Raw genomic sequence first — 56,261 nt, 5'->3', positions numbered from 1 at the left:
CTTGATGATGTCGATGGCCTCGAACATGCGGTTGATCCGCTCGGGGGCCTCGGGCCAGTAGCCGGCCACGACGTGCTCGTTAAGCGCCTCGCCGGACCCCAGGCCGAGCCAGTGCCTGCCGGGGTACATCGCGGCGAGCGTGGCCGACGCCTGCGCGACCATCGCCGGGTGCCAGCGGAACGTCGGCGCGGTGACGCCGGGGCCCAGGTCGCCGCGGGTGCGCTCGCCGAGCGCCGTCAGCACGTTCCACACGAAGGCCGCCTCGCCCTGCTGCGGCACCCACGGCTGGAAGTGGTCGGCGGCCATGACGCCGGAGAAGCCGTGCTCCTCCGCGTAGGCCGAGTACTCGACGACGTCGGTGGGGTGGAACTGCTCGAGCATCGCGGCATAGCCGATGGTCAGGTCGGGGTTCGCAGCCATGGTTCCGACCCTATCCCCGGCTGACGACCAGGTACGTGGTACCGGGCCCAGCCGCTCAGGCCGGCCGCTCAGCCCAGCCGCTTGGCGAAGAAGTGCTCGGCGTACGGGTTGTCGTTGTACCGGGCGATGCGCCGGTAGCCGGCCCGCTCGTACATCGCGACCGCCTCGGTGAGCGTCCCGTTCGTGTCGAGCCGTACCTCCCGGTGGCCGAGGTCACGACTCACGCCCTCGAGGTGGCGCAGCAGCCGGGAGCCGAGCCCGGCGCCCCGCCAGCCGGGGTGCACCCACATCCGCTTGATCTCCCCCACGCCCCCGGCCGCGCCGTCGCCGTCGCCGCCGTCGCCGCCGCCGTCCGACAGCGTCCGCACGCCGCCGCACGCGACGGGCTCGCCGTCGCTCGTCGCGACGACGAACGCGCCCGACGGCGGCGTGAGGCGCGCGTCCTCGGCGTCGGGCTCGCCCGCCGCGGGCCGGGGGCCTGGGTCGAACCCGCCGGGGAACCGCTCGTCGAGCTCGGCCACGTAGGCCGCGACGGCCCGCCGGGCGAGGTCGGACGCCGGGTCCACGCGCTCGAGCGTCACCGTGGCGGCCCGCACCAGCAGGTCGGCCTCCGCCAGGGCGGCGGCGAGGCGGGCGCGCTGCCGGGCGGTGAGCGGCGCGACGAGGTCGCGGGCCCGGTCCACCGACCGGCGCTCCAGGTCGTCCCAGGCACGCCGGCCAGCGGCGGTGAGGTCGACGCGGCGGCGCCGCAGGTCGTCGGCGTCGGGGACGACGGCGACGAGCCCGTCGGACTCCAGGCGTCGCAGCAGGCGGCTGAGGTACCCGGAGTCCAGGCCGAGCCGGGCACGCAGGTCCCGGGTCGTGCCCGGCTCGGTGCCGATCTCGAACAGGAGGCGGGCGGTGCCCAGCGGCATCCCGGTGCCCAGGAACGAGTCCTCGAGCGCGCCGACGCGCTGCGTGTAGCTGCGGTTGAACCGCCGCACGACGTCGACCTGCCGCTCGACCTGCCCACCGATCTCCGCCGTCGCGCCGCCCGTCGATCCCGTCATGCCTCTGACTCTAGTCAGAGGATTCGCCCGACGCTCCGGCGCCGTCCGCCGATCGAGACAGCCGTGCCCGGCAGCCCGCTCGGATCTGGGAGAATGAGCGACCATGAGCGACTTCCCGACCCCCGAGGCGCCGACCGCGCCCGCGCAGACCCCCGCAGCGACCCCGCCCGCCGGCAGCTCTGTTGCTCCGGTAGCCGGCGACGTCGTCCGCGCGGTGGTCCGGGAGGTACCGGACAAGGTCAGCCTGGAGGGCCTGGAGCAGCGCTTCGACGAGCGCTGGTCGGCCGAGGGCACGTACGCCTTCGACCGCACCGCCACGCGCGAGCAGGTGTACTCGATCGACACCCCGCCGCCCACGGTCTCCGGCTCGCTGCACGTGGGCCACGTGTTCAGCTACACGCACACGGACACGGTCGCCCGCTTCCAGCGGATGCGGGGCAAGAAGGTCTTCTACCCGATGGGCTGGGACGACAACGGCCTGCCCACCGAGCGCCGCGTGCAGAACTACTACGGCGTGCGCTGCGACCCGTCGCTGCCGTACGTCGAGGGCTTCGAGCCTCCGCACCAGGGCACGGACGGCAAGAACGTCAAGCCCGGCGACCAGGTGCCGGTCAGCCGCCGCAACTTCATCGAGCTGTGCGAGCGGCTCACCGCCGACGACGAGCGCCAGTTCGAGGAGCTGTGGCGCCGCCTCGGACTGTCCGTGGACTGGGCCCAGAACTACCAGACGATCGACGCCACCTCCCGGGCCGCGTCGCAGCGCGCCTTCCTGCGCAACCTCGCCCGCGGCGAGGCGTACCAGGCCGAGGCGCCGGGCCTGTGGGACGTGACGTTCCAGACCGCCGTCGCGCAGGCCGAGCTCGAGGCGCGCGAGTACCCCGGGTTCTACCACCGGGTCGCGTTCCACCGGCCCGACGGCAGCCCGCTGTACATCGAGACCACGCGCCCGGAGCTCATCCCGGCCGTGGTGGCGCTCATCGCCCACCCCGACGACGAGCGGTACCAGGGCCTGTTCGGCACCACCGTGACCTCGCCCCTGTTCGGCGTCGAGGTGCCGGTGCTCGCGCACCCGGCCGCCGCGATGGACAAGGGCGCCGGCATCGCCATGTGCTGCACCTTCGGCGACCTCACCGACGTGCAGTGGTGGCGCGAGCTGCAGCTCGCCACGCGCTCGGTCATCCAGCGCGACGGCCGCCTCTCCCGCGAGACGCCCGAGTGGGTCGCGGGCGGCCCCGGCGAGTCCCTGTACGCCGAGGAGCTCGCCGGCAAGACGACGTTCAGCGCCCGCAAGGCCGTCGTCGACGCGCTGCGCGCCAGCGGCGACCTCGACGGTGAGCCCAGCGCCACCCAGCGCATGACGAACTTCTACGAGAAGGGCGACAAGCCCCTCGAGATCGTCACCTCCCGCCAGTGGTACATCCGCAACGGCGGGCGCGACTGGGAGAAGCGCGACCTCAAGGCCGAGCTGCTGGCCCGCGGCAAGGAGCTCGACTTCCACCCCGACTTCATGCGCGTGCGGTACGAGAACTGGGTGAACGGGCTCAACGGCGACTGGCTCATCTCGCGCCAGCGCTTCTTCGGCGTGGCGGTGCCGCTCTGGTATCCCGTGGACGCGGACGGCGACGTCGACCACGACCACCCGATCGTGCCGACGGAGGCGGAGCTGCCCGTCGACCCGACGTCGCAGGCCCCGGCCGGCTTCGACGAGTCGCAGCGCGGCGCGGCGGGCGGCTTCGTCGGCGACGCCGACGTCATGGACACCTGGGCGACGTCGTCCCTGTCGCCGCTCATCGTGTCCGGCTGGGAGCGCGACGCCGACCTCTTCTCCCGCGTGTACCCGATGGACCTGCGCCCGCAGGGCCAGGACATCATCCGCACCTGGCTGTTCTCCTCGGTGGTGCGCTCGCACCTGGAGTGCGGCGTGCTGCCGTGGAAGCACGCGGCGATCAGCGGCTGGATCCTCGACCCGGACCGCAAGAAGATGTCCAAGTCCAAGGGCAACGTCGTCACGCCGATGGCGCTGCTGGAGGAGCACGGCGCGGACGCCGTCCGCTACTGGGCCGCGGCCGCGCGCCTCGGCACCGACGCCGCGTTCGAGGTCGGCCAGATGAAGATCGGCCGCCGCCTCGCGATCAAGGTGCTCAACGCCTCGAAGTTCGCGCTGACCTTCGGCGTCGACCCCGAGACCGGCGCCGGCGAGATCGTCCTGGACCCGGCCCGCGTCACCGTCCCCCTGGACCGCGCGATGCTCGCCGGGCTGGCGGACGTCGTCGAGCAGGCCACCGCCGCGTTCGAGGCGTACGACCACACGCGCGCGCTCGAGGCCACGGAGACGTACTTCTGGACCTTCTGCGACGACTACCTCGAGCTGGTCAAGGACCGCGCGTACGGCGCGGGGGCCGCGGCCACCGAGGTGACGCCCGAGACGGTGTCGGCACGCACGGCGCTCGCCCTCGCCGTCGACACGCTGCTGCGACTGCTGGCCCCGTTCCTGCCGTTCGCCACGGAGGAGGTCTGGTCGTGGTGGCGTGCCGGCTCGGTGCACCACGCCGCCTGGCCGGCGTCCGCGCCGCTGCGCGCGGCGGCCGGCGACGCCGACCCCGTGCAGCTCACGGCCGCCGGGCACGCGCTCGCGGCGCTGCGCAAGATCAAGTCGGAGGCCAAGGTCTCCATGCGCACGCCCATCCTCAGCGCCTCCATGGCCGTCCCGGCCACGCTGCTCGACGGCGTCCGGTCGGCCCTCGACGACGTGCGCGGCGCCGGCCGCGCCACGGGCGACCTCGACGTCGTCGAGGCGGCCGAGGGGCAGGGCAACCCGGACGTGCAGGGCGGCATCGTCGTCACCGCGTCCGAGCTCGGCGAGCCCCCGGCCCGCAAGCCGAAGGCCTGACCCCGGCGAGGTAGTACGGAATTCGCCGAGGTAGTACGACGGACGGCCCGCGAGAATGCGGGCCGTCCCTCGTACTACCTCGGCGAATTCCGTACTACCTCGGCGTGGTGAACCGGTCGCCGTCGCCGCTCATGGTGGCGGCGACCTCCTTCGGCGTCCCGTCGTCGTGCCACCGCAGGGTCGCGCCGACGCCGTCCATGAGCTCCACGGAGCCCTCGGGCGCGAACGTCAGCGCGGCGTCCTGGCCGATCGCCGCCCGCAGCAGGGCCGACGTCGCCGGCAGCTCCTCGAGGCCGTCCGAGACGCCGAGGTCCGCCAGGTCCGCCCGGGACGTCGCGATGTGCATCGGGTCCGGGCCGATCCACAGCGTGCGCCCCCCGAGCAGGCCGTCGGCACCTCCCGCTCCCCCGGCCCCGCCGGCGGAGGCCGCCAGGGCGGACGTCGAGTCGATCGCGATCTGCTCGGCGAGCACCAGGGCCTTGACCTGGCCGCGCGCCAGGACGGCGACGACGTCGTCGATCGACGACACGGCACCCTCCTCGCGCCCCTGGTCCTGGCGGAACTCCGCCAGGACCACCTCGCGCCGGCGCTCCCGGTAGGAGTCGAGGGCGTCCTCGACGCCGGCCTCGAACGTGTCCGCGCGCACACCCGGCCCGCGCCCGCCGCCCGCGACCTCCACGGTCCGCCGGGAGGCCTCCTGCCCGAGCTCCGCCCGCACCAGGTTCACCGCGCGCACGTCGCCGGTGAGCAGCACCACCTCCGGGTTCCCCTCCGTCACGCGCCGGTCGATCTCGGCCGCCACGGCCGCCGCGTTGCGCTTCCAGGAGTCCTCGGCACGCGACTCGATGATGGCGCGCTTCGTGCCGGTGCTGGAGGTCTTGCTGACCTCGTCGTTCGGTCCCTCGAACGTCTCGCGCGCCCCGCCGGGCCGGCCGCCCGCGTCGCACGGCCAGAAGTCCGCACCGCTCCGGTCGACGGCGACGCACAGGGCGTCGACCGCCTCGTCCGCCGCCTGCGCCGCCTGCAGCAGCACCGGCACGGGCAGCCACGCGCCGGTCGCGACGGCGGGCGGGTTGCGCAGCACGCGGTCCACCGCGACCCCGGCGTCGGAGGCGATGAGCACCCGGCCGTGGGCGCCCGCCGTTCGTGTGGGTCGCAGGACGGCGGCCTCGAGCGCGTCCAGCACGCTCGCGGGCGCGCCCTGCCGTTCCAAGGAACGTCGCACCGCCCGCCACCGGTTCGCGACGTCCCTGTCGCCCGCCTCGGCCGAGGGCGTCGCGTCCAGGTAGACGGTCGCGAACGGTCCGGGGCGTCCGACGAGGGGCTTGAGCCAGTCGATCTTCATCCGTGGTCCCCCAGGTGTCCGTCGTCGGGCTAAGCACCCAGCCTGCGACGGAAACGCGACGGACGCCACCCCGTCAGGCGCAGCGGCCGGACTCCCGCCGACCCGGACCGGAGCACGTCAGATCTCACCTCTTCAAGCGTAGGTGTCCAGCGGCGGCAGCTCGCCCTTGCGCCGCCCGGCGGCGTGCTCCTCGGCGATGCGCTCGTGGTGGCGGATCACCTCGGAGACGATGAAGTTGCGGAACTGCTCCGTGAACTCCGGGTCCAGCCCGGCGCCCTCCGCGAGACCCTTGAGGCGGTCGACCTGCTGGCGGTCGCGCGACGGGTCGGCGGGCGGCAGCCCGCCCACGGCCTTGAGCTCGCCCACGCGCCGCGTCATCTTGAAGCGCTCGGCCAGCAGGTGCACGAGGGCGGCGTCGATGTTGTCGATGCTGGCGCGCAGGTCCAGGATCTCCTGGGGCATGCCGTCCGTCGCGGGGCGCGGGCCGGCAGCCTGGGGGACGTCGTGAGGGGTCTCGGGCATGACCCGATCCTACGAGGCGCGCCGAGCGTGTAAGGTCCCACGTCGGCCCGCACGCCGACCGGAGACCGGTCGGGACCCGTCGGCCCGCCGAGCGGCACGACGCCGCCCCGCATGCCGCACAGCGCATGCCGCACCCACGCACGGAGAGAGAGCAGATGACGGTCGCGACGACGCCGAGCCTCGTGGACGTGCCCGAGGGCACGAGCATCAGCACGCTGCTGGCGGACCGGGTCGCCCGGGCCGGCGACCGCACCCTCCTCGAGCGGCGCGCCGCGTCGGGCGGTTCCTGGGTGCCGGTGTCCGCCGCCGAGTTCCAGGCCGACGTCACGACCGTGGCGCGCGGCCTCGTCGCGCGGGGCATCGAGCCCGGCGACCGCGTCGCGATCATGTCGCGCACCCGTTACGAGTGGACGCTGCTCGACTTCGCCGCCTGGGCGGCCGGCGCCGTCGTCGTGCCCGTGTACGAGACCTCCTCGCCCGACCAGGTGCGCTGGATCCTCGAGGACTCCGGAGCCCGCCTCGTCGTGGTGGAGACGCCCGCGCACGCGGACGCCGTGCACCAGGTGGACGACGAGCTGCCCGACCTCGAGGAGGTCCTCGTCATCGCGACCGGTGCCGTCGACGCGCTGCGCGAGGCCGGGGCGTCCGTCCCCGCGCGGGACGTCGCGGACCGCCGCGACGCCGTGCGCCGCGACGACCTCGCCACGATCGTCTACACCTCCGGCTCCACGGGACGCCCCAAGGGCGCCGAGCTCACGCACGGCAACTTCGCGCACCTCGCGATGAACGCCCGCCTCGCCCTCCCGGAGCTCCTGGAGGCGGACGGTGCGCGCACCGTGCTCTTCCTGCCGCTGGCGCACGTGTTCGCGCGGCTGATCCAGGTCGCGGTGATCGCCAGCACCTCCGTGCTCGGCCACCTGCCTGACGTCAGGACGCTCACCGACGACCTCAGGACGTTCCGGCCCACGTTCCTGCTCGCCGTCCCCCGCGTGTTCGAGAAGGTCTACAACTCCGCCGAGCAGCGCGCCGGGTCGCGCAGCAAGCGGCGTGTCTTCGGCTGGGCCGCGCGCGTGTCGGGCCAGTACTCGCGCGCGCTCGACGCCGGGCGCGTCCCGGCGACGCTGCGGGCCCGGCACGCGGTGGCCGACCGGCTGGTGCTGTCGCAGCTGCGCGCCGCGATGGGCGGGCACCTTCGGTACGCGATCTCGGGCGGCGCGCCGCTCGGCGACCGCCTCGGCCACTTCTTCCGCGGGGCGGGCCTCACCGTGCTCGAGGGGTACGGCCTCACCGAGACGACGGCCCCGACCGCCGTGAACCTGCCCTCCGACCTGCGCATCGGCACGGTCGGCCCGCCGTTTCCCGGCACCTCGGTGCGGATCGACGACGACGGCACGGTCTTCGTGGCGGGCCCGCACCTCTTCCGCGGCTACCGGGGTCGCCCCGACCTCACCGCCGACGCGCTCGTGGACGGCTGGTTCCGCACCGGCGACCTGGGCGCGCTGGACCACGGCCACCTGCGCATCACCGGCCGCACCAAGGAGATCATCGTCACCGCGGGCGGCAAGAACGTCGCCCCGGCCCCGCTGGAGGACCGGGTCCGGGCGCACCCGCTGGTGTCGCAGGTCGTCGTCGTGGGCGACGAGCGCCCCTTCATCGGCGCGCTCGTCACGCTGGACGCCGAGATGCTGCCCGGCTGGCTGGCCACGCAGGGCATCCCGCCGATGTCGGTGGGCGCCGCACGGACCGACCCCCGGGTGCTGGCGGCGCTCGACGCCGCGGTGGAGGAGGCCAACACGGCCGTCTCCCGGGCGGAGTCGATCCGCAAGTTCCGGGTGCTCGAGGGCGACTTCACGGAGGCGAACGAGTACCTGACGCCGTCGTTGAAGGTGAAGCGCGACCTCGTGCTGCGCGACTTCGCGGACGAGGTCGACGCGCTCTACTCCCGGTAAGGGCCCGGTAGGGCTCAGGCGCTCTTCTCGCGGGGGGTGCGACGACGCACGGGCGACGTGCGCGGCACCAGCGTCGGGTTGACGTTCTCCAGCACGACCTCGCGGCTCACGACCACCCGCTCGACGTCGTCCCGGCTCGGCACGTCGAACATCACCTGCTGGAGGACCTCCTCCATGATGGCGCGCAGCCCGCGCGCCCCGGTGCCCCGCAGCAGAGCCTGCTCGGCGATCGCCTCGACCGCGTCCTGCTCGAACTCGAGCTCGACGCCGTCGATCTCGAACATCCGCTGGAACTGCTTGACGAGCGCGTTGCGCGGCTCGGTGAGGATCCGCACCAGCGCGTCACGGTCCAGCGGGGACACGGACGCGATGACGGGCAGCCGCCCGATGAACTCGGGGATGAGGCCGAACTTCTGCAGGTCCTCGGGCCGCACCTCCGCGAACAGGTCGTCGTCGGCGACCGTCTCCATGGGGGCGCTAAATCCGATGCCGCGCTTGCGGGAGCGGGAGGCCACGATGTCGTCGAGCCCGGCGAACGCGCCCGCCACGATGAACAGCACGTTCGTGGTGTCGATCTGGATGAACTCCTGGTGCGGGTGCTTGCGCCCGCCCTGCGGGGGCACCGACGCCGTGGTGCCCTCGATGATCTTCAGGAGCGCCTGCTGCACGCCCTCGCCGGAGACGTCGCGCGTGATCGACGGGTTCTCCGCCTTGCGGGCCACCTTGTCGACCTCGTCGATGTAGATGATGCCCGTCTCGGCCTTCTTGACGTCGTAGTCCGCGGCCTGGATGAGCTTGAGGAGGATGTTCTCGACGTCCTCGCCCACGTACCCGGCCTCCGTGAGAGCCGTGGCGTCCGCGATGGCGAACGGCACGTTGAGCATCTTCGCCAGCGTCTGCGCCAGGTAGGTCTTGCCGGTGCCGGTGGGCCCGATGAGCAGGATGTTGGACTTCGCGATCTCGACGGCGTCGTCGCCGTCGCGCTGGGCCTCGCCCGCCTGGACCCGCTTGTAGTGGTTGTAGACCGCCACGGCCAGCGCCCGCTTGGCCGGCTCCTGCCCGATGACGTACTGCTCGAGGAAGTCGAAGATCTCGCGCGGCTTCGGCAGCTCGGTGAGCCCCAGCTCCGCCGCCTCGCCGAGCTCCTCCTCGATGATCTCGTTGCAGAGGTCGATGCACTCGTCGCAGATGTACACGCCGGGGCCGGCGATGAGCTTCTTGACCTGCTTCTGCGACTTCCCGCAGAACGAGCACTTCAGCAGGTCTGCGCCGTCACCGATCCGAGCCACCGGGAGCCTCCATCTCGTGAGTGCACGTCCTGAGTGCTGGTCCTGCGTCCATTCCACACCACGAGGGCGTCGTTGTCAGCCGAGTAGCCCGGTGCGTCGTGTCGCGAGGCCCGCGACGTCCCCCTCGGGAGGTCGCGGGCCCCGTGAACGTGCTGGTCAGCGCGGCGCGAGAGCGGCAGGCTTGCGGCTCTCGAGCACCTGGTCGACCAGGCCGTAGTCCTTCGCCTGCGCGGCGGTGAGGATCTTGTCGCGCTCGATGTCCTCGCGCACCTGCTCCTCGGTCTTGCCCGTGTGCGCCGCCAGCGTCGACTCGAGCCACTCGCGCATGCGGATGAGCTCGTTGGCGTGGATCTCGATGTCGGACGCCTGGGCGTAGCCGCCGCCCTCCATCGCGGGCTGGTGGATCAGCACGCGGGCGTTCGGCAGCGCGAGCCGCTTGCCCGGCTGGCCGGCGGCGAGCAGCACGGCCGCGGCGGACGCCGCCTGGCCCAGGCACACCGTCTGGATCTGCGGCTTGATGAACTGCATCGTGTCGTACAGCGCCGTCATGGCCGTGAACGACCCACCCGGCGAGTTGATGTAGATCATGATGTCGCGGTCGGGGTCCTGGCTCTCGAGGACCAGCAGCTGCGCCATGATGTCGTCCGCCGACGCGTCGTCGACCTGGACGCCCATGAAGATGATGCGGTCCTCGAACAGCTTGGTGTACGGGTCCTGGCGCTTGAAGCCGTACGCGGTGCGCTCCTCGAACTGGGGCAGCACGTAGCGCGACGTCGGCGCGCCGTGCGGGAGCGCGACGCCGCCGGGACGCGCCGCGGCGCCCGCCAGGTTCTGGGCCCGCATTGCGAACTGGTACTCGTCTGAGTAGCTCACGGTGTTCTCCTCGGGTGGGAAGTCGGTGGGTTCCGGGGGCGGGTGGTCGGCGTCAGGAGCCCGACGCGCCGCCACCGCCCGAGACCGAGGCGGCGTTGGTGACCACGTGGTCGACGAAGCCGTACTCGAGCGCCTCGTCCGCGGTGAACCACTTGTCGCGGTCGTTGTCCTTGAGGATCTGCTCCAGCGACTGCCCGGTCTGCTCGGCCGTCAGCTCGGAGAGCACCTTCTTCATGTGCATGATCAGCTGCGCGCCGATCCGCACGTCGGTCGCGGTGCCGCCGACGCCGCCGGACGGCTGGTGCATCAGCACGCGGGCGTGCGGGGTGATGTACCGCTTGCCCTTCGCGCCCGAGGAGAGCAGGAACTGCCCCATCGACGCGGCCATGCCCATCGCGATGGTCGCGACGTCGGGCTTGATGTACTGCATGGTGTCGTAGATCGCCATGCCGGCCGTGATGGAGCCGCCGGGGCTGTTGATGTACAGCCAGATGTCCTTGTCCGGGTCCTCCGCGGCCAGCAGCATCATCTGGGCGCAGATGGCGTTCGCGTTCTCGTCGCGCACCTCCGAGCCCAGCCAGATGATGCGCTCCTTGAGGAGCCGGTTGTAGATGGAGTCGTTGAGGCCGAGGCCCGGGCCATCGGCACGCGCCACCGGCGTCGCACCGTCCATCCGCAGCAAGTCGTTCACGTCCGTCTCCTTCGTCATCGCCGTCGATCGACCCTAACGTGCGGCAACCACGCGAAACGTCCCGGCGGAGGGGCTTTTCGCTGCTGGCGCACACGACGACTCCGCGGGCGGCCGCGGCTCACGCCGCGTGCGCCGCGCACAGGGCGCCGGCGGCGCGGCGCGCCGCCCGGAAGGGCCCTGCGGGCACGCCGGTCCCCGACGCCGCCAGCGCCCCGTCGTAGAGCACCATGAGCTCGTCCGCGAGCCCGCCGGGGCGGGCGATCCCGGCGGCGCGGCACTCGGCCTCGAGGCGGTCCCGGACCCACGACTTCTGCCGGGCGACCTCGACCGCGACCGGGTGCCCGGGGTCGTCCACCTCGGCGCGGGCGTTGATCGCGGCGCACCCGCGCCCGCCCTCGGCCGCCGACCACTCCTCGACGGCGTCGAAGAACGCCAGGACCCGGTCGACGCCGGCGGCCGGGTGCGCCGCGAGGCTCCGGCCCAGGAGCTCCTCCCACCGGGCGTCACGGGCGCGCAGGTACGCCACCTCGAGCGCCTCCTTCGACCCGAAGCGGTCGTAGAGCGTCTTCTTGGTGACGCCTGCCTCCGCGGCGATCGTGTCGACGCCGACGGCGTGCAGGCCGCGGGCGTAGAACAGGCGCGACGCGGCCGCGAGGATCCGGCGCGCCGCCGGGGTGAGGGGCGCCGACGGCGCGATCTGCTCGGTCATGCGACCGACTATACAGACCTGTATATCTGCCGGTGCCGTGACCACCCTCGCCCCTGCCGCCTTCGTGCTCTCGTGGAGCTCCGGGTTCCTCGGCGCGCGGCTCGGGACCGGGCAGGCCGCCGTGCCCACCCTGCTCCTGTGGCGCTACGCCGCCGTGACCTCGACGAGCCCCTCTCCCCCGACGGCGGCATCGGGCTCGGCCTGGCCGGGCTCGGCGTCGCCGCGGTGCTGCGCGGCGGGTCCCGGCACCGCCGCGGGGACGACGACGGCCCGCACCGTCCGTGAGGACGATGCGGGCCGGCGTGGGTCCGGGTGGCCCGGAGGGGCTCCGAGGGTCAGGCCTTGGCCGACTCCTCGGCCTCCTCCGACGCCTCGTCGGACGCGGCGGTCTCGGTGGGCTCCTCGGCCTCGGCGGCCGCAGCGTCCTCCTCCTCGGTGCCGATGAACTCGGTCAGGTCGACGACGTTGCCGTCGGAGTCCTTGACCTCGATGTCGCGGAGCGCCACGGCGAGAGCCTTGGAGCGCGCGACCTCGCCGACCATGGCGGGGATCTGGCCGCCCTGGTCGAGGGTCGAGATGAACTGGTTCGGGTCCATGCCGTACTGCTGAGACGCCTGGACCAGGTACTCGACGAGCTCGCCCTGGCCGACCTGGACCTCGAGCTTCTCGGCCAGCGTGTCGAGCAGGATCTGGTTCTTGAGGGCCTTGGTGGCGTCCTCGGTGACCTCGGCGCGGTGCTCGTCGTCCTCGAGACGGTTCTCCGACTCCAGGTGGCGGTGCACCTCGGCCTCGACCGCGCCCGACGGCACCGGGACCTCGACGGCCTCCAGCAGCTTCTCCAGCAGCAGGTCGCGGGCGGCGACGGCCTGGTTCGACGTCTTAATCGACGCGACCTGCTCGCGCAGGTCCGCGGTCAGCTCCTCGAGGGTGTCGAACTCCGAGGCGAGCTGGGCGAAGTCGTCGTCCGGCGTCGGCAGGTCGCGCTCCTTGACGGCGGTGGCCGTGACGGTGACCTGCGCCTCCTCGCCCTCGTGCTCGCCGCCGGCGAGCTTGGTGGCGAAGGTCGTGGTCTCGTCCGTCGACAGGCCCGTGAGCGCCTCGTCGAGGCCCTCCAGCATGTTGCCAGCGCCGATCTGGTAGGAGACGCCGGAGACCGAGTCGATCTCCTCGTCACCGATGACGGCCTTGAGGTCGATGACGACGTAGTCGCCCTCGGCGGCCGGACGGTCGACGCCCACGAGGGTGCCGAAGCGCTCGCGCAGCGCGTCGAGGCGCTCGGTGACGTCCTCGTCGCTCACCTCGGTGGAGTCCACCGTGATGTCGATGCCGGACAGGTCCGGGAGGGTGATCTCGGGGCGGACCTCGACCTCGGCGGTGAACGCGAGCTGGCCCTCGCCGGCCTTGGCGGGGATCTCGGTCACCTCGACCTCGGGCTGGCCCAGGGGGCGCAGCGACTCGGCCGTGACGGCGTCGCGGTAGAAGTTCGACAGAGCGTCGTTCACAGCGTGCTCGACGACCGCACCCCAGCCGACGCGCTGGTCGATGATGCGCGGGGGAACCTTGCCCTTGCGGAACCCGGGGATGTTCACCTGCTCGGCGATGTGCTTGTACGCGTGGTCGATGCTCGGCTTGAGCTCGTCGTACTCCACCTCGACGGTCAGCTTGACCTTGGTGGGCTCCAGGGTCTCGACGGCGCTCTTCACTTCGATGGTCTCCAACGGTTCGGGTGCTGCGCGCGCGTCTCACCGGCGCGAGCCGGCCTGGTTGCTGCGGCGCGGGGTGCGGGGACCGTACGACGGGCGTACGGGCAACCCGTCCATCCTACGCCACGGCGAGGGCCGCCCGGCGGCCTCTCGCGTCACACCCCCGCGAGACCCGACCGACGCGACGGCCCGGGGCTCGCGGGCGTGCGCGGCGGTCAGGAGGGGCAGGTGAAGGTGGTGTTGCCCACGACGTGCGTCCCCGGCCCCAGCTCGGCGCACTGCTCGAGGACGTAACCGACCCCCACGCCGATGACCACGGCGACGATGATCGTCCCGATGAGCACGAGGGAGCTCACGATGATGCCGGCGATCGCGACACCGTTCGGCTGGCCCGCCTTGCGCGACTTCACGAGACCGACGATCGACAGGATCAGGCCGACGATCGACAGGGGCCCGAAGAAGCCGAGCACCAGGCCGACGATGCCGAGCGTCTTGCCCGGGTTCTGCGGCGGCTGGCCGTAGGCCGGCGCGTACTGCCCGGCGGGCGGTGCGGCGGGGTAGGCCTGGCCGGGCGCCTGCGGGGATGCGGGATGGGGCTGCCCGCCGGCCGGCTGGGCAGGGGAAGCCTGGCCCGGCGCCGGCTCACCCGGGGCGGGCTGCTGGGGCTCGGTGCCGCCGGGGGGCGTCGCACCCGGCTCGGGCGTGCCTGGCGTGTAGGGGTCCGGGGTGGTCATCAGGTTCTCCTCGCACGTCGGTCGCCGTCCGTCGGCGAACGGGGGCCGATCCTTCCAGATCGGCACGCCGGGCGCGTGCCGAACCACGGGCGAGCCGCGACGGACCACGACGTCCGCCCCTGTCCCTGTGTCGGGGTGACTGGATTCGAACCAGCGACCCTCTGCTCCCAAAGCAGATGCGCTACCAAGCTGCGCCACACCCCGCGGCCCGCCGTCGGGCGGGGCCTCGGTCAGTGTAGTGCCGCCGTCCGGGGCCGAGCCCCCGACGTGCACGGACGGCGCGGGGACGGGCTCGAGCGCCGCCAGGGCTTTGCTAGGGTTGGCCCGCGTTCCTACCCCGGCGACGGTGTCGCGGGGTGGCCGTGCGGGCGTAGCTCAATGGTAGAGCCCCAGTCTTCCAAACTGGCTACGCGGGTTCGATTCCCGTCGCCCGCTCCCTTCCTCCTCTCCCCTCCTCCCCCGGCGGCCCGACCGCGCACCCGGGGGACAGGTGTCGCCCGACCGATCGACGACGCCGATGGATGAGATGCTCCTTGTCGATCGGTGGCGACCTGGTTAGGCTCGGCGCCGCAGCCTGCGACAGGCGCGACCGCGCGGCAGCTGCACGACGACGCACCAGGAAGCTTCACGAGGAGGGCCGGCCATGACGATCGTCCGCCGCGTCGCCCCCTCGGCCGCCCTCTCGTCACACCGGAGGACGGTGCCGGCGTCGACGCTCCGCACCCCCGCGTGCGCCGCGGCGACGACGCCGCGATGCTGTCGATAGAGCGTCCACGTCACGTCCGACCCGCCCGACGGCGGGTCCCCGGCGACCGTGCGGCGCTCGCACCGACCTCGCCGACGCCCCTGCGCCGCGCCCCTCCGAGCACCCGCTCTGGGGCCCGCCCCGCACGCGGCGGCACACCCGCAGCACCTCGCCCGCACGCACTCCTGGAGAAGGAACACCCATGGCACGCATCTACGACGACGCGACGAAGCTCATCGGCCGCACCCCGCTCGTCCGGCTGAACCGTCTCGCCGCCGGCCTCGACGCGACGGTCGTCGCGAAGCTCGAGTTCTACAACCCCGCCAACTCCGTCAAGGACCGCATCGGCGTCTCGATCATCAACACCGCGGAGGCCTCCGGCGCCCTGCAGCCGGGCGGCACCATCGTCGAGGGCACCTCCGGCAACACCGGCATCGCGCTGGCCTGGGTCGGCGCCGCGCGCGGCTACAAGGTCGTGCTCGCGATGCCCGAGACGATGTCGAAGGAGCGCCGCGCCCTGCTGCGCGCGTACGGCGCGGAGCTCGTGCTCACGCCGGGCGCGGAGGGCATGAAGGGCGCCGTCGCCGCCGCGGAGAAGATCGCCGCGGAGCGTCCCGGCGCGATCCTCGCCCGCCAGTTCGCCAACGAGGCCAACCCGAAGGTGCACCGGGAGACGACGGCCGAGGAGATCTGGGCCGACACGGACGGCGAGGTCGACATCGTCGTGGCCGGCATCGGCACGGGTGGCACGATCACCGGCGTCGGCCAGGTCCTCAAGGAGCGCAAGCCGGAGGTGAAGATCGTCGCGGTCGAGCCGGCCGAGTCGCCCATCCTCACCGGCGGGAACCCCGGCCCGCACAAGATCCAGGGCCTGGGCGCGAACTTCGTGCCGGAGATCCTCGACACCTCCGTCTACGACGAGGTCGTCGACATCGACGCGGAGACCTCCGTGGAGCTCGCCCGCCGCGCCGCGAAGGAGGAGGGCCTGCTGGTCGGCATCTCCTCCGGCGCCGCGATCGCGGGGGCGCTCGAGGTCGCCAAGCGGCCCGAGAACGCCGGGAAGCTGATCGTCGTCGTCATCCCCGACTTCGGCGAGCGGTACCTGTCCACGATCCTGTACTCGGACCTGCTGGACTGACGTGACGAGCCGCCGCACCGCTCCGACCGCCACCGCCGGACCCGGCCACCAGGACCTCGACGGCGACGTCGACCACCCGATGCCGGCCGGGCACCGCCCGGGCCTGCGCCACCTGGTCGAGATCCTCGCCGAGGACCTCGAGGCCGCGCACGCGCACGACCCCGCGGCGCGCTCCCGGTTCGAGGTCGCGCTCGCGTACCCGGGCGTGCACGCCGTGTGGGCGCACCGCCTGTCGCACCGCATGTGGCACCGGCCCGGCCTGCGCCTGCCGGCACGCCTGGTGTCGCAGGCCGCCCGGTGGGTCACGGGGATCGAGATCCACCCCGGCGCGCGGATCGGGAGGCGGCTCTTCATCGACCACGGCATGGGCGTGGTGATCGGGCAGACGGCGGTCGTCGGCGACGACTGCGTCCTGTTCCACGGCTCCACCCTGGGCGGTCGCTCGATGACCCGGGGCAAGCGGCACCCGACCCTGGGCGACCGGGTCATGGTGGGTGCCGGGGCCAAGATCCTCGGCCCGCTGTGGATCGGGGACGACGCGCAGATCGGCGCGAACGCCGTCGTCACCCGCGACGTGCCGAACGGCATGGTGGCCGTCGGGGTGCCCGCCCACGCCCGCACCCCCGGCCACCGGCCGGACCACGGCCAGCACGTCGAGGACGCCTCGGAGCTGCTCGAGTACGTCATCTGACGGCCCCCGCGACGGCCCCTGCACACACCGCTCCCGGCGGCGGGCGCAGGGGCCGTCGTCGTCGGGCCGCGAGGTTTGTTCTAGTAGTCGTAGAACAAGTAGCCTGCGTCCGTGATGTGGCGCATCGACCCGACGAGCGACGACCCGCTGTACGCGCAGCTCGTCGCCCAGGTGCGCCTCGGCGTCGCACACGGGACGCTCCGCCCGGGGGAACGGCTGCCCTCGGCCCGGGAGCTCGCCGCCTCTCTCGAGCTCAACATGCACACCGTGCTGCGGGCCTACCAGGTGCTGCGCGACGACGGCACGCTCGAGCTGCGGCGCGGGCGCGGCGCCGTCGTCGCGTCCACCGCGACCGACCTGACCGACGTCGAACGAGCCGTGGCCGACCTGGCCGCCGCGGCCCGCCGGGCGGGGCTGTCCGTCCAGACCACCACCACCCTCGTCACGGAGGCGATGCACCGATGACCACCGCTCCCCCGCCCGGCACCCCGCGAGCACGCTCCGGCACGGAGGCGTGGCGCCCCCGCGCGCGCCGCGCGACGGCGTGGTCGTCGCTCGTCGGGCTGCTGTTCACGCTCGGCGCGGCGGTCGTGGTCCGGGCGTGGCGGGACGAGCTGCCGGCGCAGGTCGCGTCGCACTGGAGCCGCGGCGGCGTGCCCGACGGCTTCATGTCGCCGACCGCGCTGGTGCTGGTCGGCCTCGTGAGCACCGTCGCGCTCTGCGGGCTCTTCGCGGCGATCGGGCTGACGCAGGGCTCCGCCGCCTCGACCCGCCGGATCACCGCCGCGGGGTGCGTGTGGTCGGGCGCGTTCATGGCCGCGGTCGTCGTCGGCACGCTCGCGCCGCAGCGCGGCCTGGCGGACCCGTCCCAGGTCGGGCTGTCCGGCGCCGCGCTGCTGACGGCCGTCCTCCTGCCGCTCGTCCCCGCCGGGATCGCGGCCGCCCTCGTGCCGGGCGACCCCGCGATGCCCGCAGCCGAGGCGGTCCCCGCAGACGCGCCCCGGACCGCGCTCCGCGACGGCGAGCGCGCGGTCTGGCTGCGCCGCGCGACCGGCGGGCCGGGCCTCACCGTCGGGGCTGTCGCCGTCGCCCTGACCGCGCTCGCGGCGGCGCTGACGGCCGAGTGGACGATGCTGGTCGTCCCGGTGCTCCTCGCCGCGCTGTTCGTCACGATGTTCGCCTTCACCGTGCGGGTGGACCCGAGCGGGCTCACGGTGCGTTCCGCGACCCGCTGGCCGGGGACCCACGTCCCCGCGGACGAGGTGGTCCGGGCCTCGGTGACGCAGGTGCGCCCGCTGCGCGACTACGGCGGCTGGGGCTGGCGCACCGCCCGCGACGGGCGCGTGGGCGTCGTGCTGCGCGGCGGGCAGGCGCTGCTCGTCCAGCGGACGGGCGGGCGGTCGTTCGCCGTCACCGTCGACGACGCCGCCGAGGCCGCCGCGCTGCTGAACACGATGGCCGACCGCGCCCGGAGCCGCTGACCGCCCGCGACCTCAGGCGAGCAGCTCCGGGTGGGCGGCCGCCACGCGGCGCGGCGCCTTGGCGAGCCAGGCGTCGACGAGGAGCTCGCGCAGCACGGCGCCGTCGACCGCCTCGAGCCGGACGAGCACGACGGGCACGCCGTCCAGGTGCGGGATCGTCAGCGTCTCCGGGCGCGCGGCGAGCACGGCCTCCTTCTCGCCGAGGTCGTCGACCATGACGGCGAGGATCGGCCCGTCCGGCACCGGCTCGTCCCCGAACCGCCGCACGTCGGCCTTGCTGAACGGCCGTAGCCAGGAGAACACGCGTCCGGACACCGCCCACGCCCGGTTCCGGAACGTCGTCGTCTCGGTGACCTCGGGCAGACCCGCGGCGAGGCGGGCCGCGTCGTCGATCGTCGCCATCCCCCGAACCTACTGTCGGTCCCGTCGCACGCACGACGTCGGCTAGGGTGTGACGGGCATTACCCCGTACTCCCGGTACCGGACACATCGGCACGACCGCACCATCTCGACGAGGAGCACCCCGCCCCATGAGCACCCTGCGCATCGGCATCCAGACCGGCTACTGGTCCCGCAAGCCCCCGAAGGGCATCGTGCCCGCGCTCGTCGCGGCCGAGGCGCTGGGCCTCGACTCGGTCTGGACCGCGGAGGCGTACGGCTCCGACGCGTTCACCCCGCTCGCCTGGTGGGGCTCCCGCACCCGCCGCCTGCGGCTCGGCACCGGCATCGCGCAGATGGCGGCCCGCACCCCGACGGCGACGGCCATGCAGGCGATCACCCTCGACCACCTCTCGGGCGGCCGGTTCGTGCTCGGGCTCGGGGCCTCCGGGCCGCAGGTCGTCGAGGGCTGGTACGGCCAGCCGTACCGCCGCCCGCTGGCGCGCACCCGCGAGTACGTCGACGTCGTGCGCCAGGTCTTCGCCCGCGAGCGCCCGGTCACCGCGGACGGCGAGTTCTTCCGCCTCCCGCTCCCCGCGGACGCTCCCGGCGCCACCGGCCTCGGCAAGGCCCTCAAGCCGACCGTGCACCCCCGCCGCGCCGACATCCCGATCGTGCTGGCGGCCCAGGGCCCGAAGAACGTGACGCTCGCCGCCGAGATCGCCGACGGCTGGATGGCGGGCTTCTACGCGCCGCGGGCCGACGCCGAGCACCGCGAGCTGCTGGCGTCCGGGTTCGCGCAGCGCTCCGACGAGCGCGCGCCGTCGTCCGCGTTCGAGGTGCTCGCGACCGTGCCCGTGGTCGTGCGCGACGACGTCGAGGCCGCGGCGGACGTCATCCGCCCGCACATCGCGCTGTACGCCGGCGGCATGGGCTCGAAGGAGGCCAACTTCCACAAGGCGTCGCTGGACCGCCTCGGCTACGCGACCGAGCTCGACGAGGTCCAGGCGCTGTTCCTCGCGGGCCGCCGGGAGGACGCCGCGCGCGCCGTGCCGACCGAGCTCGTCGAGGAGGTCGCGCTGGTCGGCCCGGCGGACAAGGTCGCGCGCGACCTGGCCCGCTGGGACGGCACGGCGCTGACCACGATGCTGCTGCAGGGCGACCCGTCGTCGATGCTCACGGTGCTCGCCGCGGCACAGGCGGCCCGCAAGGACGCGGACGGCAGCACTCCCCTGGGTGCTCGCGTGCGCGCGACCGCCGGCGCGGCCGCCGCCCGCGTGGCGCCGAAGAAGGCCTGACGGCCGCCGGCCCTCCTGGGCTCAGCGCTCCTGCGGGAACCAGACGGCCCGGCGCAGGTCCACGCGCCGGCCGTCGCGGGAGAGCGGGCAGCCCTCGGCCCGCAGCGCGTCGAGGGCCGCGGTGAGGTGCCGCGCCGGCGGGGCGCCGGACGCGTTCACCACGCGCCACCAGGGCACGGGGTGGTTGTCCTGCACGGGGCCGACCACGGCGGCACCGTCCGGCACGAGGTGCGCGTAGCGGTCGCCGGAGCCGGCCATGACGTTCCCGACCTGTCGAGGCCCGCCGCGCCCGAGCTGCTCGCCGACGATCTCGGCGATCAGGCCGTACGTCATGGCGCGGCCGGACGGGATGCGGCGCACCAGGGCGAGCACCTCTGCGGCGTACTCGTCGGGGGCGTCGAGGGGTTCGTCGGACGTCGAGGCGCGGGCTGGCACACCGCGACCCTACGGCCCACCGCCGACCTCGGCGGCGGACCGTACCGTGGGTCGCCCGGCGGCCCGTCCGGCGGTCCGGAAATCCGCTGGCCCAGCGCCCCGGACCGGGCCACGATCGGCAGGTGACCTCCGACCGCTCCCGCTCAGCCCTGCCCGCCGGCTACCGCAGCCGCACGCTCACCGCCGACGACCGCGGCGCGCTGCTCGACCTGGACACCTGGGCCTTCCCCGACCCGCACTCGGTGGCGGAGTTCGACGACCTGCCGCTGCCCCTGACGTGGGAGCGGGCGGTCGGCGTCGAGGTCGAGGGCGCGCCCGGCGACGGTCTCGCCGCGATCCACGCGTCGTACCCGTTCTCCCGGTTCCCCGTGCCGGGCGCCACCCTGCCGACGGCCGGGCTGACCTGGGTGGGCGTGCACCCGCAGCACCGCCGCCGCGGGCTGCTCACCGCCATGATCGACGATCACCTCGACGCGTGCCGGCGGAGGGGCGAGCCGCTGTCCGCGCTGTTCGCCGCCGAGGCCGCCATCTACGGACGGTTCGGGTACGGCAAGGCGGCCGACGACCTGCGCATCACCGTCCCGCGGGGCGCGGCGCTGCGCGACGTCCCCGGCGCCGCGGACCACACCGTGCGCGTGGAGCACGCCGACCGCGCGCGCCACGGCGACCTCGTCGCCCGCCTGCACCGCGCTCCGGGCCTGCCCGCCGGCCCGGCGGGGATCAACCGGCCCGGTTGGGCCGCTCGGGAGACCGACGCGCTGTGGGAGAGCTACTGGGCGGACCCGAAGTCGTTCCGGGCGGCCGGGCGCGAGTCGCTGCGGATCGTCGTCGTGGAGCGCGACGGCGAGGCGCGCGGCTACGCGACGTTCCGCCGCACCCTGGACTGGCAGGTCACCGGTCCGCGCGGCACCGTGCACCTGGGCGACGTCGTGGCCCTCGACGCCGCCGCGACGCGGGCCCTGTGGGGCGTGCTGCTCGACCTCGACCTCATGGGCAGCACGGACCCGTTCCTGCTGCCGGTCGACGACGCGGTCATGAGCCTGCTCGTCGACCCGCGGGCCGCGGGCGCCCGCGTCGCCGACAACGTGTGGGTGCGCGTCGTCGACGTGCCCGGCGCGCTCGCGGGCCGTCGCTACCAGGCCGACGTCGACGTCGTGCTCGGGGTCGACGACCCCCGGCTGGCCGACAACGCCGGGTCGTGGCGCCTGCGGGCGACGGCGTTCGGGGCGGCGACGTGCGAGCGCACCGACGCGGAACCCGACCTGCGGCTCGACGTGCGCGAGCTCGGCGCCGCCTACCTGGGCGGCACGTCGCTCGTGACGCTCGCCGGCGCCGGGCTCGTCGACGAGCGGTCGGCCGGCGCGCTCGGCCGCACGAGCGCGGCGTTCGGCTGGCCGCTCGCCCCCGCCTGCGGCTGGGTGTTCTGACCGTGGCGGCGGCGTTCTCGGACACGGTCACGTCGGACGCCTGGCGCGCCGAGGCCACGGCCTGGATCACCGCCGTCCTCGCCCGCCGCGGCGTGCGCGTCCTCGCCCCGCCCGAGCAGCCGCGCGTGCGGCCGTGGTCCACGCAGCTCGTCGTCGCCACGGACTCGGGCCGGTACTGGTTCAAGGCCACCTGCCGCTCGTCGTCCTTCGAGCCCGCACTGCAGGCGCTGCTGGCCGAGGTCGCCCCCGACGCCGCGGACGCCCCGGCCGCCGTCGATGCCGACCGCGGGTGGATGCTCACGGCCGACCGCGGCGCCACGCTCCGCGACCGCCGGGAGCCCACCGGGTCCGACTGGGACGCGCTGCTGACGCGATCCGCGCACCTGCAGCAGGAGCTCCTCGGGCACCGCGACGCCCTGCGTGCCACCGGACTCCCCGACTGCTCCCCCGGCACGGTGCCGGCCCGGTTCGACGCGGTCCTCGCCCTGCTGCAGGGCGTCCCGGCCGGCCACCCCGCCCGGCCGGACCAGCGCACGCTCGAGCGCCTCCACACGGCCCGCGACGTGGTGGCCGCGGCGGCCGCGACCCTGGCGGCGAGCCCTCTGCCGAGCAGCCTGCAGCACGGCGACCTGCACCCGGGCAACGTCTTCGAGGTCGACGGCGCCTTGCGCGTGTTCGACCTCGGCGACGCGCAGTGGGCGCACCCGCTCGAGGTGCTCGAGGTGTCGTCCGCGGTCGCCCGCGACGGGGGCGCCGACTGGGAACCCGTCGAGCGGGCGTACCGCCGCGCGTGGGACGTCTGGTGCGCCGCGCGGGGCCTGCCCCCGGTGGGCGCGGCGGACGACGCCCCGGCGTGGGACGACCTGCGACGCGCGGCCGGCGTCACGCACGCCGTCAACCGCGCCTGGACGTGGTGCGGCGCGCTGGCCGAGGCCACCGAGGCCGAGTGGGCGGACTGGGGCGAGGCACCGGGCCGGCACCTGGCGACGGTGCTGGATCCGGTGCCGGGTCCTCAGACCTGACAGACGCCGCACCAGAAGAGGTTGCGACCGGCGAGCTCCTTGGTGAGCACCGGGGCACCGCAGACGCGGCACGGCAGGCCGTCGCGGTGGTACACGTAGAACGACGCGTCCCGGGGCACGGCGTCGGCGTCGCCGTCGGTGTTCTGCCGGGTGACCCGGCCGCCGCCGTCCGCCACCCGGTGCTCGGGCCGGGTGGTGACGATCGCCCCGCGGTCGGCGCCGTCGCGCATGAGCACGACCAGGTCGTCCCAGACCGCGGCGAGCACCGCCGCCGGCACGTCGCGGCCCGGGCGCAGCGGGTCCACGCCGGCACGGAACAGCGCCTCGGCCCGGTAGATGTTGCCGACGCCGGCGATCACCGCCTGGTCCATGAGCTGCTGGCCGACCGTCACGCGCGAGCGCCGCACGCGCTCGACGAACGCCGTGCGGGCCGCGTCACCTCCGTGGCGGACGGGGTCCGGCCCGAGCCTCGCCTCGACGGCGGCCTTCTCCGCGCCGGTGAGCACCTCGCACGCCGTCGGCCCGGTGAGGTCGGCGACGGCGTGCGCGCCCAGCAGCCGGAGCCGGACGGCGCCGCGCGGGGCGGGCGGCGCCCACTCCCCCGCGGCGTCGACGGCGACACCCGCGTCGCCTCCGTCGGCCGGCGTCGACTCGCGCTCCCCGATGCGACGGCGCGGCGCGCCGATCGCGTGCACCACGTCGGCGCTGCCGTCGCCGGCGAACGACCACGCCCCGTACAGCCCCAGGTGCACCCGCAGCCAGCGCACGTCTCCCGCCCTGTCAGACGTACCGTCCACCCCGGTGGGCCAGGCGTCCGACAGGTCGGGCGCGAAGCCGCAGAAGAGCTGCTTGCCCCACGCCTCCGCGGCCACCAGCCGGCGGCCGTCGAGCAGCGCGGCGCCGCCCGCGAACCGGCCCTGCGGGCTGGACACGGCGAGCGTCTCGCCGCCGAACAGCCCGCCCAGGGCCCGCGCGAGGCGGTGGACGGTGTGACCCTCTGGCACGTCGGGCGGTCGGGTCAGGCGATGGCGGAGACGTCGTGCGACGCCTCGTACGCGGCCAGCTTGTCGATGCGGCGCTGGTGGCGGGCGTCGCCGCTGAAGGGCTCCGCGACGAACGCCTCGACGAACGACGTCGCCTCGTCGACGCTGTGCATCCGGCCGCCCACGGCGATGACGTTGGCGTCGTTGTGCTGACGACCGAGCGTCGCCGTCTCCAGCGACCAGGCCAGCACGGCGCGCACGCCGACGACCTTGTTCGCCGCGATCTGCTCCCCGTTGCCCGAGCCCCCGATGACGATGCCGAGCGAGCCGGGCTCCGCGACGACGGCCTCGCCCGCGGCGATGCAGAAGGCCGGGTAGTCGTCCTGCGGGTCGTACTCGTGGGCGCCGTGGTCGACGACGTCGTGCCCGGCGGCGCGCAGGTGGTCGACGAGGTGGGTCTTGAGCTCGTAGCCGGCGTGATCGGCGGCGATGTGCAGACGCATGACCACATTCTCCCCCAGGTCGCCCGCGGGGTTCGACCCGCGCCGCACGTGGGCGGCGCGCCGTAGGGTGACGCCATGACTGCCGACGCCACCGGGCTGCGGTCCGGCATCGACCTCAGCGCCCTCGACCAGGCCGTCCGACCGCAGGACGACCTGTACCGCCACGTCAACGGGCGCTGGATCGCCCAGCACGAGATCCCCGCCGACCGCGCCATGGACGGCGCGTTCCGCGCGCTGCACGACCTGTCGGAGGAGCGCGTGCGGGAGATCATCACCGACCTCGCCGCCACCGACGACCTCGACCCCGCGTCCACCCCCGCGAAGATCGGCGCGCTGTACGCGAGCTTCCTCGACGCCGACCGCGTCCAGCAGCTCGGCACGGAGCCGATCGCCGCAGAGCTGGGGCAGATCGCCGCGGCGACGTCGCCCGCCGAGCTGGTCGACGTGCTCGGCGCCCTGCAGCGCACGGGCGGGGGCGGCGCCGTCGCCTTCTACGTCGACAACGACGCCAAGGACCCCGAGACCTACGTGACCTACCTCGTGCAGGGCGGCCTCGGCCTGCCCGACGAGGCGTACTACCGCGAGGACCAGTACGCGCCCGTCCGCGACAAGTACCTGCCGCACCTCGCACGCATGCTGCGCATCGCGGGCGTCAGCGCCACCTCCGGGTGGGGCGCCGACCCCGAGGACGCCGCGCAGCGCGTGCTCGCCCTCGAGACGAAGCTCGCCGCCCACCACTGGGACGTGGTGCGCGACCGCGACGCCGACCTCACCTACAACCCGATGACGCTCGCCGACCTCGTCGAGCGGGCGCCCGGCTTCGACTGGCGGGCGTGGGCGGCGGCGCTCGGCGCGCCCGCCGGCTCGCTGGACGCCCTGGTGGTGCGGGAGCCGTCGTTCGCGACCGGCTTCGCCGAGCTGTGGCGGACCGAGCCGCTCTCCGACTGGAGGCTCTGGGCCGCCTACCACCTCGTCACCGCCCGCGCGGCCTACCTGGACGACGCCACCGTCGACGCCAACTTCGACTTCTACGGCCGCACGCTGTCGGGCGCCCAGGAGGTGCGCGACCGCTGGAAGCGCGGCGTCGCGCTCGTCGAGCGGGCGCTCGGCGAGGCCGTGGGCGAGCAGTACGTGGCCCGCCACTTCCCGCCGGAGCACAAGGAGCGGATGGACACGCTCGTCGCGAACCTCGTGGCCGCGTACCGCGAGTCCATCGAGGCGCTGGACTGGATGACGCCCGAGACGAAGGTGAAGGCGCTCGCCAAGCTGGAGCGGTTCACGCCCAAGGTGGGCTACCCGGTGAAGTGGCGCGACTACGCCGCCCTCGAGGTCGACGCCGGCGACCTGGTCGGCAACGTGCGTCGCGCGCACGCGTTCGAGCAGGACCACGAGCTCGGCAAGATCGGGCGCCCGATCGACCGCGACGAGTGGTTCATGACGCCGCAGACGGTCAACGCCTACTACAACCCGGGCATGAACGAGATCGTCTTCCCGGCGGCGATCCTGCAGCCGCCGTTCTTCGACCCCGAGGCCGACGACGCCGTGAACTACGGCGGCATCGGCGGCGTCATCGGGCACGAGATCGGCCACGGCTTCGACGACCAGGGCTCCAAGTACGACGGCGACGGCCGCCTCGAGGACTGGTGGACCGAGACGGACCGCACCGAGTTCGAGAAGCGCACCCAGGCCCTCATCGCGCAGTACGACGCCTTCCGCCCGGCGCAGCTGGCCGCGGACGGACCGCACGTCAACGGCGCGCTGACCATCGGCGAGAACATCGGCGACCTCGGCGGGCTGTCCATCGCGATCAAGGCGTACCGCATCGCGCTCGGCACGACGCTGGACGACGCGCCCGTCGTCGACGGCCTCACCGGTCTGGAGCGCGTCTTCCTCGGCTGGGCGCAGGTGTGGCAGTCCAAGGGTCGCGACGAGGAGGTGGTGCGGCGCATCGCCACGGACCCGCACTCCCCCAACGAGTTCCGCTGCAACGGCGTGATCCGCAACATCGACGAGTTCCACGCCACCTACGGCGTGGGCCCCGACGACGCCCTGTGGCTCGCCCCCGAGGAGCGCGTGCGCATCTGGTGACCTGCCGGACGTCCTGACGCGGCGAGGCCGCCGACCGGAGGACGGTCGGCGGCCTCGCCGCGTCGGGGGTCGTCTCAGGACCGGGCCGGGGCCGGCGGGGTCAGCTGGTGCCGATGCCCGCCCGGGCGAGGGAGAAGCCGTTGCCGGTGGGGTCGTGCGTGCACGACATGCCCGTGTCCTCGCTGGTGCAGGTGTAGTCGCCCTCGGTGATCGAGTCGCCGTACTCCAGGACGTCGGCGTCGTCCCCGGCGGCCTTCGGCTGCTGGTCCTTCGGGACGCACGGCTGCGCGACCTTCCCCTCGCCGTCGACCGTCACCACGTACCCGGTGGTCCCGTCGCAGCCCTCCATCGGGGCCGGCTGCTGGTTGAGCTGGGCGATCCCGCAGGAGACGCCGTCGTCGTAGATCGAGCACGTGATGTTCTTCGACGGGGCCGCGAACCGCGCGAGCACCTCGCCCTGCATCGGCGCCTCCTCGGACGCGGATGCCGACGGCTCCTGCGATGCCACGGGGGCGCCGCCCGCCTGCGGAGCGGTGGGCGACGGCGCGCCGAACATCTGCACGGCGAGCACCACCATCGTCACGATGAGCACCACGTCGACCGCGATGAACGCGATCCATCCGGCCGAGAGCCGACGTCGTCGGCGCGGCGCGGCGGGCGGGGGCGGTGGCGCGCCGACCGCCGCCGGCGCGGCGTACCCCGCCGGAGCCGCGTACCCGGCCGCGGCCTGCGGCGCAGGCTGCGCGTACGGCGGGTGCACCTGCGTCGCCTCCACGGCAGGGACCGGGGCCGCGGCGTAGGCGGGCTGGGGCGCGTAGGCGGGCTGGGGCGCGTGCGCCGGCTGTGCCGCGTAGGCAGGCTGTGCCGCGTAGGCCGGCTGTGCCGCGTAGGCCGGCTGTGCCGCGTAGGCCGGCGGCAGCTGCTGGGTGTGCTGGGCGGCCGGCGGGTACGCGGCCTGCTGCTGCGACACCTGCGGCGCCGTGGCCCCGGCGTCCGGGGGCGGGGGCACGGGGGCGTGCACCGTCGCCGCCCCCGCGGGGGGCGTGGCGGGCGCGGGCGCCGTGACCTGCTGCAGCGGCACCTCGGCCACCGGGTCGGCGCCGACCGGGCGCTGGTACGCGGACGCGACGCGGCGCACCCCGGTGGCCGGCGACGTCGGCGGCACTGCCGGCGGCACACTCGACGGCCTGCCGTCGGACCCCGGCGGGGGCGGCGGAACGGTGCCGGACATCTGGACTCCCTCCAGTCACTCCTCGGGCGTCGTGCGCCGGGTGGCGGGGACCCGCACGGCGGCGACGCACCGGGCAGGATGTCACGATCGGGTCTCGGCGGTCGAACCCGCCCCCGCCCCGTGCGCGGCCGAGGCCGGGAATCCCGTGCGTCCCGGCAGGCCCGAGGTGGCATCATCGTGCGCGAGCCTGCGCGCCCATCACGCGCTGCACCACCTGGAGACAAGGGAGAACCCGTGCCCGGAGAGAACCTCACCCGCGCCGAGGCGATCGAGCGCGCCGACGTCGTCACCGACGTCGAGTCGTACGCCGTCGACCTCGACCTCACCACCGGACCGACCACGTTCGCGTCCACCACCGTCATCCGGTTCTCCGCCACCCCCGGCGCGAGCACGTTCGTCGACCTGGTCGCGCCGTCGGTGCGCGAGGTCGTGCTCAACGGCGTCGCCCTGGACCCGGCCGAGGTGTTCGCCGACTCGCGCATCGCCCTGACCGGCCTGGCCGCGACGAACGAGCTGCGCGTCGTCGCCGACTGCGCCTACATGAACACCGGCGAGGGCCTGCACCGCTTCGTCGACCCGGTGGACGGCGAGGTCTACCTCTACACCCAGTTCGAGGTGCCGGACGCCCGCCGCGTCTTCGCGACCTTCGAGCAGCCCGACCTCAAGGCGCCCTACCAGGTGACCGTCACGGCGCCCGCGGCCTGGCAGGTCGTCTCGAACCAGCCGACGCCGGAGCCGACGCCGGCCACGCACGCGACGGACGCCGACGTCCCGGCCGCGACCTGGACGTTCGAGCCGACGCCGCGCATCTCGTCCTACCTCGTGGCCCTCGTCGCCGGCCCCTACGCCGTGCAGCGGGGCGAGCTGACGTCCTCCGACGGCCGCACGATCCCGCTCGGCGTCTTCTGCCGCTCCTCGCTCGCCGAGCACCTGGACGCGGTCTACATCATGGAGACCACCCGCAAGGGCTTCGAGTTCTACGAGTCGACGTTCGGCGTGCCGTACCCGTTCGACAAGTACGACCAGCTCTTCGTGCCCGAGTACAACATGGGCGCGATGGAGAACCCGGGCTGCGTCACCTTCACCGAGTCGTACGTCTTCCGCTCCCAGGTGACCGACGCCGTCCGCGAGCGCCGCGTCGTGACGATCCTGCACGAGCTGGCCCACATGTGGTTCGGCGACCTGGTCACCATGAAGTGGTGGAACGACCTCTGGCTCAACGAGTCGTTCGCGGAGTACGCGTCCACGCTCGCGACCGCCGAGGCCACCGAGTGGGAGGCCGCCTGGACCACGTTCTCCGCGATGGAGAAGACGTGGGCCTACCGGCAGGACCAGCTGCCCTCCACGCACCCGATCGTCGCCGAGATCCGCGACCTCGAGGACGTGCAGGTCAACTTCGACGGCATCACGTACGCCAAGGGCGCGTCCGTGCTCAAGCAGCTCGCGGCGTGGGTCGGGCGGGACGAGTTCCTGTCCGGCGTCTCCGCGTACTTCCGCAAGCACGCCTGGTCCAACACCGAGCTGAGCGACCTGCTGGTCGAGCTCGAGGCCACCAGCGGCCGCGACCTGACCGCCTGGTCGAAGGCCTGGCTCGAGACGGCCGGCGTGAACACCCTGCGCCCCGAGATCGAGGTGGACGCCGAGGGCCGCATCACCGGCTTCGCGGTGCTGCAGTCGGCCCCGGCCGACTACCCGACCATCCGCCCGCACCGGCTCGGGATCGGCTTCTACGACATCGTCGACGGGGTGCTGACCCGCACGCACCAGGTGGTCATCGACGTCGACGGCGAGCGCACCGAGGTCGCGGACCTGGTCGGCCGCGAGCGCCCGGCCCTCGTGCTGCTCAACGACGAGGACCTCGCGTACGCGAAGATCCGCCTCGACGAGGCGTCGCTCGCGGCGGCCGTGGAGCACCTGTCGCGGATCTCCGACCCGCTGGCCCGGTCCCTCGTGTGGGGCTCCGTGTGGGACGCCGTGCGCGACGGCGAGACGCCGGCGTCGTCGTACGTGGACCTCGTGCTCGGCAACATCGCCGCCGAGACGGAGTCGACGACGGTCCGCACCACGCTGAACCAGCTCGGCCTGGCCGCCCGCTCGTACGTGGCGCCCGAGCGTCGCGCCGCCGCGCTGGCGCGGATCGGCGACCGGCTCTGGGGCCTCGCGCAGGAGGCGGCCGCGGGCTCCGACCTGCAGCTGCAGCTGGTGAAGTTCCTCGCGCAGCTCGCGTCGACGCCGGACCACGTCGCCCCGCTGCGGGGCCTGCTCGACGGCACGGTCGCGCTCGACGGGCTCACCGTGGACACCGACCTGCGGTGGGAGCTGCTGGAGAGCCTCGTGCTGCTCGGCGCGGCCGACGAGGCCGAGATCGACGCGGCCCTCGCGCAGGACGACACGGCCACCGGCCGGCAGGCGGCCGCCCGAGCGCGTGCGGCGACGCCGACCGTCGCGGGCAAGGAGGCCGCGTTCGCGTCCGTCGTCGACCGGGCGGACGTGCCGAACGCGATCATCCGCTCCACGGCCGCCGGTTTCGTGCACGTGACGGACCCGGCCGTGCTCGAGCCGTTCGCCGCCCGCTACGTCGACGCGCTGCTGCCGATCTGGACCACGCGCAGCTACCACATCGCGGAGGAGCTCATCGAGGGGCTCTACCCGGCGCCGCTCGCGTCGGCCGCGCTGCGCGACGCCGTGCGCGGCTGGCTGGACGCGAACGCCGACGCCCCCGCGGCCCTGCGCCGCATGGTCGTGGAGCAGCTCGCCGGCACCGAGCGCGCGCTCGCCGCCCAGGCCGTCGACGCCTGACCGCGAGATAGAGAACCGCCCCGCCGAGATAGAGACGCGGGAGCTGCGGGACAGAGAGGCGAGGTCCGCGAGATCTCGACCGGACATGCCGATGCCCCTCGAGACCAGGTCTCGAGGGGCATCGGCGTCCCGGACGACGGTCTTTCGGTCAGTCGTCACGGTCGGGCAGAAGGCGCCACCTCCCCGCGATTGCACGCCGGACGCGGACGTCGAAGCCGTGCGGCGCGTCGATGTCGGGCCACGCGTTGCGCACGAGGTTCCAGCCCTCGGCCTCAATCGCCTCGTGACGCTCGCGCTCACGACGTCGCACGGCGTCCGGGTCGCCATCGGCGAGATCGGTGTACTTGACCTCGCCGTCGAACTCGATCCCGACCTTGGGTTCTTCCCAACCCAGGTCGATCCACTTGGTTCCGAGCGTGGTCTCCACCGGGATCTGCGTCGACGGTCGGGGCAGCCCGCAGTCGATCACGGCCAGACGGGTGAGGCTCTCGCCCGGTGACTCGGAGCCAGCATCGGCCAGGGAGAGCACGCGGCGTGCCTGCACGACGCCGCGCTTACCCCGCGACTCGTCGATGATGCGGGCGATGAGCTCACGGTCCGCCCGGTGGTGCAGCGCGCAGTCCATCACCACGAGCGCCGCCGGCAGTGACAGCAGCCGCGCGCAGTCCGCGGCGGTCCGTTCGATCGTCGTGACGGGGACGCCGTTGACGAGCGTGCGGTCCCGCAGCGGCAGCGCCGTCCAGTGGCGCGTCAGGTGGAAACGGTGGTCCCACGAGTCGTCCTCGCGGCGGACCTGTGGCGGGTACAGCTGCGTGAGGTGCACACGGCGCGAGAGCCGGTAGGTCCAGAGCCCGTGCAGGGCCGCCGCGGAGTCGAGGCTGAACCAATACTCGCTGTCGAGGTGGGCGCGGGCAGCGGCGATCCGGGCGAGCAGGACGTCGCGCTGCGCGATCGCGACCGGCGACGCCGGGTCCGTCGTCGTGAAGAGGCCGGGACGCACCCGCACCAGCTCGTCCTCCAGGTCCGCGATGCGTTCGGCGTCGGGGATGCTCCGCGCGGTCAGGAGCCTGGGGAGCGTGGGCGGTACGAGCGGCGGCGGAGCCGGGCGGGCGAGTTCCATCGGCCCACGATGGGGCACCGGTTGTCAGAGCAGGCCGCCGCAGGGCGGATCTGTGGACAGCCTGCCGGGCCGCTCGCCTGTGGACTGCGTCAGGTTTCACTCTCGTCCGACACAGGTCTCTATCTCGAGCGGGAGGTTCTCTATCTCGAGCCGAACAGTTCTCTATCTCAGGCGGAAGGTTCTCTATCTCGCGGTGCGGACGGCGTGCACCAGGGAGATCAGGCGGGCGTTGTCGAAGAGGTCGTCGACCAGGACGACGTTGCCCGACCCGTCGGCCAGCGGCACCTTCCAGTTCGGGTACTCCTGGTCGGTGCCGGGCTGGTTCTGCGTGCGGCGCTCGCCGACCGCGTCGGTGAGCTGCACGCCCACGAGGGCGGCGGGCGTCTTGCGCAGGTACCGGTGGAGCCCCTCCACGATCTCGCGCTCGGACGGGTGCTCGGAGACCAGCCCGCGCACGGCGAGGGCCAGCACCGCCTGGTCGCGCTCGGTGCGGGCGGCGGCGCGCAGCTCCTGCGCGTCGTCGGCGAGCAGCCCGAGGCGCTCGCGCAGGTCCACGTGCTCCCCCGCGAGGTACCCGGCGGCGGGCGGCATGTCGTGCGTGCCGACCGTCGCGAGCGACGCGCGCCGGTACTTCTCCGGCTCCAGGGGGCGGCCGTCCTCCTTCTCGAACCACAGCACGGAGGTGCCCAGCACGCCGCGGTCGGCGAGCTCGTCGCGCACCCACGGCTCGAAGACGCCGAGGTCCTCCCCCACGACGACGGCGCCCGCGCGGTGCGCCTCCAGGCACAGGATGCCGAGCAGCGCCTCGTGGTCGTAGCGCACGTACGCGCCGTCGGCCGGCGAGGACCCCTCGGGCACCCACCACTGCCGGAACAGACCCAGCACGTGGTCGACCCGCAGCGCGCCGGCGTGCCGCAGCACCGTGCGCAGCATGTCGCGGTACGGCGCGTAGCCCGCGCGCGCCAGGGCCCGCGGGTTCCACGGCGGCTGCGACCAGGCCTGGCCCTGCTGGTTGTACATGTCCGGCGGCGCGCCCACGGAGACGTCGCGGGCGAGCACGTCGCGGTGCGCCCACGCGTCCGCGCCCTGGGGGTGGGCGCCGACGGCCAGGTCGTGCATGATGCCGATCCGCATCCCCGCCTCGCGGGCCACGCGCTGGGCGGTCTGCTTCTGCTCGTCAGCCACCCACTGCAGCCACACGTAGAACTCCACGCGCTCGGCGAGCTGCTCGCGCAGCGCGGCGACCGCGGGCGACGCCGGGTCCCCGAGCTCGTCCGGTCGCGGACGGGAGCCGAGGTGCTCGACGATCGCGCACCACGTGGCGAAGTCGCGCAGGCCCGCGCCCTCCTCCGCGACGAACTCCTGGTACGCGGCCTCGCGCGCGGCACGCCGCGGCGCGGTGAACACCACCTCGAGGGCCGCCTTCTTGGCCTCCCACACCGCGTCGCGGTCCAGCGCACCGGGATCGGCCACGAGGTCGCGCACCGGGTCGGCCGCCCACTCGACGAGGGAGCGGTCGGCCGCCGACAGGTACGCCGTCTCCGGGATGTCCTCCACCCGCACGTACAGCGGGCTGAGGAACCGCCGACTGGTCGGCAGGTACGGCGAGGGGGTCACCGGGGTCACCGGCTCGGTCGCCGAGAGCGGGTTGACGCCGACGAAGTCCGCCCTCGCGCGGTGCGCCGTCAGCCACGCCAGGTCGGCGAGGTCCGCCAGGTCGCCCACACCCCACGACGTGCGCGAGCGCACCGAGTAGAGCTGGAGGAGGAACCCCCACCACTGGTCGTCCTCGAGCCCTGCCGGCAGCTCCAGCCGCCGCGGGGTGACGACGACCGTGACGCGGGACTCGTGGCCTTCGGTGAGCGCGTGCAGCGAGTGCCAGCCCAGCGGCAGGTCGTCCGGCAGCGCGAACGTCGCGCGGCCCACGCGGCGCCCGTCCACGGAGCGCGGCTCCACGAGGACGTCGAGCTGCTCCAGGTCGCGGCGGCGGCGCACCGCGTGCTCGCGCGCCGCCGGCTCCGCGCCGTCCAGCTCGAGCCAGACGTGCACGGCGGCGCCGTCGGTGACGTGCACCGGGACCTGGGCGCCGTCGCCCTCGCGCACCACGACCGTGGGCGGCAGGACGGCCCGCCACTCGTCGTCGCGGGCGCGCTGCAGGCTGTGCGTCACCTGCTGAGGCGTGCCCGCCGGCACGTCCAGCGCGCCCAGCACGGCCACGAGGGTCGACGAGGGGGCGACCACCACCTCGCCGCCGAAGCCGTGGTGCTCGCCGAGCACGCCGTACGCCTCGGCGAGCTCGCGCAGCTCGGCGCTCGGCTCGTCGGCGTGCGCCGCCTCGGACGTGCCGCCCGTATCGTCCCGGGCGTCGTCCGGGGTCTCGTCGCGGGCGTCGTCCGGGGTGGTCGGCTGGTCCTTGCTCACGGAGACGATCCTGCCATCCCCGTCCCACCAGGGCGTCCGCCCACGCGGCACGACGTCACGCCCGCCGACGTTTCGCCGCGACGCCCCCGCTCGCTACCGTGGGCGGGTGACCCCCGTGATCTCCACGCTCCGGACCGCTGCCCCGACGGCGGTGACCCCCGCCCCCACGCCCAGCCCGAGCACGACGACCACCGAGTCCGCCGTCGAGGACACCATCCAGGCCGCCGCGGACGCCGGTTCGTCCTTCTGGGAGTGGTTCACCGGCTGGCCCCTGCACATCCTCATCATCCTGGTGGTGGGGCTGCTCGTCCTCGCGCTGCTGCGTCGCGTGATCGGCCACGTCACCGAGCGCATCGCCACCGGCTCGGGCACGACGACCACCGAGGGCGGCCCCGCCTGGCGCCGCTACCTGCAGCGCACGCCGTTCGTCGAGGACGCGATCGCGCTGGCGAACCCGCTGGCCAGCCAGCGGCGCGCGCAGCGGGCGCGCACCGTCGGGTCGGTGCTGCGCTCGACGGCCAACATCGTGGTCGGCACGATCATCGCGCTGATGATCCTGGCGGAGCTCCAGGTCAACGTGGGCCCGCTGGTCGCCTCTGCCGGCGTCGTCGGCATCGCGCTGGGCTTCGGCGCCCAGGCCCTCGTGAAGGACTTCATCTCCGGCATCTTCCTGCTGGTCGAGGACCAGTTCGGCGTGGGCGACGTGGTCGATCTGGGCTCGGGCGCGCTCGGCACGGTCGAGGAGGTCCAGCTGCGCGTCACGCAGGTGCGCGCCTTCGACGGCACGCTCTGGTACGTGCGCAACGGCGAGATCCTGCGCGCCGGCAACATGACGCAGCAGTGGTCGCGCGCCGTCGCGGAGGTCCGGGTGCCGCTGGACGCCGACCTCGACACCGTGCGGGCCGCGCTCGGCCGCGCGGCCGACGGCGTGCAGGCCGACCCGGAGCTGGCCCCGCTGCTGCTCGAGGCGCCGTCGGTCCGCGGCGTGGACGCCGTCTACGACATCACCATGTCGTTCACCCTCCACGCGCAGACCCGGCCGGGCGACCAGTGGGAGGTCTCGCGCGAGCTGCGCCGCCGCGCGCAGGCGGAGCTGCGCGCGGCGGGCGTGCTCCTGCCGCCGGCCGACGTCGAGCCGGCGGTGATCGAGCAGGGGACCGAGGGCTGAGTCAGGAGACGAGCAGGGGGTCCATCTGAGCGGCGAGGTCGTCGGCCTCCGGGCCCACGATGACCTGGACCACGCGACCCGAGCGCACCACGCCGAACGCGCCCGACGCCTTGAGGCCCTGGTCGTCCACGAGGGCCGGGTCGCTCACCTCGACCCGCAACCGCGTGATGCAGGGCTCGAGGTCGACGACGTTCCGGCTGCCGCCGAGCGCCGCAAGGATGTCGTCGGCCTTGTGCGGGGCGATGGTCATGGGGGCCTCCCGTGGAATGCGTCGTTGCAGGTCCGTGACCAGCGTAACGCTCCCGGGCGCCGAGCGGGAGGAGCAGCGCCGCGGGTGTCTGGGAGGATGGCCCGGTGACGGACCAGACTTCACCCGTGACCCCGCCAGAGACGTTCTACGACGCCGTCGGCGGGCACGCCACGTTCGAGCGCCTCGTCGACGTGTTCTACGAGGGCGTCGCCACGGACGAGGTGCTGCGCCCCATGTACCCGGAGGAGGACCTCGGGCCGGCGAAGGTGCGGCTCACGCTGTTCCTCGAGCAGTACTGGGGCGGCCCGACGACGTACAGCCAGCAGCGCGGCCACCCGCGCCTGCGCATGCGGCACGCGCCGTTCAAGGTCAACCCGGACGCCCGCGACCGCTGGCTGGCGCACATGCGCGCCGCCGTCGACGCGCTGGACCTGGCGCCGATCCACGAGTCCCAGCTGTGGGACTACCTGGAGCGCGCGGCGTACAGCATGATCAACACGTTCGACGAGTGACCCCGCCGCGGTCCGCGCGGCACACCCCGCGACCCACCCTGCGAATCGACCTGGAGTGCGTGTGAGCGAGACGTCCACCACCACGCCCGCCGCCGCGGGCATCCCCGACGCCCTGGACCGCCTGCTGTCGGCGCTCGACCTGCGCGAGGTCGACGGCTGGGGCCCGCGCGGCGAGGACGACCTGTGGCGCGGCGACAGCGTGCCCGGCCCCGGCCGGCGCGTGTACGGCGGCCAGGTGCTCGCCCAGGCCCTGCTGGCCTGCGGGCGCACGGTGGACGACGACCGGCTGCCCCACTCGCTGCACGCCTACTTCCTGCGCGAGGGCGCCCTGGACACCCCGATCGACTTCGCCGTGGAGCGGCTGCGCGACGGACGGTCGTTCAGCGCGCGCCGGACGCACGCCATCCAGCACGGCAAGCCGATCCTGTCGCTGACGGTGTCGTTCCAGACCGACCAGCCCGGCTACGAGGCCGCGGAGCCCGTGCCGGCCGGCGTCCCGGCGCCGGAGGACGTCCCGTCGGCGATCGAGGTGCTCCACGGCATCGACCACCCGGCCGCGAAGTTCTGGTCGCACGAGTCGGCGTTCGACCTGCGGCACGTCGGCGGCTCGCTGTACCTGGGCCCCGACCCGGAGCCGAAGCCCACCCAGCAGGTGTGGGTGCGCGCCCGGCACGCGATCGCGTCCGGCGACCCGCTGCTGCACCGCGCGCTGCTCGCCTTCGCGTGCGACCAGGTCATGCTCGAGCCGGTGCTGCGCCAGGCGGGCAGGTCGTGGATCGACGTCGGCGGCGCCGTGCCGATGGCGAGCCTCGACCACGCCATGTGGTTCCACCGCGACGCGCGCGCCGACGACTGGCTGCTGTACGTGCAGGAGTCGCCGGGCGCGCAGGGCGGGCGCGGCCTGGGCCTGGCCCGCGTGTACGACCGCGAGGGCCGGCTGGTGGCGAGCATCGCGCAGGAGGGCATGATCCGGCTGCCCGGCTGACGTCGGGCGCCACGGGCCGAGGCGCTGCGGGGAGCGCGCGGTCGCCGCACACTGTGCGCGTGCGACTGCGCCGCGTCTCCGCGTCCTCCCCCGGCTACTCGCGCCGCGCGAAGGGCGGCGGCTGGGTGTTCCTCGACGTCGAGGGCGCGCCCCTGGACGACGAGGCCGAGGTGGCGCGGTGCACCCGCCTGGCGGTGCCGCCGGCCTGGACCGACGTGTGGATCTGCCGGTACGCCGACGGCCACCTGCAGGCGTTCGGCCGCGACGACGCCGGGCGCGGCCAGTACCTGTACCACGAGGAGTGGCAGGCGCGGCGCGCCCGCCGCAAGCACGACCACGTGCTCGACGTGGGCCGGCGCCTGCCCGCCGCCCGCGCCGGGGTGACGCGCGACCTGGGCCGCGACGGCGTCGGCCGCCGCCGGGTGCTCGCGCTCGCGTTCCGGCTGCTCGACGACGCGTACTTCCGCGCCGGCGGGGAGGTCTACGCCGCGAAGCACCGCAGCTACGGACTCGCGACGATCCGCAAGGAGCACGCCACCGTGCGGCGCGACGGGAGCGTGCACTTCCGCTACCCCGCCAAGTCGGGGCAGCTGCGCGACGTCCTCGTCGAGGACCCGGTGGTCGCGTCCCTGGTCACGACCCTCAAGCGGCGCCGCGGGGGCGACGACCTGCTCGCGTGGCGGGAGGACGGCGAGGCCGACTGGCACGACGTCACCAGCGCGGACGTGCAGGCCGACGTCAAGGAGCGCCTCGGCGACGACGCGACGCCGAAGGACTTCCGCACCTGGCACGCCACCGTGCTCGCCGCGCGCGCCCTGGCCGACGTCGGCGCGCCGCCGCGCTCGCAGCGGGCGCGGCGGCGGGTGGTCGCGGAGATCGTGCGCGACGTCGCCGAGGAGCTCGGCAACACCCCGGCGGTCGCCCGCGCGTCGTACATCGACCCGCGCCTGGTCGACCTGTGGGAGCACGACGAGACGATCGGCCCGACGCGCACACGTTCCGCCGCCGAGCGCGCGGTGCTGGACCTGCTCGGCTGACCGCGAGGTGGTACCGGTACTACCTCGGCGCGATCCGTACTACCTCGGCGCGATCCGTACTACCTCGGCGCGATCCGTACTACCTCGGCGCGATCCGTACTACCTCGGCGCGATCCGTACTGCCACGCGGTCAGCCGCGGCGGCGGAAGGCCACCGGCTCCTCGAGGTAGGCCTCCCAGGCCGCGCGCTCGTCGTCGGCGATGCGCCGCGGGGCGCCGGTCGCGGCGTCGACGACGACGATCGTCGTCGCTGCCTTGACGTACGCCTTGCCGCCGGACGCCGGGCCGGTGCGGTCGAACCCGCCGGGGACGCCGTCGTGCACCTCGTAGCAGACCTCGAGGCTCGCGCCCCCGATCGCGCCGATCCACATCTCCACCCGGACCGGGGTGCGGGAGAAGGCGAGCGGCCGCAGGTACTCGATCTGCTGCCCGGCGACCAGCGTGTGCGACGTGGCGTGCGGGCCGGTGTCGAGGACCGCGGTGGGCCACTCCTCGCCGTCCGCGGCCTCCGGGTGCCGCCAGAACGCCGTGATGCGCGCGTCCTCCAGGAGGCGGAGCATCGCGACGTTGTTGACGTGCTGGTAGGCGTCGAGGTCCGACCAGCGCAGGGGGACGGGCACGTGCAGACGGGTCATGGTCCGCATCGTCGCACGGCGTCGCCTCCCGAACGGCATCGCCCGGGACCGCCGTCAGCCGGCTGCGATCGCCGCCGCGGCGCGGCAGCGGGCGAGGGCGGCGAGCTCGTCCCCCACCGGCACACGCACCAGCCGGTCCGCGACGCCCGAGACGGACTCGCGCAGCCGGCGGCGCACGCGCGACGCACGACGCCGCGCGCCCCACGCCGTGAAGACCCGCGCGACGAGCGCGAGCAGCAGCCCCGCGAGGAGCCCCCCGATCGCCAGCAGGGTGGGCCACGGCACCTCGAGCACCCCGCCGCCCGAGGCCGTGAGGTCCACGGTGAGCACCGGCAGGATCAGCGGCGGCAGCCGGAAGTACTCGACCGCCGCGGCGGCGCCGAGCCACAGCAGGCCCACGACCGCGGCCGCGAGGAGCAGCCACTGCACGGCGCCCACCGCCGCCCACCAGCGCGGCCTGCGCGCCGCCTCCAGGCGGGTGCCGACGACCGCCTGGTCGAGGTCCCCGGGCATCCGGTCGATCGCGTCCTGCGCCCGGTCGCGCGCCACCAGCACCCACGGGTCGGGCGCGCCCTCGGTCACCTCGTCGACGTACCGGCGCACCGCCGACGCCGACACCGCGCGGACGGCGGGGCGCGTCGTCGGCAGGGAGCTGCGCACCAGGTCGGGTCGCTCGGGCCCCGTCGCGGTTCCCGACCCGTCGGTCGCCGTGCCGTCGGGGCCGCGCCGCAGCCCGAGCCGTCGCAGAGGGTCGCGCCTGAGCCGCGACACCCACCGGGTGACCGGCCATCCCGTGGCGAGGTGGGCGTCCCGACGGTGCGCGGCCGCCACCGCGTCGACGACCGTCGGCACCCCGGCGGCAGCCTCGAGCGCGTCCACCAGCGCGTCGGCCGCCCGCTCCCCCGCGCGCGACGCCGGGCTGGACCCGCACGCGTCCGCGATGCGCTGGGCGGCCGCGCGGGCGTCCGCCGCGAGCCGCGCGGTCGCCGCCTCGCGGCGCGCCGCCGCCTCCGCGAGCAGCCCCTTGAGCTGGTCGATCCCCCGCCCCGTCGCGGCCGACACGGCCAGCACCCGCGCCCCGTCGAGACCGTCCGCGGCGACCAGCCGGCGCAGGTCGGCGAGCATCGCGTCGGTCTCGGCGTCGGACAGCCGGTCCGCCTGGTTGAGCACCACGACGACGACCTCCGACCGGCCCGCCAGCGGGCGCAGGTACCGCTCGTGCAGCGCCGCGTCGGCGTACTTCTGCGGGTCCACGACCCACACCAGCAGGTCGGCCCGCTCCACCAGCCGCTCGGCCCGCACCCGGTGCTCCACGACGACCGAGTCGTGGTCGGGCAGGTCGAGCAGCACCAGACCGGTCGAGATCCCCGCCGGGCCGCGCCTCCCCCGCAGCCGGGCGAGCCCGCGCCGCGGGCGCGCCGCACCGGAGTCGTCGCCCGGGTCGTCGTCCGCCGGCGTCGGCATCTCCTGGCGCCGCCGGACCTCAAGCCAGTCGAGCAGCGGCCCGGCGCCGTCGCCCCAGACCGCCGCGACGGCGTGGGACGTCGTGGGCCGGCGCACACCGACGGTCGCGATCTCCGAGCCCGCGACGGCATTGAGCACGCTCGACTTGCCGGAGCCGGTGGCGCCCGCGAGCGCCACGACCGTGTGCTCCGCGGAGAGCCCGCCGCGCTCGCGGGCCCGCGTCACGACGGCGCGCGCGTCGTCGAGCAGCTCGCGGTCGAGGCGGCCGCTCGCCGCGACGACGGCCGACTCCAGCGCCGCGGTCCGGTCCGCGAGGTCGATCCGGCTCACCGGTCGCCCTCCTCGCGCCGGGACCGGCGGCGCGACCACCAGCCGCCCCGCCGGGCGGGTGCCGCCTCGTCGGCGGTGGGCGGTTCGCCGGGGCCCGCCGGTGCCTCGGGCGCTCGGAACGTGCCGGCGCCGCGCAGCAGCCCGCCGCTCCACGGCCGGGTGACGCCCTCGGTCGGGACGGACCGGGCCGCCCGCTCGGCGCGGGCGGCCGCGGCGACCCGGTGGGCGGCGTCCCGGACGCCGTCGGCCCCGGTCTCCTGCGTGCCGAGCGCGTCGAGCTGCGCCGTGTACCGGGCGGCCTGCCCGCGCAGCACCGCGTCGACGCGGCCGTTCAGCCGCTCCTTGGCCTGGGCCGCGAGGCGGCGCACGGCCTCGTCGCCGAACACCGCCTCGAGCAGCTTCTGCGCGACGATCGCCGTGCCGCCGGCGATGCCGATCTCGGCGCCCGTCAGGCCGGCGGTCGACGCGAAGACGATGACCATGAGGCTCACGCCGAGCGCGTTCACCCCGAAGGAGACCGCCCGGGCGGTGCCGCGCCGCGACTCGCCCTGCTCGCGCACGAGCGCCAGCACGTCCTCCTGCCAGCCCCGGATCTGCTCCGCCACCTCGGTGCGCAGGGCCGCCGGGACGCGCGCCAGGTCGAGGCCGTCCAGGAGCGCCGCGCCCGCGCCGTCGCTGCGCCAGGCGGCGAACGTGCGCTCGGCGGCCTGCTCCGCCGCGTCGAGGATCACCGACTCCAGCCCGTGCGCGATGGCCTGCTCCACCTGCGGCGCCTCCTTCGGGCGGCCGCGGAAGAAGCGCACGACCGCGTCCCGCACGCGCCCCACGCCCGCCTCGACGGACCTGAAGAACTCGCCCGTCCCGACGAAGTCCTGCCAGCGGGCGAGCACCTCGCTGCGCAGCAGCGCGCCGTCGGACGTCGCCACCTCCACCTGCTCCAGCGCCTCCGCGTGGTACCGCCGGACGGCGTCGCGCAGCCGGGCGTCGGCCACCTCCTGCCCGTCCGCGGTCTCGGCGAGGGCGACCGCGCGCCGCACCAGGTCGTCCACCACGCCGTCTCGCGTGGCGGCGATGACCCGTGCCCGCGCCTCGGGGTCGCCACCGAGCCCGGACAGCCACGTGGCGACCTCCGCGACGGCCGCCTCCGGGAGCAGCCCGTCCACCAGGGCTCCGGGTCCCTGCTCGGCCGCCTCGCCGAGCACGAAGACGCGCGCGTCGCCCAGCCCGTGCTCCACCGTCATGCGACGCAGGTCGTCGGCCACGACCTCCGCGCCGGGGTCCACCCGGTCGAGGACGATCGCGACCTGCGCCCGCCGGCGCGCGGCCTGGCCCAGCAGGTCCCACGGCACGGCGTCCGCGTACCGCGCCGCCGTCGTGACGAAGAGCCACAGGTCGGCGGCCCCCAGCAGCTGCGCGGACAGCTCGCGGTTGGCCGTCTCCACGGAGTCGATGTCGGGGGCGTCGAGCAGGGCGAGCCCCTGCGGCAGCGCCTCGCTCGCGACCAGCCGCAGCGCAGCGGCCCCCTCCGCCCCGGTGGGCGGGGTGTCTGGCAGACGGCCCGACGAGGTCACGCGCGCCAGCCCGGGCAGCACCCGGTCGGTGGTGAACCACCGGGCGTCGAGGGGGTGGTGCACGAGGACGGGCGCGCGGGTGGTAGGTCGCAACACCCCCGGGGCGGACACCGGCTCCCCGAGCAGCGAGTTGACCAGGGTGGACTTCCCCGCGCCGGTCGACCCGCCGACGACGACGAGCAGCGGCGCGCGCTCCGCCCGCAGCCTCGGCAGCAGGTAGTCGTCGAGCTGGTCGACGGCCTGGTGCAGGTCGGCCCGCGCCGCACCCACCCCGGGCGTCTCCAGCGGCAGGCGCAGGGCACCCAGGCGGGCGCGCAGCGTCTCGAGCGCGTCGACCAGCCCCCGGGCCGCCGCCTCGTCCCGCGGGTCGGGGGCGGCGGTCGTGTCCGGGTCGGTCATGTGCCCAGTCTGCCCATCAGGGACGATCCGTGCAGAGCCGACCTCCGAGAGGGCACACCCGACCGGTCCGCGGGCGCGCCGGCGCCGAACACCACGGGTGAGGACGTCCACGAGAGAGTGGGGCGTCACCGCCACCGTCGGAAGGAACTCGCCTGATGCCCCTCGACCTGCACGAGACCACCACCGTCGTGACCGGCGCGAGCTCAGGCCTCGGCGCCGAGTTCGCGCGGGTGCTGGCCGCGCGCGGCTCCCATCTGCTCCTCGTCGCGCGGAGGGCCGAGCGGCTCGCCGCGCTCGCCCGGGAGCTCGAGGACGGGTTCGGCGTGCGCGCGCACGTCCTCCCGCTCGACCTCGCGGACGGCGGCGCCGCCGCAGCGCTGACCTCGTTCCTGGAGGAGCGGTCGATCACGGTCGACTCGCTCGTCAACAACGCCGGGTTCGCCACCTCGGGCGCCTTCGTCGACGCCGACGGCGACCGCCTGGACCGGGAGGTCCGGCTCAACGTCGGCGCGGTCGTGTCGCTCACCCACGCGCTGCTCGGCCCGATCACCGCCTCGGGACGGGGCTTCGTCCTCAACGTGTCCAGCATGGCGGCCTTCCAGCCCGTCCCGACCATGGCCGTGTACGGCGCCACCAAGGCGTTCGTGCTGAGCTTCACCGAGGCGCTGGCCCACGAGCTGCGCGGTACGGGCGTGCGAGTCACCGCCCTGTGCCCCGGCCCGACCCGCACGGAGTTCTTCGATGTCGCCGAGTCGCCGCTCGCCGCCTCGGCGAGCCTCCAGTCGGCTCCCGAGGTGGTGGCCGCCGGGATCCGCGCGCTCGACGCGCGACGCACGCCGTCGAGCGTCGTTCCCGGGGCGCTCAACCGGTTCGGTGCGGGCCTCGGGCGGCTGCTCCCCCGCTCCCTCGTCGTGCCGCTGGCCGCCCGGGTCGCCACCTGACCGACGGCGAGGTCAGCCCCCCAGACGACGGCGCAGCCACGCGACGCACACCTCGCCCTGGGCGCGCTGGAACGCCCGCAGGTGCGGGATGCCGGGGACGGGTGTCTGCAGCGACGAGTGCACGAAGTATCCGGTGAGCGCGACGAGGTAGGCCGTCACCGCGTCCCCGTCGGTCCCCGCCGGCAGGGGGCGGAGCCGCAGCGCCTCCTCCGGCGCCGGCCCGCCCTCCACCTGCACGGCCGGCAGCATGCCCACCAGGTCGCAGAACGCCGCGCCCCGTCCCGGGTACGCCCAGTCGACGGCGACCGCCCGGACCCGGGCCGCTCCGCGGCCCGATCCGCCGCCGACCAGCAGCGCGTTGTCGCCGCGCAGGTCGCCATGGACGAGCCGGTTCCCGGCGACGGCCGCCGGCGCCTCGAGCTCGAGCGTCGCGAGGCGGTCCAGGTGCTGCGCGAGCCACGGGTCGTACGACGCGAGGCCCTCCGGGCGCTCCGCCGCGAGCCGCCCGGTGAGATGCGCGGGCAGCTCGGCGGCGAACTCGGGGAGCACCCCCGCGCCGACCTCGTGCGTCCCCACCTCGACCGCGAGATCGAGCACGGCACGCAGCTCCAACTCGCGCCAGGGCTGCGCCGGCGCGTGCCCGTCGACGGCGTCGAAGGCCAGCACGACCCAGTCGAGGCCCCCGGCGACGCCGACCTCGGCGAGCCACCGCAGGCGCGGCGCGGGCACGCCGTCGCCCAGCAGGGCCACGCGCTCCGCCTCCTGGCGGTACAGGCCCACCGTGAAGGAGTGCTCCGGACCGACCGCCTTGACGAACACCGCGCCGCGGTCGGTGCGCAGCGTGGACGCCAGGCCCTGGGAGTACCCGCCGTCGTGGCTGGTCCACCCCGTCACCTGCGCCCCCAGCCGCGCCTCGATCCCTGCGCGCACGGCGGCGGGCAGGTCGGGCCAGGTGGGGCGGGCGCGGGTGGTCGTCGTGGTCATCGCAGGAGTATCTCCGACGAGCGGTCCCGCACCCCACGCATTTCAGACGCACGACGCCCCCGGCACCACGGGTGCCGGGGGCGTCGTGCGGGCCGTGCTGGCTCGCTGTGCGGGCTCGGGGCCCGCGCGCTCAGTCGCGCGTGAGCTTGCGGTACGTCACGCGGTGCGGGCGCGCGGCGTCAGCGCCCAGGCGCTCGACCTTGTTCTCCTCGTACGAGGCGAAGTTGCCCTCGAACCAGTACCAGTTCGCCGGGTCCTCCTCCGTGCCCTCGTACGCGAGGATGTGCGTCGCGACCCGGTCGAGGAACCACCGGTCGTGGGAGACCACGACGGCGCAGCCGGGGAACTCGAGCAGCGCGTTCTCCAGCGAGCCGAGGGTCTCGACGTCGAGGTCGTTGGTGGGCTCGTCGAGGAGCAGCAGGTTGCCGCCCTGCTTGAGGGTCAGCGCCAGGTTGAGGCGGTTGCGCTCACCACCGGACAGCACGCCCGCGGGCTTCTGCTGGTCCGGGCCCTTGAACCCGAACGACGCCACGTACGCGCGCGAGGGGATCTCGACGTTGCCGACCTTGATGAAGTCGAGCCCGTCGGAGACGACCTCCCACAGCGTCTTCTTCGGGTCGATGCCGCCGCGCGACTGGTCGACGTAGGAGATCTTGACGGTCTCGCCGACCTTGAGGTCACCGCCGTCGAGCGGCTCCAGGCCGACGATGGTCTTGAACAGCGTGGTCTTGCCGACGCCGTTCGGGCCGATGACGCCGACGATGCCGTTGCGCGGCAGCGTGAAGCTCAGGCCGTCGATGAGCTGGCGGCCGTCGAAGCCCTTCTGCAGGTTGCTGGCCTCGAGGACCACGCTGCCCAGGCGCGGGCCGGCGGGGATCTGGATCTCCTCGAAGTCGAGCTTCCGCGTCCGCTCCGCCTCCGCGGCCATCTCCTCGTAGCGGGCCAGGCGCGCCTTCGACTTGGTCTGGCGGCCCTTCGCGTTGGAGCGCACCCACTCGAGCTCGTCCTTGAGGCGCTTGGCGAGCTTGGCGTCCTTCTTGCCCTGCACCTCGAGGCGGGCCTGCTTCTTCTCCAGGTAGGTGGAGTAGTTGCCCTCGTACGGGTAGAGGCGGCCGCGGTCGACCTCGCAGATCCACTCCGCGACGTGGTCGAGGAAGTACCGGTCGTGGGTGACGGCGAGGACGGCGCCCGGGTAGGTGGCCAGGTGCTGCTCGAGCCACAGCACCGACTCGGCGTCGAGGTGGTTGGTGGGCTCGTCGAGCAGCAGCAGGTCGGGCTTCTCCAGCAGCAGCTTGCACAGCGCCACGCGACGGCGCTCACCACCGGAGAGGACCTTCACGTCGGCGTCCGGCGGCGGGCAGCGCAGGGCGTCCATCGCCTGCTCGAGCTGGGAGTCGAGGTCCCAGGCGTCGGCGGCGTCGATGTCCTCCTGCAGCGTGCCCATCTCGGCCAGCAGGCTGTCGAAGTCGGCGTCGGGCTCCGCCATGAGGGCGGAGATCTCGTTGAACCGGTCGATCTTCGCCTTGAGCGGGCCGACCGCCTCCTCGACGTTCCCGAGCACGGTCTTGTCCTCGTTGAGCGGCGGCTCCTGCAGGAGGATGCCGACCGTGTACCCCGGGGAGAGCCGCGCCTCGCCGTTGGACGGCTGCTCGAGGCCCGCCATGATCTTGAGGATCGTCGACTTCCCGGCGCCGTTGGGGCCGACGACGCCGATCTTGGCGCCGGGCAGGAAGTTCAGCGAGACGTCGTCGAGGATGACCTTGTCGCCGTGCGCCTTGCGCGCCTTGTACATGGAGTAGATGAACTCAGCCACTGGCTCTGCTTCCACCGTTCGATCGCGCGGCGAACCCGAGGGATCGGGTCCGAGAGGTTCGAGGCTCCAGCGGGCAGGCTGGAGGACCGGCATGGCGGCCGGTCCACCAGCCTACGCGACCTCGGGCCTCACACGCCGACCGGCACCGGCTCGGGCTCCCGATCGGGCTCCGGCAGGTCCTCGGGGTCCGCACGGTCGACCACGCGCGTGAACCGCGCCAGCCCGCGGGTGACGTCCGGGCCCACGCCGTGCGCGTCGATCACGAGCTGCCAGCGGTCCTTGCCCTCCTTGTCCGTCCACTCCTCCGTGGACAGCCTGCCGGTGACGACCACGGGGTCGCCCTGCGCCAGCGACTCCGCCACGTGGCGGGCTCCGGTACGGAAGGACTTCACCGTGAACCACAGGGTCTGGCCGTCGGACCACTCGCCGCTGCGCGGGTCGCGCAGCCGCCGCGTGCTCGCCACGCGGAACGTGGTCCACTCGACCCCGCCGTCGGACCGGTGCAGCGTCGGCTTCGTCCCGACGAACCCGTTCACCGTGATGCTGACCTCGTTCATGCGCTCCTCCTGGGTCCGCCGCCGGCAGGCGCCGGCGGGCCCCCAGGATCAGTCGCCCGAGGCCCGGTGCGCCCCCGCCTTCGGCGTGGTTGTGGACGACGGCGCCAGCTCGGAGCCTGTGGGCAGCCTCAGGGACCCGGTGAGCGGCAGCGACGCCGGGAGCTCGGTCGCCGCCTGCGCCAGCTCGCGCACCCGCCGGTGCTCGTGGAGCAGCTTCTGCGTCGGCTCGCCGAGCCCCTCGGACAGCACCCGCTGGAGCGCCGCCCGGCCCGCGGAGGCCACGGCCTGCTCGCGCCTGCGTGCCAGCGCGCGCCGCGAGGCCGTGCCCGCGAACGCCACCACCACGGCGGCCACGGCCGCGACGCCGGCCAGCGCGAGCACGACGGCCGGCCAGGGCGAGGCCACGTCGAGCACGCCCGTGAGCGCGAGGACCCCCACGACCGCCGACACCACCGCGACGGCGCCGAGCACCCACGCCGTGCGGCGCAGCGCCCGGGCTGCCGACGGCCCCCGCGTGTCGAGCGCGATGCCGCGCAGCGCGCCCGCCACCGACGTGCGCAGCTGGTCCGCCCCCGCCACCGAGGACGCGAGCGAGCGCTGCCACCCCGGCCGCAACGAGGCGCCCGCGCGGGTCAGCCAGCGGGCCCGCGAGAGCGCGACGGCGTCGCGGTCCGGCGGCGGCACCTCCGGCCGCCCGTAGCCGTTGCGCACCGCGTTGCCCACCTGGCTCGCGACCGCGTCGAGCCCGGTCGCGGTCACCAGGGCGTCCAGCTCACGCTGGACCGCGGGCCCCATCTGCCACGGCACCTCCGCCGGCGTCTGGGCCAGCAACAGCCGCGCCGCGACGTCCAGCTCCGCGGCCGCGCGCCCGGCCGCGACCGACCGCCGCGCGCACGCCTCCTCCAGCAGCCCCCGGACCCGGTCGATCCCCTCGCCCGTCTTCGCGGACACCCCCCGCACGAACACGCCGGTCAGGCCGTCGTCCTCGAGCAGTCGCGCCAGGTCGGCCAGCAGGTTCTCCCGCTGCGCGTCCGGCACGGTGTCCACCTGGTTGAGCAGCACCACCATCGACGACTCGGAGCCCACGGACTCGCGCAGGTACCCCGAGTGCAGGGCGTCGTCCGCGTACTTCTGCGGGTCCACGACCCAGACCAGCAGGTCCACGAGCGGCAGCACACGGTCCACGACCTCGCGGTGCGCCGGCTCGACCGAGTCGTGGTCCGGCAGGTCGAGCAGCACCAGCCCGGCGAGCTTCTCCTCGTCCTCGCCGTCGAGCTCGCCGCCCTGGGTGATGCGGCGCTCGCGGTCCACGCCCACCCAGTCCAGCAGCGCCTCCGCGCCGTCCGACCAGGAGCACGCCGTCACGCGCGCCGTCGTCGGCCGCTTCACGCCCACGTCGGCGAAGCTCAGCCGCGACACCTTGTTGAACAGGCTGGACTTGCCCGAGCCCGTGCCCCCGGCGAACGCCACCACCGTGTGGTCGACGCCGAGCGCGAGCCGCTCCCGCACCCCCTCGACCGCGGCCGACACGCGCTGCGACGTGGCGTCGTCGAGCCGGGGCCCGGCGATCTCGAGCGCCTGCGCGAGGTCCTCGGTGCGGGCGCGCAGCGTCGCGTCGTGGGACGGGCTCTCGGTCATGTCAGCCTCCTGAGCTCGGCGAGCCGGACGCGCAGCCCCGCGGCCGCGTCGTCGGCGGGTTCGGACGGACCGAGGTCGTCCAGCACGGCCTGCACCTCGGCGTCGACGACGGCAGCCGCGCGGTCGCCGAGGTCGTCGCGCAGGGTGGCGACGGGCGCGGCGGCCAGGTCCCCCAGGACGCGCTCCAGCAGGCGGTCGGCGTCGCCGCTGCCCGCGGCGGAGGCGAGGAACAGCGTGGCGAGCCCGCGCGCCCCGAACGCCTTGACGGCGGCCTCGACGCGGGCGCCCGATGCGGCGTCGCCGGTGAGCTCCCCGTCCAGGTCGGAGACCACGGCGTCGGCCCGGCCGGCCCACTGCGCCACCCGCCCCGGCACGTCGGCCTCGCGCGCCGCGGTGCGGGCCGCGCCGTCGGGGGCGACGGCCTCGCCGCCGGCGGGCGCTCCCGGGCCGGCGAGGACGGCGCGCAGCCGCTCCTCGACCCGGGCCCCCGACGCCGCCAGGGTGCGCGACGCGGCGTCGACGACGTCGGACCGGAGCCCCTCCAGCGCGGCCTCGCGCGCGCGTCCGGCGCGGCGCGTGCTGCGCGCGCGGTCGCCGCGGACCTTGACGCGGTCGACGCCGACGGTGCCGGACAGCTCGCGCCACCGCGCCTCGACCGACGCCCCGGCGACGACCCCGGCCGCGACCGCGTCGCGGGCGAGCCGCTCCGCCGCGGGGATCTCCTCCGTGACCCGGCGGCGCAGCACGTGCACGGCCTCCTGCTGCGCGTCGATCGCGTCCGCGAGCGACGTGACCCAGCCGGGCAGCGCGCCCAGCGCGCCCTTGAGGGTGCGCACGACGACGGCCCGCGAGCGGTCCGGCCCGGCGAGCATGGTGAGCCAGCGCCGCACCGGCTGCACGACCGACGGGTCCAGGAGCCCCTCGTGCGGACCGACGTCGGGGACGACGAACAGCGGGACGTCGGTCATGCCGTGCTCGCGCAGGCGCTGCAGCAGGTCGCCGCGCACCGTGGTCAGCGTCTCCTTCGGCACCCGGTTGAGCACCATCGCCACCGACGCCCCGCGCTCCGTGGCGCGGGCCAGGGCCTGCCACGGCAGCGCGTCGCCGTAGCGCGCGGCGGTGGTGACGAAGAGCCACAGGTCGGCGGCCTCGAGCAGCTGCTGCGCCGTCGAGCGGTTCTGCTGCACGAACGAGTCGAGGTCCGGCGCGTCCAGCAGGGCCGTCCCGCGCGGCACGCCCTCGTGCTGCACCACGCGCGACAGCTCCGTGACGGGCCCGGCCGCCATGACGTCGGCGTCGGCGGGGTGGTGGGCGAGGACCGGCTCGCGCGTGGTGGGGCGCAGGACGCCCGCCTCGGAGACGGCCTCCCCCAGCAGCGAGTTGTACAGCGTGGACTTGCCCGCGCCGGTCGAGCCCGCGACGACGACGACGGCCGGCGACGACAGCTCCTTGAGGCGCGGCAGCAGGTGCTCGTCGAGCTGGGCGAGCAGCCGGTCGCGAGACGCCGCGGCGTCCTCGGCCCCGTCGATCGGGAGGGGGAGCTCGACCGCCGCGACGTCGCGACGCAGGTCGCGGGCGACGTCGTGGACGGTGACGCCGATCTCCTCGCCCGCCCCGGCGTCCTTCCTGCTCGCGGCACGGCGCGAGGCACGGGTCTCCAGGGAAGGTGTCACGGGCACATCCTTCCCGTTGGCGCGTTCCGTGCCAAACGCGCGCGCCGGTCGCCCGCGGGTTCAGCGGCGCCGCAGGCTCTCGTAGATGCGCGCGAAGCCGTCCGCCCCGTGCCCGGCGTCCACCTGGCGCCGGCGCAGCGCCTCCACCATGGCGATCGGCGCCGGGTCCACGCCCTGCTCCTCGCTCGCGCGCACCAGGTGCCCGAGGTCGGACCAGTCCAGGCTCTGCACCGGGTCGGAGTAGTCGCCGCGGTCGACCGCCTCCGCGTCGAGCACGAGGTACTCGGTCATCGCCGCGAGGAACGGCGCCGCCCGCCGCGCGTAGCTCACGGCGTCGACACCGTCGGCTCCCACCATCGCGGCGCCGTGCAGGAACGCCGTGAACATCGTGTACATCCCCGAGAGCATCGCGAGGTCCAGCAGCGACGCCCGCCCCGGGTCCGCGCCCTCGAAGGTGCTCGTCGCCCAGCGGTCCAGGACGCCGCGCGTCTCGCGGAACACGCCCTCGTCGCCGCTGTACAGGATTTCCGCGCCGGGGCGGCCGATCATCGGCGGGGTCGCCATGATCGCGCCGTCGAGGTAGCGCACCCCGTGCTCGGACGCCCAGGAGGCGACCTCGCGGGCCTCGTTCGGGGTGGTCGTGGTCAGGTTGACCACGACGCGGCCACGCAGCTGCTCGGCGAGCGGGTCGAGCGTCTCGTGCACCGACGCGTGGTCGTAGAGGCAGACGACGACGGTCGACGCCGCGAGGACCGCGTCCCGGGCGTCGGACGCGCGCCGGGCGCCGCGCCCCACGAGCTCCGCGTCCCGGCCGGGCGACCGGTTCCACACCGTCACCCCGTGACCGGCGTGCAGCAGCGCCGCGGCGAGCTCTCGTCCCATGACGCCGAGCCCGAGCAGCGCGACCGGCTCCGTCCCGCGGCTCATCGCGGGTCCCGGATGCCGTCGACGATGCGGGTCCAGCCGTCCGCCCCGTGCCCCGCGTCGATCGCGCGGCGGTAGTGCTCCTGCACCGCCCGGGGCAGGCCGACGTCGATCCCGGCCGCCGCGCTGGCGGCGACCAGGTGGTCGGCGGTGGCGCCCATCATGGTCGCCGTGCTCAGGTCGCCCGGGTGGCGCCCGGCGTCGATCCGCGCGCCGGTGCTCTCCCGCCCGCCCTCCCCCGCCGCGAGCATCGCCGGGATGTCGGCGAGCGTCGTCAGCGCCTCGGGGAGGAAGTCCCGCGCCGGGATGCCGGCGCTCCCCACCAGGGCGGTGGCGTGCATCAGGGCGGACAGCGCCGTGAGGAAGACGTCGAGCTGCGCCTGGTACATGAGCTGCGCCAGCCCGGGGTCCGCGCCGACGTACCGCGGCGCCGCGAGCTCCGCCAGCACCTCGCGATGGCGGTCGAACATGTCCCGGGGGCCCGAGTAGTAGGCGTACGCATCGTCGGTGCCGACCGTGGGCGCAGGGCTCATCACTCCCCCCGTGAGGAACGCCGCACCGTGCACGGACGCCCACGCCGCGGCCTCGCGGGTGCGCTCCGGGGTGTCCGAGCTGAGGTTCACCAGCGTGCGGCCGTCGAGGGCGTCGGTCGCCCCGTCGAGGATCGCGTCCATGGCCGCGTAGTCGGTGAGGCTGAGCAGGACGAGCCCCGCCGCCTCCAGCGCCGCACGCGGCGTGGAGGCGAGTGCCGCGCCGGCGGCGACCACGCCGTCGGCGCGGGAGGCCGTGCGGTTCCAGACGGTGACGGGGTGGCCTCCGGCCAGGAGGCGGCGGACCATCGCCTGCCCCATCGGGCCGAGGCCGATCACCGTGACCGGGACGGGCTGTGCAGTCATGCGCGGTGCTCCTCTTGTGCGTCGTGGCGGTGTGCCTCCATGCTCTGGGGGTACCGAGACCCTGAGAAGTACGCACTTATTACTGCGGTACTTACCTCGAGGGAAGTACCCCGGCAGAGGAGCACCCATGACCGTCAGCACCCGTCGCGGCCCCTACGTCTGCGGCATCGACGCCGCGCTCGACGTCGTCAGCGGCAAGTGGAAGGGCCTCATCCTCTGGGAGCTCGAGGAGCACGGCGTGCGCCGGTTCGCCGAGCTGCGCCGCGGCCTGCCGGGCGTGAGCGAGAAGATGCTCACCCAGCACCTGCGGGAGATGGAGGCCGACGACCTCGTGGTGCGCACCGTCTACGCCGAGGTGCCGCCCCGCGTCGAGTACTCCCTGACCGACCACGGCCGGGCGCTGAACGCCGCGCTCGCGCCGTTGGGGCAGTGGGGCTCCGAACGGATCCGGCGCGAGCGCCGCGAGCTGGTCGACCACGCCGACGCGGCGGCGATGCCCCGGCCCTGACCTGTCACTGGCGCCGTCGTGCGAGGACGGCAAGGTCTCGGAACGTGGCCGCGTCGAGCACACCGTTGCGCTGACCGTTCCTGCTTGGCGTGATCCTCAGCGTGACCGATGCCCCGTGATCGCCCGGTCGGACGTAGTAGCACTCGTCGGTCTCGGGACAGTAGATGCAGACGACGTCGATCGCGGTCTTGTCCGTCGGCTTGGCGTGGGTGCCCTGGCGGTCGTTCCAGACAGATCGGAAGTGGACGGTGATCGCGCCGGCACGCGACGCGCGGTATTTCACCTGCAGCCTGCAGAACACGCCGTCCGCGTAGGCGACGAGGTCGAAGGGAGCGTGCTCCGTAGCAGGGAAGAGCACAACGTAGCCCTGGCTGACGATGTCGGCATGGGCCTTCGCCACGCCAAGATCGCCCTTGTCCTTGGTGTGGTGCGGCGCCATCCGTCCAGACTAATGGATGGGTCTTCCAAAGCTCCAGGATTCGGGGTGCGCCCGGCACGGTCGTGACCAGCACCGACTGGGCTAAACTCTGCTCGCTTGCCTCCGTAGCTCAGCTGGATAGAGCGGGTCACTTCTAATGACCGGGTCGCGGGTTCGAATCCTGCCGGGGGCACCGATACGCAACGGCGGCACGTGGCCGACACCGACGTCGCGCCACCCGACGTGATGACCGGGGAAAAAGCCGTGCGCCGAGCGTGCGCCGCCCGGCAGACTCGTCCATGCACCGCGGTGACGCGCGGCCGGTCCTACACCGGTCGCACGGGTGGTCCCTGGCCCGGACCGACGACCCCACGTCACGAAGGACACCATCACCATGTTTCCCCCGGAGAACCTGCTTCTCGTGCAGGTCATCCAGCGCGAGCGCCTCGAGGAGGCCGAGCGCGAACGTACCGTCCACCGACTGCAGCAGCAGCGCAAGCTGCACCGGCAGCCGCACGCCCGTCGACAGCGCACCAGCGTCGCCCGCTGGCTGTTCGACTGGCTGACCGCATGACACCCGCCGGGCGAGCGCCCGCCGGGTACCGACCCGGCGACGACACCGCCACGAGGGCCCCGCGGCCCGGACCGTTCCCCGAACGTTCCGGAGCAGCGGGGCCCTCGTCATGTCCCCGCCTGTTCCCCGGGCCGCTCCTGGTCACGCGGACCGTAGGCTGATCCCGTGAGCCCCGCGAACCCGAACGAACGCATCGTGTGGATCGACTGCGAGATGACCGGCCTGGACCTGCGCGCGGACGCGCTGGTCGAGGTCGCCGCCGTGGTCACGGACTCCGAGCTGAACGTGCTCGGCGAGGGGGTGGACGTCGTCGTCGCGCCTCCCGCGGAAGCGGTCGAGCAGATGAACGACTTCGTCCGCGACATGCACACCACGTCCGGCCTCATCGAGGAGCTCTCCGGCGGCATGACGCTCGCCGACGCCGAGCAGGCGGTGCTCGACTACGTGCGCGAGTGGGTGCCCGACCCGGGCAAGGCGCCGCTGGCCGGCAACTCCGTCGGCACGGACAAGATGTTCCTCGACCGCGACATGCCCGAGCTGGTGGGGCACCTGCACTACCGGATCGTCGACGTGTCGTCGATCAAGGAGCTCGCTCGGCGCTGGTACCCGCGCGTGTACTTCGCCTCGCCCAAGAAGGACGGTGGCCACCGCGCGCTCGCGGACATCCTGGAGAGCATCGACGAGCTCCGCTACTACCGCGAGGCCCTGTTCGTGCCCCAGCCGGGGCCCGACACGAAGACGGCGCGCGCGGTCGCCGAGCGCGTCAGCGAGACGTCGGTCACCCGGCACCGCACGGAGGCCTGAACCGCTCCGCGGAGCATGTACACTTTTCGACGGCCCGGTGCTTCGGCATCTGTCGCAGACACAGGGCCATGGTGGCTATAGCTCAGTCGGTAGAGCGCCTGGTTGTGGTCCAGGAGGTCGCCGGTTCAAGCCCGGTTAGCCACCCCACCACGAGAGGCCCTGCAGCGTCCGGTCGGACGCTGCAGGGCCTCTCGGCGTCCCGGGGCGAGGATCCGGCGTGCGCGGAGCGCTAGCGTCGACGTCATGGGCGAGGACGGTCGGGACGACCAGGGCGACGTCGCCGCCGTGCTCGATGGCCTCGCTCCCCCGGTCCGCGCCGTCACGGAGCGGCTCCGCGCCCTCGTGGCGGAGGTGCTGCCCGGCGCCGTCGAGGAGCCGGACCCGTCGGCCCGCCTCCTCGGTTACACCTACCGGCCCGGCACGTACGGGGGCTGGTCGCGGCGGTGGCGCCCTACCGCGCACACGTGAACCTCATGCTCGCCCACGGTGCCGCGCTCGTCGACGACGACCCGCACGGCCTGCTGGAGGGCGCGGGCAGGCGGGCGCGGCACGTCACGTTCCGCACGGAGGAAAACGTCGACCGGCCCGGCGTCCGCGAGCTCCTGCTCGCCGCGGCGCGGCGCACCCCGCGGCGCGGCGCACCCCGCGGCCCTGACCTCGGCACCCCCTCCCGGTATACCATCGTCCCGGCCGCGGGACGCGGTCCCCCCGACCCGAAGGAGACACCGCCGCCGTGGCACGACAGGCCGCCCTCGCCCGACCGGGCGGACCCTCCGGCGCGTTCTCCTCCCTGCGGGGCAACCGCCCCTTCCAGCTCCTGTGGGCGTCGAACCTGTTCTTCTTCGGCGGCGTCTGGACGCAGACCCTGGTGCTCGGCTGGCTCGCCTTCGAGCTCACCGGGTCCGAGCTCCTCGTCGCCGTCTACACGGCGGCGCGACTGGCGCCCATGCTGCTCGGCCCCGTCGCGGGGGCGCTCGCCGACCGCTACGACCGCATCCGGCTCCTGCTCGTCGCCTGCACCTGGGCCGCCGGCGCCGTGGCCGTGGTCGCCGCCCTCGCGACCGCCGACCTGCTGCCGTACTGGGCGCTCGTCGCGGGCGGCTTCGCCATCGGCATCGCGCAGTCCCCGTCCCAGCCGGCCCGGATGTCGCTGGTGCTCGACCTGGTGGGCCGCGAGAACCTCTCGAACGCGAACGCGCTGAACTCGATGGCGATGAACATGACGCAGGTGATCGGGCCGGCGCTGGGCGGCGGCATGATCGCCGCGATCGGCGCGCCCGCGGCCCTGTGGGTCTCGACCGCCTGGTACGTGGCGTCCCTCCTGCTCCTGCTGCCGCTGCGGCGCCTGCGCACGCGCACCGGCCCGGGCGGCCACGCCTCGACGTCGGTGCTCGCCATGGTGGCGGGCGGCTTCCGCGCCCTCGCCGGGAACCGGCTCGCCGTCGCCGTCCTGCTGGTGACCCTGGCCGCGAACGTCTTCCTGTGGCCGGTGTTCCAGTCGTTCATGCCGGTCTTCGCCGCCGAGTCGTTCGGGCTCGACGCCGCGGGCCTGGGCGCGCTGCTGACGTGTGCCGGCGCGGGCGGCCTCGTGGGCTCGCTCGTCATCGCCGCGCTGGGCGACTTCCGGTTCAAGGGCGCGCTCTTCGTGCTCGGCACGACCGTGTGGGGGCTGGCCTGGGCGGCGTTCTCGCTGGCCACGTCGCCCGCCCCCGCGTTCGTGCTCATGGGCGTCATCGGGCTGGCCAGCGCGGCGTTCGGCGTGCTTCAGACCACGCTCCTGCTCATGGTCACCGAGCCCGCGGTGCACGGTCGTGCGCTCGGCCTGCAGGAGCTCGTCATCGGCGTCATGCCCGCCGCGACGCTGGTGATCGGCGCCGTCGCCGAGCGCGTCGGGGTGCCGCACACCACGCTCGGCGCCAGCCTCGCGCTCGTCGTGTGCCTGGCGCTCCTCATGCTCGCCGTCCCCGCCCTGCTCCGGATCGGCCGGGCCGACGACGTCGGGGCGGGCGCGTGAGGCGCCTCGCCGCCGCGATGCTCGGCGTGACCCTCGCGGCCGCGCTCGGCGCCTGCACGACGCCCGCACCAGACTCCCCTCGTCCCCAGGAGGAAGGCATGTCATCGACCCCGAGCACACCGTCCGGCGCGGCCGACCTGCACCGCGCCGTCGCGCAGGACGACGCCGACGCCGTCGCGGCGGCGCTGCGCGCAGGTGCCGACGTCGACGCCCGCGACGCGGACGGGCGCACC

Annotated in this window: 52 protein-coding genes and 4 tRNA genes (2 of these 56 running past the window's edge); 26 read left to right on the top strand and 30 right to left on the bottom strand. The window is 74.5% G+C overall.

Annotation, left to right across the window (positions count from 1 at the left end; genetic code table 11):
• Together ACH443_RS04600 and ACH443_RS04595 are read right to left on the bottom strand one after the other, a co-directional pair.
• Positions 1-420: the beginning of a TIGR03557 family F420-dependent LLM class oxidoreductase gene (locus ACH443_RS04600; protein ID WP_429762351.1), read on the bottom strand. 591 nt of this gene lie to the left of the window's left edge; only the first 420 of its 1,011 coding nucleotides appear in the window; the start codon lies at positions 418-420; its stop codon lies off the left edge, out of view.
• 68 nt (positions 421-488) lie between these two features.
• Entirely contained in the window at positions 489-1,469 is a 981-nt protein-coding gene (locus tag ACH443_RS04595) for a GNAT family N-acetyltransferase (RefSeq protein ID WP_430589587.1), read from the bottom strand.
• Positions 1,470-1,572: 103 nt separating this feature from the next.
• Between ACH443_RS04595 and valS the strand changes: the two genes are divergently transcribed.
• Positions 1,573-4,359 carry a valine--tRNA ligase gene (valS, locus tag ACH443_RS04590; RefSeq protein WP_430589586.1) on the top strand — a complete coding sequence of 929 codons (2,787 nt, stop codon included), beginning with the start codon at positions 1,573-1,575 and terminating at the stop codon, positions 4,357-4,359.
• 94 nt (positions 4,360-4,453) lie between these two features.
• On the opposite strand, the gene ACH443_RS04585 is transcribed toward valS, so the two are convergent.
• Entirely contained in the window at positions 4,454-5,704 is a 1,251-nt protein-coding gene (locus tag ACH443_RS04585; protein ID WP_430555797.1) for a hypothetical protein, read from the bottom strand.
• 132 nt (positions 5,705-5,836) lie between these two features.
• Entirely contained in the window at positions 5,837-6,226 is a 390-nt protein-coding gene (locus ACH443_RS04580) for a chorismate mutase (RefSeq protein ID WP_430589585.1), read from the bottom strand.
• A 155-nt stretch (positions 6,227-6,381) separates the two neighbouring features.
• Between ACH443_RS04580 and ACH443_RS04575 the strand changes: the two genes are divergently transcribed.
• On the top strand, positions 6,382-8,175 hold the full coding sequence (locus ACH443_RS04575; protein ID WP_430589584.1) for an AMP-dependent synthetase/ligase: 1,794 nt from the start codon (positions 6,382-6,384) through the stop codon (positions 8,173-8,175).
• Positions 8,176-8,189: 14 nt separating this feature from the next.
• On the opposite strand, the gene clpX is transcribed toward ACH443_RS04575, so the two are convergent.
• From clpX to ACH443_RS04555, 4 genes are all read right to left on the bottom strand, one after another.
• Entirely contained in the window at positions 8,190-9,464 is a 1,275-nt protein-coding gene (gene clpX / locus ACH443_RS04570) for an ATP-dependent Clp protease ATP-binding subunit ClpX (protein ID WP_429762357.1), read from the bottom strand.
• A gap of 156 nt (positions 9,465-9,620) precedes the next feature.
• Complete coding sequence (locus tag ACH443_RS04565) at positions 9,621-10,307, bottom strand: ATP-dependent Clp protease proteolytic subunit (protein ID WP_429762681.1); 687 nt, start codon at positions 10,305-10,307, stop codon at positions 9,621-9,623.
• 82 nt (positions 10,308-10,389) lie between these two features.
• Positions 10,390-11,010: an ATP-dependent Clp protease proteolytic subunit gene (locus tag ACH443_RS04560; protein ID WP_429762682.1), complete on the bottom strand. Its 621-nt coding sequence runs from the start codon at positions 11,008-11,010 to the stop codon at positions 10,390-10,392.
• Positions 11,011-11,146: 136 nt separating this feature from the next.
• Complete coding sequence (locus tag ACH443_RS04555) at positions 11,147-11,737, bottom strand: TetR/AcrR family transcriptional regulator (protein ID WP_430589583.1); 591 nt, start codon at positions 11,735-11,737, stop codon at positions 11,147-11,149.
• A 138-nt stretch (positions 11,738-11,875) separates the two neighbouring features.
• Between ACH443_RS04555 and ACH443_RS04550 the strand changes: the two genes are divergently transcribed.
• The gene (locus tag ACH443_RS04550; RefSeq protein WP_430589582.1) at positions 11,876-12,022 is read left to right on the top strand and encodes a hypothetical protein; all 147 of its coding nucleotides are present in this window, start codon (positions 11,876-11,878) and stop codon (positions 12,020-12,022) included.
• A 50-nt stretch (positions 12,023-12,072) separates the two neighbouring features.
• Here the strand turns inward: ACH443_RS04550 and tig are convergent, their stop codons facing one another.
• From tig to ACH443_RS04535, 3 genes are all read right to left on the bottom strand, one after another.
• Positions 12,073-13,440, bottom strand: a complete 1,368-nt coding sequence (gene tig, locus ACH443_RS04545; protein ID WP_430589581.1) for a trigger factor — start codon at positions 13,438-13,440, stop codon at positions 12,073-12,075.
• 215 nt (positions 13,441-13,655) lie between these two features.
• A complete protein-coding gene (locus ACH443_RS04540; protein WP_430589580.1) occupies positions 13,656-14,174 on the bottom strand; it encodes a DUF4190 domain-containing protein in 519 nt (172 codons plus the stop codon).
• 130 nt (positions 14,175-14,304) lie between these two features.
• Positions 14,305-14,378, bottom strand: a tRNA-Pro gene (locus ACH443_RS04535).
• Positions 14,379-14,538: 160 nt separating this feature from the next.
• On the opposite strand from ACH443_RS04535, the gene ACH443_RS04530 reads away from it, so the two are divergent.
• The 5 genes from ACH443_RS04530 to ACH443_RS04510 all read left to right on the top strand — a co-directional run bounded on the left by ACH443_RS04530 (position 14,539) and on the right by ACH443_RS04510 (position 18,229).
• A tRNA-Gly gene (locus ACH443_RS04530) sits at positions 14,539-14,609 on the top strand.
• A 512-nt stretch (positions 14,610-15,121) separates the two neighbouring features.
• Positions 15,122-16,057, top strand: coding sequence for a cysteine synthase A (gene cysK, locus ACH443_RS04525; RefSeq protein ID WP_430589579.1), 936 nt, complete (start codon positions 15,122-15,124; stop codon positions 16,055-16,057).
• A 79-nt stretch (positions 16,058-16,136) separates the two neighbouring features.
• Positions 16,137-16,748, top strand: a complete 612-nt coding sequence (epsC, locus tag ACH443_RS04520) for a serine O-acetyltransferase EpsC (RefSeq protein ID WP_429762684.1) — start codon at positions 16,137-16,139, stop codon at positions 16,746-16,748.
• 114 nt (positions 16,749-16,862) lie between these two features.
• Positions 16,863-17,213 (top strand): GntR family transcriptional regulator, encoded by a 351-nt coding sequence (locus ACH443_RS04515; RefSeq protein ID WP_430589724.1) that lies wholly within the window; start codon positions 16,863-16,865, stop codon positions 17,211-17,213.
• Positions 17,210-18,229, top strand: a complete 1,020-nt coding sequence (locus ACH443_RS04510) for a DUF1648 domain-containing protein (RefSeq protein WP_430589578.1) — start codon at positions 17,210-17,212, stop codon at positions 18,227-18,229. Before ACH443_RS04515 ends, ACH443_RS04510 begins: the two co-directional genes overlap by 4 nt.
• A gap of 12 nt (positions 18,230-18,241) precedes the next feature.
• Here the strand turns inward: ACH443_RS04510 and ACH443_RS04505 are convergent, their stop codons facing one another.
• Positions 18,242-18,631: an MmcQ/YjbR family DNA-binding protein gene (locus ACH443_RS04505; protein WP_429762376.1), complete on the bottom strand. Its 390-nt coding sequence runs from the start codon at positions 18,629-18,631 to the stop codon at positions 18,242-18,244.
• 137 nt (positions 18,632-18,768) lie between these two features.
• Between ACH443_RS04505 and ACH443_RS04500 the strand changes: the two genes are divergently transcribed.
• Entirely contained in the window at positions 18,769-19,905 is a 1,137-nt protein-coding gene (locus ACH443_RS04500) for an LLM class F420-dependent oxidoreductase (RefSeq protein WP_430589723.1), read from the top strand.
• Between the two features lie 21 nt (positions 19,906-19,926).
• Here the strand turns inward: ACH443_RS04500 and ACH443_RS04495 are convergent, their stop codons facing one another.
• A complete protein-coding gene (locus ACH443_RS04495; protein ID WP_429762377.1) occupies positions 19,927-20,340 on the bottom strand; it encodes an MGMT family protein in 414 nt (137 codons plus the stop codon).
• Between the two features lie 122 nt (positions 20,341-20,462).
• On the opposite strand from ACH443_RS04495, the gene eis reads away from it, so the two are divergent.
• Positions 20,463-21,767, top strand: coding sequence for an enhanced intracellular survival protein Eis (gene eis / locus ACH443_RS04490; protein ID WP_430589577.1), 1,305 nt, complete (start codon positions 20,463-20,465; stop codon positions 21,765-21,767).
• Positions 21,768-21,769: 2 nt separating this feature from the next.
• Complete coding sequence (locus ACH443_RS04485) at positions 21,770-22,789, top strand: hypothetical protein (RefSeq protein WP_430589576.1); 1,020 nt, start codon at positions 21,770-21,772, stop codon at positions 22,787-22,789.
• Here ACH443_RS04485 and ACH443_RS04480 read toward each other — a convergent pair.
• Entirely contained in the window at positions 22,780-23,793 is a 1,014-nt protein-coding gene (locus tag ACH443_RS04480; protein WP_430589575.1) for an Fpg/Nei family DNA glycosylase, read from the bottom strand. The genes ACH443_RS04485 and ACH443_RS04480 overlap by 10 nt on opposite strands.
• Before the next feature lie 14 nt (positions 23,794-23,807).
• The gene (locus tag ACH443_RS04475; RefSeq protein ID WP_430589574.1) at positions 23,808-24,275 is read right to left on the bottom strand and encodes a ribose-5-phosphate isomerase; all 468 of its coding nucleotides are present in this window, start codon (positions 24,273-24,275) and stop codon (positions 23,808-23,810) included.
• Positions 24,276-24,350: 75 nt separating this feature from the next.
• Here ACH443_RS04475 and ACH443_RS04470 point away from each other — a divergent pair, with 75 nt between their 5' ends.
• On the top strand, positions 24,351-26,363 hold the full coding sequence (locus ACH443_RS04470) for a M13 family metallopeptidase (RefSeq protein ID WP_430589573.1): 2,013 nt from the start codon (positions 24,351-24,353) through the stop codon (positions 26,361-26,363).
• 100 nt (positions 26,364-26,463) lie between these two features.
• Here ACH443_RS04470 and ACH443_RS04465 read toward each other — a convergent pair whose 3' ends face one another.
• Positions 26,464-27,528 (bottom strand): hypothetical protein, encoded by a 1,065-nt coding sequence (locus ACH443_RS04465; protein ID WP_430589572.1) that lies wholly within the window; start codon positions 27,526-27,528, stop codon positions 26,464-26,466.
• A gap of 300 nt (positions 27,529-27,828) precedes the next feature.
• On the opposite strand from ACH443_RS04465, the gene pepN reads away from it, so the two are divergent.
• Positions 27,829-30,393, top strand: coding sequence for an aminopeptidase N (gene pepN / locus ACH443_RS04460; protein ID WP_430589571.1), 2,565 nt, complete (start codon positions 27,829-27,831; stop codon positions 30,391-30,393).
• A 148-nt stretch (positions 30,394-30,541) separates the two neighbouring features.
• Here the strand turns inward: pepN and ACH443_RS04455 are convergent, their stop codons facing one another.
• A complete protein-coding gene (locus tag ACH443_RS04455) occupies positions 30,542-31,513 on the bottom strand; it encodes a hypothetical protein (protein ID WP_430589570.1) in 972 nt (323 codons plus the stop codon).
• A gap of 183 nt (positions 31,514-31,696) precedes the next feature.
• Entirely contained in the window at positions 31,697-33,790 is a 2,094-nt protein-coding gene (gene malQ, locus ACH443_RS04450; RefSeq protein WP_429762687.1) for a 4-alpha-glucanotransferase, read from the bottom strand.
• Between the two features lie 250 nt (positions 33,791-34,040).
• Between malQ and ACH443_RS04445 the strand changes: the two genes are divergently transcribed.
• Positions 34,041-35,102 (top strand): mechanosensitive ion channel family protein, encoded by a 1,062-nt coding sequence (locus ACH443_RS04445; protein WP_430589569.1) that lies wholly within the window; start codon positions 34,041-34,043, stop codon positions 35,100-35,102.
• A gap of 1 nt (position 35,103) precedes the next feature.
• Here the strand turns inward: ACH443_RS04445 and ACH443_RS04440 are convergent, their stop codons facing one another.
• The gene (locus ACH443_RS04440; protein WP_429762387.1) at positions 35,104-35,352 is read right to left on the bottom strand and encodes a glucose PTS transporter subunit EIIB; all 249 of its coding nucleotides are present in this window, start codon (positions 35,350-35,352) and stop codon (positions 35,104-35,106) included.
• 125 nt (positions 35,353-35,477) lie between these two features.
• Here ACH443_RS04440 and ACH443_RS04435 point away from each other — a divergent pair, with 125 nt between their 5' ends.
• From ACH443_RS04435 to ACH443_RS04425, 3 genes are all read left to right on the top strand, one after another.
• Entirely contained in the window at positions 35,478-35,864 is a 387-nt protein-coding gene (locus ACH443_RS04435; RefSeq protein ID WP_430589568.1) for a globin, read from the top strand.
• A 61-nt stretch (positions 35,865-35,925) separates the two neighbouring features.
• On the top strand, positions 35,926-36,849 hold the full coding sequence (locus ACH443_RS04430; protein ID WP_430589567.1) for an acyl-CoA thioesterase: 924 nt from the start codon (positions 35,926-35,928) through the stop codon (positions 36,847-36,849).
• Positions 36,850-36,908: 59 nt separating this feature from the next.
• Positions 36,909-37,886: a DNA topoisomerase IB gene (locus ACH443_RS04425; protein WP_430589566.1), complete on the top strand. Its 978-nt coding sequence runs from the start codon at positions 36,909-36,911 to the stop codon at positions 37,884-37,886.
• Positions 37,887-38,016: 130 nt separating this feature from the next.
• On the opposite strand, the gene ACH443_RS04420 is transcribed toward ACH443_RS04425, so the two are convergent.
• The 3 genes from ACH443_RS04420 to ACH443_RS04410 are packed head-to-tail and all read right to left on the bottom strand — an operon-like array spanning position 38,017 to position 42,284.
• A complete protein-coding gene (locus ACH443_RS04420; protein ID WP_429762391.1) occupies positions 38,017-38,520 on the bottom strand; it encodes an acyl-CoA thioesterase in 504 nt (167 codons plus the stop codon).
• Between the two features lie 54 nt (positions 38,521-38,574).
• The gene (locus ACH443_RS04415) at positions 38,575-40,314 is read right to left on the bottom strand and encodes a GTPase (protein ID WP_430589565.1); all 1,740 of its coding nucleotides are present in this window, start codon (positions 40,312-40,314) and stop codon (positions 38,575-38,577) included.
• Positions 40,311-42,284, bottom strand: a complete 1,974-nt coding sequence (locus ACH443_RS04410) for a dynamin family protein (protein ID WP_430589564.1) — start codon at positions 42,282-42,284, stop codon at positions 40,311-40,313. The genes ACH443_RS04415 and ACH443_RS04410 overlap by 4 nt, the downstream gene beginning before the upstream one ends.
• 155 nt (positions 42,285-42,439) lie before the next feature.
• Here ACH443_RS04410 and ACH443_RS04405 point away from each other — a divergent pair, with 155 nt between their 5' ends.
• Positions 42,440-43,225, top strand: coding sequence for an SDR family NAD(P)-dependent oxidoreductase (locus ACH443_RS04405; protein ID WP_430589563.1), 786 nt, complete (start codon positions 42,440-42,442; stop codon positions 43,223-43,225).
• A gap of 12 nt (positions 43,226-43,237) precedes the next feature.
• Here the strand turns inward: ACH443_RS04405 and ACH443_RS04400 are convergent, their stop codons facing one another.
• The 7 genes from ACH443_RS04400 to ACH443_RS04370 all read right to left on the bottom strand — a co-directional run bounded on the left by ACH443_RS04400 (position 43,238) and on the right by ACH443_RS04370 (position 51,710).
• A complete protein-coding gene (locus ACH443_RS04400; RefSeq protein ID WP_430589562.1) occupies positions 43,238-44,209 on the bottom strand; it encodes a phosphotransferase in 972 nt (323 codons plus the stop codon).
• A gap of 130 nt (positions 44,210-44,339) precedes the next feature.
• Complete coding sequence (gene ettA / locus ACH443_RS04395; protein ID WP_429762396.1) at positions 44,340-46,022, bottom strand: energy-dependent translational throttle protein EttA; 1,683 nt, start codon at positions 46,020-46,022, stop codon at positions 44,340-44,342.
• A 128-nt stretch (positions 46,023-46,150) separates the two neighbouring features.
• Entirely contained in the window at positions 46,151-46,579 is a 429-nt protein-coding gene (locus tag ACH443_RS04390; protein WP_429762397.1) for a single-stranded DNA-binding protein, read from the bottom strand.
• A gap of 48 nt (positions 46,580-46,627) precedes the next feature.
• Positions 46,628-48,217, bottom strand: a complete 1,590-nt coding sequence (locus ACH443_RS04385; RefSeq protein ID WP_430589561.1) for a GTPase — start codon at positions 48,215-48,217, stop codon at positions 46,628-46,630.
• Positions 48,214-49,890 (bottom strand): GTPase, encoded by a 1,677-nt coding sequence (locus tag ACH443_RS04380; RefSeq protein WP_429762399.1) that lies wholly within the window; start codon positions 49,888-49,890, stop codon positions 48,214-48,216. Before ACH443_RS04380 ends, ACH443_RS04385 begins: the two co-directional genes overlap by 4 nt.
• Before the next feature lie 60 nt (positions 49,891-49,950).
• Positions 49,951-50,817 (bottom strand): NAD(P)-dependent oxidoreductase, encoded by an 867-nt coding sequence (locus ACH443_RS04375; RefSeq protein WP_430589560.1) that lies wholly within the window; start codon positions 50,815-50,817, stop codon positions 49,951-49,953.
• Positions 50,814-51,710, bottom strand: a complete 897-nt coding sequence (locus ACH443_RS04370) for an NAD(P)-dependent oxidoreductase (RefSeq protein WP_430589559.1) — start codon at positions 51,708-51,710, stop codon at positions 50,814-50,816. Before ACH443_RS04370 ends, ACH443_RS04375 begins: the two co-directional genes overlap by 4 nt.
• A 127-nt stretch (positions 51,711-51,837) precedes the next feature.
• Between ACH443_RS04370 and ACH443_RS04365 the strand changes: the two genes are divergently transcribed.
• Positions 51,838-52,218, top strand: a complete 381-nt coding sequence (locus ACH443_RS04365; protein WP_430555775.1) for a winged helix-turn-helix transcriptional regulator — start codon at positions 51,838-51,840, stop codon at positions 52,216-52,218.
• A 4-nt stretch (positions 52,219-52,222) separates the two neighbouring features.
• Here the strand turns inward: ACH443_RS04365 and ACH443_RS04360 are convergent, their stop codons facing one another.
• Positions 52,223-52,657 carry a group I intron-associated PD-(D/E)XK endonuclease gene (locus ACH443_RS04360; RefSeq protein ID WP_429762403.1) on the bottom strand — a complete coding sequence of 145 codons (435 nt, stop codon included), beginning with the start codon at positions 52,655-52,657 and terminating at the stop codon, positions 52,223-52,225.
• A gap of 98 nt (positions 52,658-52,755) precedes the next feature.
• Between ACH443_RS04360 and ACH443_RS04355 the strand changes: the two genes are divergently transcribed.
• The 7 genes from ACH443_RS04355 to ACH443_RS04325 all read left to right on the top strand — a co-directional run.
• Positions 52,756-52,829, top strand: a tRNA-Arg gene (locus tag ACH443_RS04355).
• A gap of 201 nt (positions 52,830-53,030) precedes the next feature.
• On the top strand, positions 53,031-53,210 hold the full coding sequence (locus tag ACH443_RS04350) for a hypothetical protein (RefSeq protein ID WP_429762404.1): 180 nt from the start codon (positions 53,031-53,033) through the stop codon (positions 53,208-53,210).
• 165 nt (positions 53,211-53,375) lie between these two features.
• Positions 53,376-54,014, top strand: a complete 639-nt coding sequence (orn, locus tag ACH443_RS04345; RefSeq protein WP_429762405.1) for an oligoribonuclease — start codon at positions 53,376-53,378, stop codon at positions 54,012-54,014.
• Positions 54,015-54,085: 71 nt separating this feature from the next.
• Positions 54,086-54,161, top strand: a tRNA-His gene (locus ACH443_RS04340).
• 96 nt (positions 54,162-54,257) lie between these two features.
• Positions 54,258-54,482: a hypothetical protein gene (locus tag ACH443_RS04335; RefSeq protein WP_430589558.1), complete on the top strand. Its 225-nt coding sequence runs from the start codon at positions 54,258-54,260 to the stop codon at positions 54,480-54,482.
• Positions 54,483-54,747: 265 nt separating this feature from the next.
• Positions 54,748-56,028 carry an MFS transporter gene (locus tag ACH443_RS04330; RefSeq protein ID WP_429762407.1) on the top strand — a complete coding sequence of 427 codons (1,281 nt, stop codon included), beginning with the start codon at positions 54,748-54,750 and terminating at the stop codon, positions 56,026-56,028.
• Positions 56,029-56,126: 98 nt separating this feature from the next.
• On the top strand, positions 56,127-56,261 hold the 5' end (the start) of the coding sequence (locus ACH443_RS04325) for an ankyrin repeat domain-containing protein (protein WP_430589557.1). It continues 477 nt past the right edge of the window; 135 of the gene's 612 nt are visible here — the first part of the coding sequence; the start codon lies at positions 56,127-56,129; its stop codon lies beyond the right edge, outside the window.

This window comes from Isoptericola sp. NPDC019571 (assembly GCF_044389385.1).
Lineage (GTDB): Bacteria > Actinomycetota > Actinomycetes > Actinomycetales > Cellulomonadaceae > Isoptericola > Isoptericola nanjingensis.
This window is presented reverse-complemented; position numbering and strand designations above follow the sequence as displayed.

What these genes read in the sequence shown, in the direction of transcription:
- ACH443_RS04595 (WP_430589587.1), bottom strand. Translation starts at nt 1,469, where the DNA reads ATGACGGGATCGACGGGCGGCGCGACGGCGGAGATCGGTGGGCAGGTC.
- valS (WP_430589586.1), top strand. Translation starts at nt 1,573, where the DNA reads ATGAGCGACTTCCCGACCCCCGAGGCGCCGACCGCGCCCGCGCAGACC.
- ACH443_RS04585 (WP_430555797.1), bottom strand. Translation starts at nt 5,704, where the DNA reads ATGAAGATCGACTGGCTCAAGCCCCTCGTCGGACGCCCCGGACCGTTC.
- ACH443_RS04580 (WP_430589585.1), bottom strand. Translation starts at nt 6,226, where the DNA reads ATGCCCGAGACCCCTCACGACGTCCCCCAGGCTGCCGGCCCGCGCCCC.
- ACH443_RS04575 (WP_430589584.1), top strand. Translation starts at nt 6,382, where the DNA reads ATGACGGTCGCGACGACGCCGAGCCTCGTGGACGTGCCCGAGGGCACG.
- ACH443_RS04565 (WP_429762681.1), bottom strand. Translation starts at nt 10,307, where the DNA reads ATGCGGGCCCAGAACCTGGCGGGCGCCGCGGCGCGTCCCGGCGGCGTC.
- ACH443_RS04560 (WP_429762682.1), bottom strand. Translation starts at nt 11,010, where the DNA reads ATGGACGGTGCGACGCCGGTGGCGCGTGCCGATGGCCCGGGCCTCGGC.
- ACH443_RS04555 (WP_430589583.1), bottom strand. Translation starts at nt 11,737, where the DNA reads ATGACCGAGCAGATCGCGCCGTCGGCGCCCCTCACCCCGGCGGCGCGC.
- ACH443_RS04540 (WP_430589580.1), bottom strand. Translation starts at nt 14,174, where the DNA reads ATGACCACCCCGGACCCCTACACGCCAGGCACGCCCGAGCCGGGTGCG.
- cysK (WP_430589579.1), top strand. Translation starts at nt 15,122, where the DNA reads ATGGCACGCATCTACGACGACGCGACGAAGCTCATCGGCCGCACCCCG.
- epsC (WP_429762684.1), top strand. Translation starts at nt 16,137, where the DNA reads ATGCCGGCCGGGCACCGCCCGGGCCTGCGCCACCTGGTCGAGATCCTC.
- ACH443_RS04515 (WP_430589724.1), top strand. Translation starts at nt 16,863, where the DNA reads ATGTGGCGCATCGACCCGACGAGCGACGACCCGCTGTACGCGCAGCTC.
- ACH443_RS04510 (WP_430589578.1), top strand. Translation starts at nt 17,210, where the DNA reads ATGACCACCGCTCCCCCGCCCGGCACCCCGCGAGCACGCTCCGGCACG.
- ACH443_RS04505 (WP_429762376.1), bottom strand. Translation starts at nt 18,631, where the DNA reads ATGGCGACGATCGACGACGCGGCCCGCCTCGCCGCGGGTCTGCCCGAG.
- ACH443_RS04475 (WP_430589574.1), bottom strand. Translation starts at nt 24,275, where the DNA reads ATGCGTCTGCACATCGCCGCCGATCACGCCGGCTACGAGCTCAAGACC.
- ACH443_RS04470 (WP_430589573.1), top strand. Translation starts at nt 24,351, where the DNA reads ATGACTGCCGACGCCACCGGGCTGCGGTCCGGCATCGACCTCAGCGCC.
- ACH443_RS04455 (WP_430589570.1), bottom strand. Translation starts at nt 31,513, where the DNA reads ATGGAACTCGCCCGCCCGGCTCCGCCGCCGCTCGTACCGCCCACGCTC.
- ACH443_RS04440 (WP_429762387.1), bottom strand. Translation starts at nt 35,352, where the DNA reads ATGACCATCGCCCCGCACAAGGCCGACGACATCCTTGCGGCGCTCGGC.
- ACH443_RS04420 (WP_429762391.1), bottom strand. Translation starts at nt 38,520, where the DNA reads ATGACCCGTCTGCACGTGCCCGTCCCCCTGCGCTGGTCGGACCTCGAC.
- ACH443_RS04410 (WP_430589564.1), bottom strand. Translation starts at nt 42,284, where the DNA reads ATGACCGACCCGGACACGACCGCCGCCCCCGACCCGCGGGACGAGGCG.
- ACH443_RS04405 (WP_430589563.1), top strand. Translation starts at nt 42,440, where the DNA reads ATGCCCCTCGACCTGCACGAGACCACCACCGTCGTGACCGGCGCGAGC.
- ACH443_RS04400 (WP_430589562.1), bottom strand. Translation starts at nt 44,209, where the DNA reads ATGACCACGACGACCACCCGCGCCCGCCCCACCTGGCCCGACCTGCCC.
- ACH443_RS04390 (WP_429762397.1), bottom strand. Translation starts at nt 46,579, where the DNA reads ATGAACGAGGTCAGCATCACGGTGAACGGGTTCGTCGGGACGAAGCCG.
- ACH443_RS04385 (WP_430589561.1), bottom strand. Translation starts at nt 48,217, where the DNA reads ATGACCGAGAGCCCGTCCCACGACGCGACGCTGCGCGCCCGCACCGAG.
- ACH443_RS04375 (WP_430589560.1), bottom strand. Translation starts at nt 50,817, where the DNA reads ATGAGCCGCGGGACGGAGCCGGTCGCGCTGCTCGGGCTCGGCGTCATG.
- ACH443_RS04370 (WP_430589559.1), bottom strand. Translation starts at nt 51,710, where the DNA reads ATGACTGCACAGCCCGTCCCGGTCACGGTGATCGGCCTCGGCCCGATG.
- ACH443_RS04365 (WP_430555775.1), top strand. Translation starts at nt 51,838, where the DNA reads ATGACCGTCAGCACCCGTCGCGGCCCCTACGTCTGCGGCATCGACGCC.
- ACH443_RS04360 (WP_429762403.1), bottom strand. Translation starts at nt 52,657, where the DNA reads ATGGCGCCGCACCACACCAAGGACAAGGGCGATCTTGGCGTGGCGAAG.
- ACH443_RS04350 (WP_429762404.1), top strand. Translation starts at nt 53,031, where the DNA reads ATGTTTCCCCCGGAGAACCTGCTTCTCGTGCAGGTCATCCAGCGCGAG.
- ACH443_RS04335 (WP_430589558.1), top strand. Translation starts at nt 54,258, where the DNA reads ATGGGCGAGGACGGTCGGGACGACCAGGGCGACGTCGCCGCCGTGCTC.